Annotated in this window: 47 protein-coding genes and 1 pseudogene (1 of these 48 running past the window's edge); 27 read left to right on the forward strand and 21 right to left on the reverse strand. The window is 69.1% G+C overall.

Going from position 1 to position 48,987, the window contains the following annotated elements; genetic code table 11:
* Positions 1 to 152: the 5' end (the start) of an acetyl/propionyl/methylcrotonyl-CoA carboxylase subunit alpha gene (locus tag ABT288_RS13100; RefSeq protein ID WP_351606087.1), read on the reverse strand. Its footprint begins 1,621 nt before the window's first position; only the first 152 of its 1,773 coding nucleotides appear in the window; its start codon is at positions 150 to 152; its stop codon lies off the left edge, out of view.
* A 364-nt stretch (positions 153 to 516) separates the two neighbouring features.
* Between ABT288_RS13100 and ABT288_RS13105 the strand changes: the two genes are divergently transcribed.
* Positions 517 to 1,110 (forward strand): hypothetical protein, encoded by a 594-nt coding sequence (locus tag ABT288_RS13105; protein ID WP_351606090.1) that lies wholly within the window; start codon positions 517 to 519, stop codon positions 1,108 to 1,110.
* Here the strand turns inward: ABT288_RS13105 and ABT288_RS13110 are convergent.
* The 4 genes from ABT288_RS13110 to ABT288_RS13125 all read right to left on the reverse strand — a co-directional run bounded on the left by ABT288_RS13110 (position 1,082) and on the right by ABT288_RS13125 (position 3,761).
* Positions 1,082 to 1,699, reverse strand: coding sequence for a Maf family protein (locus tag ABT288_RS13110; protein WP_351606093.1), 618 nt, complete (start codon positions 1,697 to 1,699; stop codon positions 1,082 to 1,084). The genes ABT288_RS13105 and ABT288_RS13110 overlap by 29 nt on opposite strands.
* A 26-nt stretch (positions 1,700 to 1,725) precedes the next feature.
* Positions 1,726 to 1,854 carry a morphogenic membrane protein MmpB gene (gene mmpB, locus ABT288_RS13115; RefSeq protein WP_351606096.1) on the reverse strand — a complete coding sequence of 43 codons (129 nt, stop codon included), beginning with the start codon at positions 1,852 to 1,854 and terminating at the stop codon, positions 1,726 to 1,728.
* 68 nt (positions 1,855 to 1,922) lie between these two features.
* The gene (locus tag ABT288_RS13120) at positions 1,923 to 2,132 is read right to left on the reverse strand and encodes an acyl-CoA carboxylase epsilon subunit (protein ID WP_351606099.1); all 210 of its coding nucleotides are present in this window, start codon (positions 2,130 to 2,132) and stop codon (positions 1,923 to 1,925) included.
* Positions 2,133 to 2,141: 9 nt separating this feature from the next.
* Positions 2,142 to 3,761, reverse strand: coding sequence for an acyl-CoA carboxylase subunit beta (locus ABT288_RS13125; RefSeq protein ID WP_351606102.1), 1,620 nt, complete (start codon positions 3,759 to 3,761; stop codon positions 2,142 to 2,144).
* 110 nt (positions 3,762 to 3,871) lie between these two features.
* Between ABT288_RS13125 and ABT288_RS13130 the strand changes: the two genes are divergently transcribed.
* The gene (locus ABT288_RS13130) at positions 3,872 to 4,732 is read left to right on the forward strand and encodes a biotin--[acetyl-CoA-carboxylase] ligase (RefSeq protein ID WP_351606103.1); all 861 of its coding nucleotides are present in this window, start codon (positions 3,872 to 3,874) and stop codon (positions 4,730 to 4,732) included.
* A gap of 252 nt (positions 4,733 to 4,984) precedes the next feature.
* The gene (locus ABT288_RS13135) at positions 4,985 to 6,130 is read left to right on the forward strand and encodes an adenylate/guanylate cyclase domain-containing protein (protein WP_351606105.1); all 1,146 of its coding nucleotides are present in this window, start codon (positions 4,985 to 4,987) and stop codon (positions 6,128 to 6,130) included.
* Positions 6,131 to 6,143: 13 nt separating this feature from the next.
* On the opposite strand, the gene ABT288_RS13140 is transcribed toward ABT288_RS13135, so the two are convergent.
* Positions 6,144 to 6,746: a hypothetical protein gene (locus ABT288_RS13140; RefSeq protein WP_351606107.1), complete on the reverse strand. Its 603-nt coding sequence runs from the start codon at positions 6,744 to 6,746 to the stop codon at positions 6,144 to 6,146.
* A gap of 210 nt (positions 6,747 to 6,956) precedes the next feature.
* On the opposite strand from ABT288_RS13140, the gene ABT288_RS13145 reads away from it, so the two are divergent.
* The 4 genes from ABT288_RS13145 (at position 6,957) to ABT288_RS13160 (ending at position 11,141) form a co-directional block, all read left to right on the forward strand.
* Entirely contained in the window at positions 6,957 to 7,751 is a 795-nt protein-coding gene (locus tag ABT288_RS13145) for an enoyl-CoA hydratase/isomerase family protein (RefSeq protein WP_351606109.1), read from the forward strand.
* An 88-nt stretch (positions 7,752 to 7,839) separates the two neighbouring features.
* Entirely contained in the window at positions 7,840 to 8,985 is a 1,146-nt protein-coding gene (locus tag ABT288_RS13150; RefSeq protein WP_351606112.1) for a GGDEF domain-containing protein, read from the forward strand.
* A 108-nt stretch (positions 8,986 to 9,093) separates the two neighbouring features.
* The gene (gene hutH / locus ABT288_RS13155) at positions 9,094 to 10,632 is read left to right on the forward strand and encodes a histidine ammonia-lyase (RefSeq protein ID WP_351606215.1); all 1,539 of its coding nucleotides are present in this window, start codon (positions 9,094 to 9,096) and stop codon (positions 10,630 to 10,632) included.
* 263 nt (positions 10,633 to 10,895) lie between these two features.
* A complete protein-coding gene (locus ABT288_RS13160; RefSeq protein ID WP_351606114.1) occupies positions 10,896 to 11,141 on the forward strand; it encodes a hypothetical protein in 246 nt (81 codons plus the stop codon).
* Between the two features lie 51 nt (positions 11,142 to 11,192).
* On the opposite strand, the gene ABT288_RS13165 is transcribed toward ABT288_RS13160, so the two are convergent.
* Complete coding sequence (locus ABT288_RS13165; protein WP_351606117.1) at positions 11,193 to 11,528, reverse strand: LPXTG cell wall anchor domain-containing protein; 336 nt, start codon at positions 11,526 to 11,528, stop codon at positions 11,193 to 11,195.
* A 109-nt stretch (positions 11,529 to 11,637) separates the two neighbouring features.
* Here ABT288_RS13165 and ABT288_RS13170 point away from each other — a divergent pair, with 109 nt between their 5' ends.
* The 5 genes from ABT288_RS13170 to ABT288_RS13190 all read left to right on the forward strand — a co-directional run bounded on the left by ABT288_RS13170 (position 11,638) and on the right by ABT288_RS13190 (position 19,297).
* Positions 11,638 to 11,985, forward strand: coding sequence for a hypothetical protein (locus ABT288_RS13170; protein WP_351606120.1), 348 nt, complete (start codon positions 11,638 to 11,640; stop codon positions 11,983 to 11,985).
* A 214-nt stretch (positions 11,986 to 12,199) separates the two neighbouring features.
* On the forward strand, positions 12,200 to 13,441 hold the full coding sequence (locus ABT288_RS13175) for a L,D-transpeptidase (protein WP_351606123.1): 1,242 nt from the start codon (positions 12,200 to 12,202) through the stop codon (positions 13,439 to 13,441).
* A gap of 133 nt (positions 13,442 to 13,574) precedes the next feature.
* Positions 13,575 to 15,029 carry an ABC transporter permease gene (locus ABT288_RS13180; RefSeq protein WP_351606125.1) on the forward strand — a complete coding sequence of 485 codons (1,455 nt, stop codon included), beginning with the start codon at positions 13,575 to 13,577 and terminating at the stop codon, positions 15,027 to 15,029.
* A gap of 56 nt (positions 15,030 to 15,085) precedes the next feature.
* Positions 15,086 to 15,769, forward strand: coding sequence for an ABC transporter ATP-binding protein (locus ABT288_RS13185; RefSeq protein ID WP_351606127.1), 684 nt, complete (start codon positions 15,086 to 15,088; stop codon positions 15,767 to 15,769).
* Between the two features lie 282 nt (positions 15,770 to 16,051).
* On the forward strand, positions 16,052 to 19,297 hold the full coding sequence (locus ABT288_RS13190) for a S8 family peptidase (protein WP_351606130.1): 3,246 nt from the start codon (positions 16,052 to 16,054) through the stop codon (positions 19,295 to 19,297).
* A gap of 97 nt (positions 19,298 to 19,394) precedes the next feature.
* On the opposite strand, the gene ABT288_RS13195 is transcribed toward ABT288_RS13190, so the two are convergent.
* A complete protein-coding gene (locus ABT288_RS13195; RefSeq protein ID WP_351606133.1) occupies positions 19,395 to 20,288 on the reverse strand; it encodes a helix-turn-helix domain-containing protein in 894 nt (297 codons plus the stop codon).
* Positions 20,289 to 20,457: 169 nt separating this feature from the next.
* On the opposite strand from ABT288_RS13195, the gene ABT288_RS13200 reads away from it, so the two are divergent.
* Positions 20,458 to 21,498, forward strand: a complete 1,041-nt coding sequence (locus ABT288_RS13200) for an NAD(P)-dependent alcohol dehydrogenase (RefSeq protein ID WP_351606136.1) — start codon at positions 20,458 to 20,460, stop codon at positions 21,496 to 21,498.
* Positions 21,499 to 21,572: 74 nt separating this feature from the next.
* Here the strand turns inward: ABT288_RS13200 and ABT288_RS13205 are convergent, their stop codons facing one another.
* The 3 genes from ABT288_RS13205 to ABT288_RS13215 form a co-directional block, all read right to left on the reverse strand.
* Positions 21,573 to 22,289 carry a type 1 glutamine amidotransferase family protein gene (locus ABT288_RS13205; protein ID WP_351606138.1) on the reverse strand — a complete coding sequence of 239 codons (717 nt, stop codon included), beginning with the start codon at positions 22,287 to 22,289 and terminating at the stop codon, positions 21,573 to 21,575.
* 191 nt (positions 22,290 to 22,480) lie between these two features.
* Positions 22,481 to 24,916 (reverse strand): SpoIIE family protein phosphatase, encoded by a 2,436-nt coding sequence (locus tag ABT288_RS13210; protein ID WP_351606141.1) that lies wholly within the window; start codon positions 24,914 to 24,916, stop codon positions 22,481 to 22,483.
* Between the two features lie 189 nt (positions 24,917 to 25,105).
* Complete coding sequence (locus tag ABT288_RS13215; RefSeq protein ID WP_502972750.1) at positions 25,106 to 25,633, reverse strand: DUF4291 domain-containing protein; 528 nt, start codon at positions 25,631 to 25,633, stop codon at positions 25,106 to 25,108.
* Positions 25,634 to 25,830: 197 nt separating this feature from the next.
* On the opposite strand from ABT288_RS13215, the gene ABT288_RS13220 reads away from it, so the two are divergent.
* The 4 genes from ABT288_RS13220 to ABT288_RS13235 all read left to right on the forward strand — a co-directional run bounded on the left by ABT288_RS13220 (position 25,831) and on the right by ABT288_RS13235 (position 28,448).
* Positions 25,831 to 26,343, forward strand: coding sequence for an SAV_915 family protein (locus ABT288_RS13220; protein WP_351606147.1), 513 nt, complete (start codon positions 25,831 to 25,833; stop codon positions 26,341 to 26,343).
* Positions 26,343 to 26,645, forward strand: a complete 303-nt coding sequence (locus tag ABT288_RS13225) for a DUF6317 family protein (protein WP_351606150.1) — start codon at positions 26,343 to 26,345, stop codon at positions 26,643 to 26,645. Before ABT288_RS13220 ends, ABT288_RS13225 begins: the two co-directional genes overlap by 1 nt.
* 44 nt (positions 26,646 to 26,689) lie before the next feature.
* Positions 26,690 to 27,934: a WXG100 family type VII secretion target gene (locus ABT288_RS13230; RefSeq protein WP_351606152.1), complete on the forward strand. Its 1,245-nt coding sequence runs from the start codon at positions 26,690 to 26,692 to the stop codon at positions 27,932 to 27,934.
* A 121-nt stretch (positions 27,935 to 28,055) separates the two neighbouring features.
* Positions 28,056 to 28,448, forward strand: coding sequence for a hypothetical protein (locus tag ABT288_RS13235; protein ID WP_351606155.1), 393 nt, complete (start codon positions 28,056 to 28,058; stop codon positions 28,446 to 28,448).
* Here the strand turns inward: ABT288_RS13235 and ABT288_RS13240 are convergent.
* From ABT288_RS13240 to ABT288_RS13250, 3 genes and pseudogenes are all read right to left on the reverse strand, one after another.
* A complete protein-coding gene (locus ABT288_RS13240; protein ID WP_351606158.1) occupies positions 28,443 to 29,003 on the reverse strand; it encodes a recombinase family protein in 561 nt (186 codons plus the stop codon). The two genes, ABT288_RS13235 and ABT288_RS13240, sit on opposite strands and share 6 nt — an antisense overlap.
* Positions 29,004 to 29,021: 18 nt before the next feature.
* Positions 29,022 to 29,174 (reverse strand): annotated as a pseudogene (locus tag ABT288_RS13245) (DUF4291 family protein); the annotation flags it as partial.
* A gap of 259 nt (positions 29,175 to 29,433) precedes the next feature.
* A complete protein-coding gene (locus ABT288_RS13250) occupies positions 29,434 to 30,552 on the reverse strand; it encodes a hypothetical protein (protein ID WP_351606161.1) in 1,119 nt (372 codons plus the stop codon).
* Positions 30,553 to 30,696: 144 nt separating this feature from the next.
* Here ABT288_RS13250 and ABT288_RS13255 point away from each other — a divergent pair, with 144 nt between their 5' ends.
* Positions 30,697 to 31,851: a cystathionine gamma-synthase gene (locus tag ABT288_RS13255; RefSeq protein ID WP_351606163.1), complete on the forward strand. Its 1,155-nt coding sequence runs from the start codon at positions 30,697 to 30,699 to the stop codon at positions 31,849 to 31,851.
* 355 nt (positions 31,852 to 32,206) lie between these two features.
* Here the strand turns inward: ABT288_RS13255 and ABT288_RS13260 are convergent, their stop codons facing one another.
* The 3 genes from ABT288_RS13260 to ABT288_RS13270 form a co-directional block, all read right to left on the reverse strand.
* Entirely contained in the window at positions 32,207 to 32,455 is a 249-nt protein-coding gene (locus ABT288_RS13260) for a hypothetical protein (protein WP_351606166.1), read from the reverse strand.
* A 130-nt stretch (positions 32,456 to 32,585) separates the two neighbouring features.
* On the reverse strand, positions 32,586 to 33,089 hold the full coding sequence (locus tag ABT288_RS13265) for a sigma factor-like helix-turn-helix DNA-binding protein (RefSeq protein ID WP_351606169.1): 504 nt from the start codon (positions 33,087 to 33,089) through the stop codon (positions 32,586 to 32,588).
* A 181-nt stretch (positions 33,090 to 33,270) separates the two neighbouring features.
* On the reverse strand, positions 33,271 to 33,795 hold the full coding sequence (locus ABT288_RS13270; protein ID WP_351606171.1) for a MarR family winged helix-turn-helix transcriptional regulator: 525 nt from the start codon (positions 33,793 to 33,795) through the stop codon (positions 33,271 to 33,273).
* 144 nt (positions 33,796 to 33,939) lie between these two features.
* Here ABT288_RS13270 and ilvA point away from each other — a divergent pair, with 144 nt between their 5' ends.
* The 4 genes from ilvA (at position 33,940) to ABT288_RS13290 (ending at position 37,337) form a co-directional block, all read left to right on the forward strand.
* Positions 33,940 to 35,169 (forward strand): threonine ammonia-lyase, encoded by a 1,230-nt coding sequence (ilvA, locus tag ABT288_RS13275; protein ID WP_351606174.1) that lies wholly within the window; start codon positions 33,940 to 33,942, stop codon positions 35,167 to 35,169.
* Positions 35,170 to 35,356: 187 nt separating this feature from the next.
* Positions 35,357 to 36,340: an ATP-binding cassette domain-containing protein gene (locus ABT288_RS13280; RefSeq protein WP_351606176.1), complete on the forward strand. Its 984-nt coding sequence runs from the start codon at positions 35,357 to 35,359 to the stop codon at positions 36,338 to 36,340.
* Positions 36,337 to 36,540, forward strand: coding sequence for an integral membrane transport protein (locus ABT288_RS50185; protein WP_502972748.1), 204 nt, complete (start codon positions 36,337 to 36,339; stop codon positions 36,538 to 36,540). The genes ABT288_RS13280 and ABT288_RS50185 overlap by 4 nt, the downstream gene beginning before the upstream one ends.
* Positions 36,537 to 37,337 (forward strand): ABC transporter permease, encoded by an 801-nt coding sequence (locus tag ABT288_RS13290; RefSeq protein ID WP_351606179.1) that lies wholly within the window; start codon positions 36,537 to 36,539, stop codon positions 37,335 to 37,337. Before ABT288_RS50185 ends, ABT288_RS13290 begins: the two co-directional genes overlap by 4 nt.
* Before the next feature lie 432 nt (positions 37,338 to 37,769).
* Here ABT288_RS13290 and ABT288_RS13295 read toward each other — a convergent pair whose 3' ends face one another.
* Both ABT288_RS13295 and ABT288_RS13300 read right to left on the reverse strand, forming a co-directional pair.
* Positions 37,770 to 38,909, reverse strand: a complete 1,140-nt coding sequence (locus ABT288_RS13295; RefSeq protein WP_351606181.1) for a hypothetical protein — start codon at positions 38,907 to 38,909, stop codon at positions 37,770 to 37,772.
* Positions 38,910 to 39,738: 829 nt separating this feature from the next.
* Positions 39,739 to 40,506 carry a transposase gene (locus ABT288_RS13300; RefSeq protein ID WP_351606184.1) on the reverse strand — a complete coding sequence of 256 codons (768 nt, stop codon included), beginning with the start codon at positions 40,504 to 40,506 and terminating at the stop codon, positions 39,739 to 39,741.
* A gap of 59 nt (positions 40,507 to 40,565) precedes the next feature.
* On the opposite strand from ABT288_RS13300, the gene ABT288_RS13305 reads away from it, so the two are divergent.
* Positions 40,566 to 40,994 (forward strand): hypothetical protein, encoded by a 429-nt coding sequence (locus tag ABT288_RS13305; protein ID WP_351606187.1) that lies wholly within the window; start codon positions 40,566 to 40,568, stop codon positions 40,992 to 40,994.
* 1,027 nt (positions 40,995 to 42,021) lie between these two features.
* Here ABT288_RS13305 and ABT288_RS13310 read toward each other — a convergent pair.
* Complete coding sequence (locus ABT288_RS13310; RefSeq protein ID WP_351606189.1) at positions 42,022 to 43,365, reverse strand: AAA family ATPase; 1,344 nt, start codon at positions 43,363 to 43,365, stop codon at positions 42,022 to 42,024.
* Positions 43,366 to 43,900: 535 nt separating this feature from the next.
* Here ABT288_RS13310 and ABT288_RS13315 point away from each other — a divergent pair.
* Positions 43,901 to 44,470, forward strand: coding sequence for a hypothetical protein (locus ABT288_RS13315; RefSeq protein ID WP_351606192.1), 570 nt, complete (start codon positions 43,901 to 43,903; stop codon positions 44,468 to 44,470).
* Positions 44,471 to 44,824: 354 nt separating this feature from the next.
* Positions 44,825 to 45,739 (forward strand): aminoglycoside phosphotransferase family protein, encoded by a 915-nt coding sequence (locus ABT288_RS13320; RefSeq protein WP_351606195.1) that lies wholly within the window; start codon positions 44,825 to 44,827, stop codon positions 45,737 to 45,739.
* Positions 45,740 to 45,742: 3 nt separating this feature from the next.
* Here the strand turns inward: ABT288_RS13320 and ABT288_RS13325 are convergent, their stop codons facing one another.
* Positions 45,743 to 47,122, reverse strand: coding sequence for an NsdA family TPR-like regulatory protein (locus tag ABT288_RS13325; protein WP_351606198.1), 1,380 nt, complete (start codon positions 47,120 to 47,122; stop codon positions 45,743 to 45,745).
* 206 nt (positions 47,123 to 47,328) lie between these two features.
* On the opposite strand from ABT288_RS13325, the gene ABT288_RS13330 reads away from it, so the two are divergent.
* Entirely contained in the window at positions 47,329 to 47,901 is a 573-nt protein-coding gene (locus ABT288_RS13330) for an ATP-binding protein (protein WP_502972749.1), read from the forward strand.
* Between the two features lie 321 nt (positions 47,902 to 48,222).
* Positions 48,223 to 48,519, forward strand: coding sequence for a hypothetical protein (locus tag ABT288_RS13335; protein ID WP_450801473.1), 297 nt, complete (start codon positions 48,223 to 48,225; stop codon positions 48,517 to 48,519).
* Positions 48,520 to 48,987: the final 468 nt, after the last annotated feature.

The following is a 48,987-nucleotide window of genomic DNA, read 5'->3' on the forward strand; positions in this document are numbered from 1 at the left end:
CCCAGGGCGAACGCCTCATCCGCGGCGCGGACATGCAGAGCGTCCCGGTCCGGGTCGGCGTAGACGGCCACGCTCGCGATCCCGGCGTCCCGGCAGGCCCGGGCCACGCGGACAGCGATTTCGCCACGGTTGGCGATGAGCACCTTGCGCACGATTGAGGCTCCCTCCTTGAAACAAGCCGAGTTTAGGGACTGCCGACACGGCACTTCGACCCATCCCCAATGGTGAGCTTGCCCACACGGAGCGTGATTCGAGGCGCGCTCGACCCGCGAAAAGCCTTGTCGCACCTCGGTACGCAGGGCTCCTCCCGGAAACCCTAGCCCCGTCATGTGGTCAAGGTCTCTGTGAGGGCGTGCTGCGGCCCACTCGGTTTCTTTGTCGAGTCCCTACGAATGGCCCAATGATTCTTTGCTGCTGCGCGAACCCTTGTCCCGGGGTTTACCCGTTAGTAGCGTTCACGACGACTCGAACGTACCTGGAGTAACAGCAGCGTGGCTTGAGAGTGGGTGGGGACCGGTGGTGCGCAGACCGGTGGCATGGGTCGTGGCGGTCGTTCTTCTGGCGGAGGCGTTCTTCATCGCGGCGCTGAACTGGTTCCTCGGCGTGGTCGTCGACCGGCAGAAGATGTCCCTGGCCGGCCTCGATCCGAACGTGATGTCGATGTCCTCGAAGATCGGCGGGCTCGTCTTCGGCCTCTACTTCGCGCTGTGCGCGCTGGTGGCCCTCCTGGTCGCGATACGCAACCGCGCCCCCGCGGGCTTCGGCCGCGTCCTGCTGATCAGCGCTGCGGTCGTGCACGGCCTGCTGGGCGCCTTCGCCTGGGGCCTGGTCGGCTGGACGGCGTTCCTGTTCATGGTGGTGGTGCTCGGCCTCGTCGTCCTGCTCCTGATGACGTACGACCGTGACGGCGGCCCGCAGCCGGCCGCCCCCGGCGACGGGGCGGGGGCGGGAGGGGGCCCGGAGGCCGCCGCAGAGCCGGCCGAGGTCCCGGCCGGCTCGGCCGCACCCGCCCCCCGTACGGACGAGCCGCAGGACGGGGACGGCGGGGACGACGAGCCGCAGGACGCCGTGCCCGCCCAGGTCACTCGGCCGGTGACCACAACTCCGTGATGCCGACGCCCAGTTCGGCCAGCAGCTTGCGCACCAGGGGCAGGCTGATGCCGATCACGTTGCCGTGGTCGCCCTCGATGCCCTCGATGAACGGCGCCGAACGGCCGTCCAGGGTGAAGGCCCCGGCGACGTAGAGGGGTTCGCCGGAGGCCACGTACGCCGCGATCTCCTCGTCGGTCGGTTCGCCGAAGCAGACCACGGTGGAGGCGATGCCGGAGACGTACCGCTTGGCGCTCGTGTCCCAGACGCAGTGGCCCGTCTGGAGGGTCCCGGCGCGCCCGCGCATCGCCTTCCAGCGGGCGGTCGCCTCCTCGGCGTCGGCGGGCTTGCCGAGGGCGTGCCCGTCCAGCTCCAGCACCGAGTCGCAGCCGATCACCAGGGCGCCCTGCGCCTCCGGCTTCGCCGCCACCACCGAGGCCTTCGCCTCGGCCAGGGCGAGCGCCAGCTCCGCCGGGGTGGGGGCGGTGAGGGCGTCTTCGTCGACGCCGCTCACGATCACCTCGGGCTCGAGGCCGGCCTGCCTCAGGAGGCCCAGGCGGGCGGGGGACCGGGAGGCGAGGATCAGGCGTCGGCGTGGCTTGGCAGTCATGCGGTCAGACTAGCCCCGTCGCCGCGCTAGCTCAGGCCGACCACGACCATGGTCAGGATCATGGCCAGGGCCATGAGAAAGCCGAGCCGCCGGAGCATGTCATGCGCGTCGCGCATGTCCTCCGGCGGCTCGTCCTCGGGGTCTGACCACAGCATTCGTCCAGCGTGCGGCCGGGCGGAGGCCGGGCGCCTGAGTACTGCTACTCAAGTTGGAGCGTTGCGCCTCAGCTCGGCCAGTAGGTGCGGGTCCAGGACGCCGGCCCGGGCTTGGGCAGATGGGCGGCGGCGATCCTGCCCGGGTCGGACCACGCGTCCCTCGGGCCCTTCGCGCCGGGCGGTGTCGCTGCTGCCGCCGCGGCGCGGGCGCGGACCACCGCCAGGGCGGCGGCCAGCTCCTCCGGGGTCGGGTTGCCCCGTACGACTCTGATCGTCACAGCGGCTCCTTACAGGGGGATGTTGCCGTGCTTCTTCGGAGGCAGGGATTCCCGCTTCGTGCGCAGCTGACGCAGGCCGCGGACGATGTGCGCGCGGGTGTCGGACGGCATGATCACCGCGTCGATGTAGCCGCGCTCGGCCGCGATGTAGGGGTTGAGGAGGGTGTCCTCGTACTCCTGGATCAGCCGGGCCCGGGTGGCCTCGCCGTTTCCGGCGGACTCCGCCTCGGCGATGGTGCGGCGGTGCAGGATGTTGACGGCGCCCTGGGCACCCATGACGGCGATCTGGGCGGTCGGCCAGGCCAGGTTGAGGTCGGCGCCCAGGTGCTTGGAGCCCATGACGTCGTAGGCGCCGCCGAAGGCCTTGCGGGTGATGACCGTGATGAGCGGGACGGTGGCCTCGGCGTAGGCGTAGATCAGCTTGGCGCCGCGCCGGATGATGCCGGTGTGCTCCTGGTCGACGCCCGGCAGGAAGCCGGGGACGTCCACGAAGGTCAGCACCGGGATGTTGAAGGCGTCGCAGGTGCGCACGAACCGGGCGGCCTTCTCGGAGGCGTCGATGTCCAGGCAGCCGGCGAACTGCATCGGCTGGTTGGCGACGATGCCGACGGGGTAGCCCTCGACACGCCCGAAGCCGGTGACCATGTTCGGCGCGAACAGCGCCTGGGTCTCGAAGAACTCGCCGTCGTCCAGGACGTGTTCGACCACCGTGCGGATGTCGTACGGCTGGTTCGCGCTGTCCGGGACGACGGTGTCCAGCTCGCGGTCCTCGTCGGTGACGGTGAGGTCCGCCTCCTCCGGGAACACCGGGGCCTCGCTGAGGTTGTTGGACGGCAGGTACGACAGCAGCTGCTTGACGTACTCGATGGCGTCCTTCTCGTCGCCCGCCATGTGGTGGGCCACACCGGAGACCGCGTTGTGGGTGCGGGCGCCGCCCAGTTCCTCGAAGCCGACGTCCTCGCCGGTGACCGTCTTGATGACGTCGGGGCCGGTGATGAACATGTGCGAGGTCTGGTCGACCATGACCGTGAAGTCGGTGATGGCCGGGGAGTACACCGCGCCGCCCGCGCAGGGCCCGACGACCAGCGAGATCTGGGGGATGACTCCGCTGGCGTGGGTGTTGCGGCGGAAGATCTCGCCGTAGGCGCCCAGAGAGGCGACGCCCTCCTGGATCCGGGCGCCGCCGGAGTCGTTGATGCCGATGACCGGGCAGCCGGTCTTCAGCGCGAAGTCCATGACCTTGACGATCTTCTGGCCGTAGACCTCGCCGAGGGCGCCGCCGAAGACGGTGAAGTCCTGCGAGAAGACGGCGACGGGCCGTCCGTCGACGGTGCCGTACCCGGTGACGACACCGTCGCCGTACGGCCGGTTCCGCTCCAGGCCGAAGTTCGTGGACCGGTGCCGGGCGAACTCGTCGAGCTCGACGAAGGAGCCCTCGTCGAGCAGCAGCTCGATCCGCTCACGGGCCGTCAGCTTGCCCTTGGCGTGCTGCTTTTCGACGGCGCGTTCCGAGCCGGCGTGCGTCGCCTCGTGGATGCGGCGCTGGAGATCCGCGAGCTTGCCCGCGGTGGTGTGGATATCGATCCCTTGAGTCTCGTGGATCTCTTGACGCTCTTCCGGCTCGGACATCGGGATGCGGCTCCCTGCCTGCTCAAAAGGGGGGACGGTTACTCATCCGTAGAGTAGTGCTGGGCCTGTGGGTCGGCAGTGCGGCGTTTCCCACACCTAGGGTGACTTGCATGACGCCGCACAATGCATCAGACGACAGCCGCTGGTCCGACCTGGACCGTCCGCCCCTGAACGCCGCGGCACTGCGGCGCGCGCTGGTCGGGGAGGGGAGGCTGTACAGCGCGGTGGACGTGGTGCAGCGCACCGGCTCCACCAACTCCGACCTGGTCGCCCGGGCCGCCGCCGGGAAGGCGGACGAGGGGGCGGTGCTGGTGGCGGAGGAACAGACGGCGGGCAAGGGGCGCCTGGACCGACGGTGGACGGCGCCGGCGCGCTCGGGATTGTTCTTCTCCGTCTTCCTGCGGCCCGCCGAGGTGCCGGTGGCCCGGTGGGGCTGGCTGCCGCTGCTCACGGGCGTCGCCGTGGCGACCGGGCTGTCCCGGGCGGCGGGCGTGGACACGGCCCTGAAGTGGCCGAACGACCTGCTGGTGACCGTGGCGGGCGAGGAGCGCAAGGCCGGGGGCATCCTCGCCGAGCGGGCCGGTGAGGACGGTGTGGTCATCGGCGTCGGCATCAACGTCACGCTCCGGGCGGAGGAACTGCCGGTGCCGCAGGCGGGGTCGCTGGCGCTGGCGGGCGCGGTGAGCACGGACCGCGATCCGCTGCTGCGGGCGGTGCTGCGGGCACTGGAGGACTGGTACGGGCGGTGGCGGGACGCCGGGGGCGACCCCGCGGTGAGCGGTCTGCAGGAGACGTACGCGGCGGGCTGCGCGACGCTCGGGCGCACCGTGCGGGCCGAGCTGCCCGGGGAGCGTTCGATCGTGGGCGAGGCGGTGGCGGTCGACGGGGACGGGCGGCTGGTCATCGCCACGGGGGCGGGCGTGCAGGAGCCCGTGGGGGCGGGGGACATCGTGCACCTGCGTCCTGCGTAGGGGTACGGCGGTGGCGGCGCGACCAGCCGTGACGGAGCCGCGGTCGGCGACGGACGGGGCACCCCCGGACCTGCCCCGATGCGGGGCTCTGGGGGCGCAGCCCCCGGGGTGGCCCGGCACTGGCACCGGGAAGCGCGGCCGGTGCGGGGAGGTGGACCGTCGGCCGGACCCGACGGAGTGAGCTGGCGCACACCTGCCGTAGAGTTGAGGCCGGTCGATACCTGACCGCGGCAGATCGGAAGGGCAGCAGGCGTGACCGTCGACGACACGGGCTCCGGCGCGGACGCGGACGGCCGGGTGGACCCTCTCCAGGAGCGGGGGGACGCCCACGCCGCCGAACCCGGCGAGGACCCGCTGGCCTTGCGTCTCGAACAGCTCATCCTGGGCGCCGAGCGCCGCTACACGCCGTTCCAGGCGGCCCGCAGCGCCGGTGTCTCCATGGAGCTGGCGTCCCGGTTCTGGCGGGCCATGGGCTTCGCCGACATCGGGCAGGCCAAGGCGCTCACCGAGGCCGACGTGCTCGCTCTGCGCCGGCTCGCCGGTCTCGTCGAGGCGGGGCTGCTCAGCGAGGCCATGGCGGTGCAGGTGGCCCGGTCCACCGGGCAGACCACCGCCCGTTTGGCCGAGTGGCAGATGGATTCCTTCCTGGAGGGCCTGACCGAGCCGCCCGAGCCCGGGATGACCCGCACCGAGGTGACGTACCCGATCGTCGAGCTGCTCCTGCCCGAGCTGGAGGAGTTCCTGGTCTACGTCTGGCGCCGCCAGCTCGCCGCCTCGGCCGGCCGGGTCGTGCAGTCGGCGGACGACGAGGAGATGGTCGACCGGCGGCTCGCCGTCGGCTTCGCCGACCTCGTCGGGTTCACCCGGCTGACCCGCCGGATGGAGGAGGAAGAGCTCGGCGAGCTGGTCGAGGCGTTCGAGACCACCGCCGCCGACCTGGTGGCCGCGCGCGGCGGACGGCTCATCAAGACCCTCGGCGACGAGGTGCTGTACGCGGCGGACGACTCCGGTACGGCCGCGGACATCGCGCTGCGGCTGGTGGAGACGCTGGCGAACGACGAGACGATGCCCGAGCTGCGGGTCGGCATGGCGTTCGGCACGGTCACCACGCGCATGGGTGATGTGTTCGGTACGACGGTGAACCTGGCCTCCCGGCTGACGTCGATAGCCCCCCGGGACGCCGTGCTGGTGGACAGCGCCTTCGCCGAGGAGCTGATCCGCACCGGCGAGGCGCCCGCCTCCGAGGCGGAGGCGGCCGAGGCCGCGGCGGCCGCCGAGAAGGAGGGCGAGGAGCCGCCGAAGTACCGCTTCGCGCTGCAGCCGATGTGGCAGCGCCCGGTGCGTGGGCTCGGCGTGGTCGAGCCCTGGCTGCTGGCCCGCCGCGACGGTCAGCCGTAGCACCCGTGGTCCGCTAGCGGCCGGCACCGTCGACCGCGTCCACGCACAGGCCCAGCACCGGTACGCACAGCCCGCCCGGGCCCTCCGGGTCCGTCGTGCCGTGGGTGGGCGCGGGGGTGGTCGGCGTGGGCCGGGTCGTCGTCGGGGCCGGGCGCGGGGCGGACGTCGTCGCCGGGGGCCGCGGTGTCGTGCCCGGGGTGGAGGCCGCAGCGGTCGGGAGGCCGGTCGCGGTCGGTACGGCGGTGCCCCCGGCCGGTTCCGTGGGCGCGGCCGGACCGCTGGGTGCGGCCGTGGGTGTCGGCGCGGGGCTCCTGCCGCCCATGACGGACGTCGGCGAGGGCAGGGCGGTGGGGCCGGCGAGGACCGTGGCGTCGGTGTGCGCCGCGTGGTCCGTGGCGCCGTCGCCCGCGCCGCCGCGGGGCTCGGCCTCCGCCGTGCCCGGGGCGCCGACCCCCGACTCCGACGAGACCCGGACCAGGCTGAGCACGCCCGCCGCCAGGGCGAGCCCGCCGGCGGCGAGCAGTACCTTGCGGGGGCGCGGTTTGCGGTGCCGCCCGCGCCGTACGGGCCCTTCTTCCTCAGCTTCCGTACGGGCCTGTGCACGTATCGGTGCCATGGTTCCCCTCCCCGGTTCCCCTTCCCGGCCACGCCCCGGGCGTGCCGTGGCGGACGCACGCTATGCGCTCCCGTGGGCGATGTGGGGTGAGACGGCCGGGATGTCACTCGAACGGGCGTAGCCCCCTGGACTTTCCCGGGATCGGGTGCGGCTGCGATGATCGGGGCCGACAGTGCGTTAACCCGCGTTAACAGGCGAGCGGAGGGTGTCATGGGCGAGGAGCGGTTCGGGGAGTTCGTGCTGGTACGGCGGCACGGTCATGTCGCGGAGCTGGTCATGGACCGGCCCAAGGCCATGAACGCCGTCTCCACGGAGATGGCCCGCTCCCTCTCCGCCGCGTGCACGGCGCTGGCCGGCGACCGGGACGCGCGTGTGGTGGTCCTGACCTCGTCCCACGAGCGGGCGTTCTGTGTCGGCGCGGACCTGAAGGAGCGCAACTCCTTCAGCGACGCGGATCTGCGGCGCCAGCGGCCGGTGACGCGCGGCGCGTACACCGGGGTGCTGGAGCTGCCGATGCCGACGATCGCGGCGGTGCACGGGTTCGCGCTGGGCGGGGGTTTCGAACTGGCCCTGTCCTGCGACCTGATCGTGGCCGACGGTACGGCGGTGGTGGGGCTGCCGGAGGTGTCCGTGGGGGTGATTCCCGGCGGCGGCGGTACGCAGCTGCTGCCGCGCCGGGTCGGGGCCGCGCGGGCGGCCGAGCTGATCTTCTCCGCACGGCGGGTGGAGGCGGCGGAGGCGGCCGAGCTGGGGCTGGTCGACCGGGTGGTGGAGGAGGGGCGCGACCGCGAGGAGGCGTTGTCCATGGCCGCCGGTATCGCCGCCAACTCGCCGGTCGGGCTGCGCGCCGCCAAGCGGGCCCTGCGACTGGGGCACGGACTTGATCTGCGGGCGGGTCTCGAGGTCGAGGACGCCGCGTGGCGCACCGTGGCGTTCTCCGGGGACCGGGCGGAGGGCGTGGCGGCCTTCAACGAGAAGCGCAAGCCGGAGTGGCCGGGCGAGTGAAGCGCTCCGAAAGGCGCGCGGGACCGGTGATCCACCTGATCGCACCACCAATGTCCCGAATCCCGTAAATCATCCCTAACCTGGAGTAATGGGCGAGGACAAGCGGCTGGCAGCAGTCGTGGCGCTGGCGCAGGGCATGGCGGCGGCGCACACCCCGGCAGGGGCATGGCAGGCCGCCGCGCTCGGCGCCTGCCGAGCGCTGGACGGCAGCTTCGCCGCGCTGTCGGTGTGGGAGCGGGAGCTCGGCCGGCTGCGGGTCCTGGTGAACGTGGGGGACCGGCGCCCGGACGAGGAGGAGTTCCCCGAGTCCGAGGCCTACCCGGTGCACCAGTTCCCGGAGATCACCGAGTTCCTGCACGAGAGGTGGGCCGGAGGGGGCGGGGCGAACGCGTGGGTGGAGACCGCCGAGGGGACCGCCACCGGCACCCCCGGTTACTTCCACCGGCGGGTCGCCGCCCTGCGCCGCCGCGGCCGGGGCTGTTGCGTGGTCGCGCCGGTCGTGCTGCACGGCAGGGCCTGGGGCGAGTTGTACGTCGCCCGCGCCGTCCGGGCCCCCGTGTTCGACCGGGCCGACGCCGACTTCGCGACCGTGCTGGCCGCCGTCGTCGCCGCCGGGCTCGCGCAGACCGAGCGGCTGGAGGAGGCTCGCCGGCTCGCCTACACCGACGCGCTCACCGGACTCGCCAACCGCCGGGCCGTGGACGTACGCCTGGAGGAGGCGGTCGAGCGGCACCGTACGGAGGGCGTGGTCGTCAGCCTCGTCGTCTGCGATCTGAACGGGCTGAAGCGGGTGAACGACACGCTCGGGCACGCCGTCGGCGACCGGCTGCTGGAACGCTTCGGCTCGGTGCTGTCGTTGTGCGGTGCCATGGTGCCGGGGGCGCTGGTCGCGCGGCTCGGCGGGGACGAGTTCTGTCTGCTGGCCGTCGGGCCGCCCGCCGACGATGTCGTCAAGGCCGCCGACGAACTGTGCCGGAGAGCAGGGGAGTTGGAGCTGGGCGAAGGTGTGGCGTGCGGGGTCGCCTCGACCCAGGATCCGATCGGGGAGGTGCGGGACGCGCGCCGGCTGTTCCGGCTCGCCGACGCCGCCCAGTACCGGGCCAAGGCCCTGGGCGCCGACCGGCCGGTGGTGGCGGGGCGGGAGGGGCCGGAGGATCCGGTCGTACGGTTGGCCGACGAGCCGCCGCACATGGCGCCTGCCGAGCGGCGCCGGTTCCGCGGGCGCCGGCCGTAGGCCGGGGTCCCCACGGCTGAGGCGAAGCCCACACGGATCGGTAAGGGTCGCTCCCGTACTCCACTAGTGACATCTCCGCATTCACTGCGTACGCTCCTGAATATGGATATGCACACTGTGGTGGTGGGGACGTCGGGTGTCACGGCGTCCGACGTGCTCGCCGTGGCGCGCGGCGGTGCCCGCGTCGAGCTGTCGGCGGAAGCGGTGGCGGCCCTCGCGGCGGCCCGCGAGATCGTGGACGCGCTGGCGGCCAAGCCGGACCCGGTCTACGGCGTCTCGACCGGCTTCGGCGCCCTGGCGACCCGGCACATCAGCCAGGAACTGCGCGCCCAGCTGCAGCGCAACATCGTCCGCTCGCACGCCGCCGGCATGGGCCCGCGGGTCGAGCGCGAGGTCGTACGGGCCCTGATGTTCCTGCGGCTGAAGACCGTCTGCTCCGGGCACACCGGCGTCCGGCCCGAGGTCGCGCAGACCATGGCGGACGTGCTCAACGCCGGGATCACCCCGGTCGTGCACGAGTACGGCTCCCTCGGCTGCTCCGGCGACCTGGCCCCGCTGTCCCACTGCGCCCTGACCCTCATGGGCGAGGGGGACGCGGAGGGGCCCGACGGCACCGTCGCCCCCGCCGGTGAGCTGCTCGCCGAGCACGGGATCAAGCCGGTCGAGCTGCGCGAGAAGGAGGGCCTGGCCCTCCTCAACGGCACCGACGGCATGCTCGGCATGCTGGTCATGGCCCTCGCCGACCTCGACACCCTCTACAAGTCCGCCGACGTCACCGCCGCCCTCAGCCTGGAGGCGCTGCTCGGCACCGACAAGGTGCTGGCGCCCGAGCTGCACGCGATCCGCCCGCACCCGGGGCAGGGCGCCTCCGCCGCCAACATGCTGGCGGTGCTGAAGGGTTCGCAGCTCACCGGGCACCACCAGGACGACGCCCCGCGCGTCCAGGACGCCTACTCCGTGCGCTGTGCCCCGCAGGTCGCCGGTGCCGGGCGCGACACCATGGCGCACGCCCGGCTGGTCGCCGAGCGGGAGCTGGCCTCCGCGGTCGACAACCCGGTCGTGCTGCCCGACGGCCGTGTGGAGTCCAACGGCAACTTCCACGGCGCGCCCGTGGCCTACGTCCTGGACTTCCTCGCCATCGCGGCGGCCGACCTCGGCTCCATCGCCGAGCGCCGCACCGACCGGCTGCTGGACAAGAACCGCAGCCACGGTCTGCCGCCGTTCCTCGCCGACGACGCCGGAGTCGACTCCGGGCTGATGATCGCCCAGTACACGCAGGCCGCGCTCGTCAGCGAGATGAAGCGGCTCGCCGTACCGGCCTCCGCGGACTCCATCCCGTCCTCCGCCATGCAGGAGGACCACGTGTCCATGGGCTGGTCCGCCGCGCGCAAGCTGCGCACCGCGGTCGGCAACCTCACCCGGATCATCGCCGTCGAGCTGTACGCGGCCACCCGCGCCATAGAGCTGCGCGAGGGCCTCACCCCGGCGCCCGCCTCCCAGGCCGTGATCGAGGCCGTGCGCGCCGCCGGTGTGCAGGGCCCGGGCCCGGACCGGTTCCTGGCGCCCGACCTGGCCGCCGCCGACGCGTTCGTGCGCGGCGGTCACCTCGTCACCGCGGTGGAGGCCGTCACCGGCCCGCTGCAGTAACGTCTCCGCACAACACCAGGGACCCTGCCGTGTGCAGGGTCCCTGGTGTTGTGTCACTTCAGCTTGGCCTGCTGCGCGGTGACGACCTCGGGCGACACGGTGTACGCCTTCCTGGCCATGATGGCGCCCAGGTTCGTCGTGACATAGACCGACAGGGTCTTCCGTCGTACGAGGCCAGGGTGACCGTGGTGATGTCGCGGTCCAGCGACTTGTGCATCGTCTCCTCGAACTTCCCCTCGTCGAGGTCGTCCAGGGAGGTCGGCTTGGCCGCCGCGTCGGCCGGCGGGAGCCCGCTCATCACACGGGCCGGCGGCCGGCAGGAGGCGCTGCCGGTGGTGATGGCCCTGGCCCGGGTGGCCGGCACCGCCGCCACCTTGAACCCGGGCACCTCGCCCTCGGCGATGATCAGCTTCTTCCCCGCCGGATGCATCCCCGCCCGAGCAGCCCGTGACAAGGGCGAACGACAGCGCGCCGACAGCTGCCGCGGCGCACAGCCGCACGCCCGATGATCTCTTCATGGGCGCACCATGAGGGAAACGTCAAAGGATCGTCAACGGCGATTAAAAGCCCAGGCGTTCGCGGCGCACCGAATACATCACGAAGCCGGCACCGACGCCGAGGAAGAGGGTGCCGCCGACGACGTACGGCGTGGTGTCGATGCTTCCGGTGTCGGCGAGTTCGGTGTCGTCCGCCGCCTCCCGCGCGGTCTCGGCGGTCGCCTGCGACACCGCCCTGGCCTGCTGGGTCAGGTGCGCGGCGGAGGTTTCCGTACTCGCTCTCGCCGCCGAGTCCGCCGAGGAGTCCTGCGAGGCGTTCGCGGACGGGACGAACCACAGTGCGCACAGCAGAGTGCCCGCGGCGGTGGCGGTCAGCAGCGGACGGCGAGCGGATGACACGGAATATCGATCCCCTTGTGACGCTGGCGAATTGGCCGTGGGCAGCGATGTTAGTGAAAGTGGCGGGTCACAGGAAAGTCACGGGAGGTTTCAGTCGTACGCTCGCGCCATGAACGCTGAAGAGACATCACGTTTTGTACGGCTTCGGGTGGAGCTGGTCCTCGAGGTGCAGGACGAGGACGAGGTCACCAAGGCCGCGCTGCGCCGGCTCGCCGCGGACCCGGAGCTGCCGGAGGCGGAGCGGACCCAGGCCGAGGGCGCTGTGACGGAAGACACCGCGGAGGCCCTGGCGTATCTCGTGGACCCGTTCGACCTGGTCGGCGAGGTGCCCGGGGTGGAGCTCCAGCAGGCGTCCTGGTCGAGTGAGCGGATCGACTACGACCCGGACTCGCCGGACTGGGACCTGGACGAGGAAGATGGGGGCGACGACGAAGAAGAAGAGGACGGCATCGGCTGAGCGTCACGGGGCACTCCTGACCCCGGACGGCAACCGCCGTCCGGGGTTTCGTCGTCTCAGGGGACGCACGGACCGACTCCCGCACCACGCCGCGGACGTGGTGTGCCCCACAGATCCACTGGATCCGGAACGGGACGGTACGGCCGTAGCGTTGAGGGTTCTTACGGGGGCTCTAGGGGTTTCTGGCGACTCGGCAACGATGGAGAAGCGTGTGATGACGGACAGTAAGCGGCGCAAGGGCCTGATGGCCGCGTCCGCACTGCTCGGCGGTGTCCTGGCCCTCACGGGCTGTTCCGGCGGCGGCAAGACCAAGTCGTCCGACCAGTCCTCCCAGGCCCAGGCCGACGCGGCGGCGGCGAAGAAGTCCTCGCAGGCGCAGATCACGATCACGCCGAAGGACGGCTCGAACAACGCGTCGATCAACAACTCCGCCACCGTCACCGTCACCAAGGGCACCCTCACCGGCGTCACCATGACCACCCAGGACGGCAAGGCCGTCGCCGGTCAGCTCTCCGCCGACAGGACGAGCTGGAAGCCCACCGCCCAGCTGCAGCGCTCCACCACCTACAAGGTCGCCGCGGAGGCCAAGGACGCCCAGGGCCGCATAGCCAACGAGAACGCGTCCTTCACCACCGTCTCCCCGGCCAACAGCTTCATCGGCACCTTCACCCCGGACGACGGCGCCACGGTCGGCGTCGGCATGCCGGTCTCGATCAACTTCGACAAGGCGATCACCAACAAGGCGGCCGTGCAGAAGGGCGTCACGGTCACCTCCAGCAGCGGCCAGGAGGTCGCCTGCCACTGGTTCAACGCCAACCGCATGGACTGCCGCCCGGAGCAGTACTGGAAGGAAGGCTCCACCGTCACCCTGAAGCTCGCCCTCGACGGCGTCCAGGGCGCGCCCGGCCTGACCGGCGTCCAGCAGAAGACGGTCACCTTCCACATCGGCCGCAACCAGGTCTCCTACGTCGACGCGAAGACCAAGCAGATGAAGGTCACGCAGGACGGCAAGGTCGTCAAGACCATCCCGATCTCCGCCGGCGCCCCCGAGCACACCACCTACCAGGGCCAGATGGTGATCTCGGAGAAGTTCAAGCAGACCCGCATGAACGGCGCGACGGTCGGCTTCAAGGACTCCGACGGCAAGGGCGAGTACGACATCAAGGACGTGCCGCACGCCATGCGCCTGACCAACTCCGGCACCTTCATCCACGGCAACTACTGGGGTGCGCCCTCCGTCTTCGGCAGCGTCAACACCAGCCACGGCTGCGTCGGCCTGCAGGACGTCAAGGGCGCCGGCGACGCGAACACCCCGGCCGCCTGGTTCTACAGCCACTCCCTGATCGGTGACGTGGTCGTCGTCCAGAACACCGGCGACAAGACGGTCGCCCCGGACAACGGCCTCAACGGCTGGAACATGGACTGGGCCCAGTGGAAGGCCGGTTCGGCGGTCTGACGACCCGTCCACAGCTTCTCCGGTGCCGCCCCCAGGGGCGGCACCGGTGTTTGCGGGCCCGGCCACAGGCCTTCTCATGCATCTCTTATGCCGGGCTTAGGGCGCCGTCACGGTCCGCCCCTAGCTTGCGGCCATGTTCTTCACCTACCTGAGGCGCGAACTGCGCCGCCGCAGAAAGGCGGCCCTCGTCGTCGCCTCCGGCCTCGCGCTGGGCATCGCGCTGGTCATCGTCGTCAACTCCGTGTCCAGCGGCATGGGGAAGGCCCAGGACAAGGTCCTGCAGTCGCTGTACGGCCTGGGTACGGACATGACCGTCACCAAGGCGGCCACACCGACCGCGGACAGCTCCGGGCAGCCCCGCTTCCGCTTCGACGCCCGGAACAACGACGACAAGTCGTCCCAGAGCAGCGACCGGGTCCGGGTGCAGGGCTTCACCACCCTGGCCTCCACCACCGTCGACGAGGTGGCGGGCCAGAAGGGCGTCTCGCAGGCCGTCGGCGGGCTCAGCCTCAACGTCTTCCGCGTCGACGGCTCCTTCACCCGCGGCCAGTTCCGGCAGAGCGGCGGCAGCGGTGGCTTCCAGGGCGGCGGCGAGGGCGGGCAGCCGCAGGGTGAGGTCAAGGGCGGCGGCGCCGACTTCAACATCAACCAGTACACGGTCTACGGCACCGACGTCACCCACATCGGGCTCGGCCCGCTGACCTCCTCGAAGATCACCGGCGGCCGTACCTTCAAGTCCACCGAGACCGACGCCAAGGTGGCCGTGGCGGACTCGGCGTACGCCAAGACCAAGAAGTACAAGGTCGGCTCCACCGTCACCATCAGCGGCACCACGTTCACGGTCATCGGCATCGCCACCGCGAACAGCGGCGACTCGGCGGCCGACCTGTACGTCCCGCTGAAGCAGGCGCAGACCCTCGCCGGGGAGAAGGACAAGGTCACCACGATCTACGTCAAGGCGACCGACTCCCAGAAGATCGACCAGGTCAAGAGCGCCATCCAGAAGAACGTCTCCGGTACGACCGTCACCACCTCCTCCGACCTGGCGAAGACCGTCTCCGGTTCGCTGTCCACCGCCTCCTCCCTCGCCACCAAGGTCGGTACGTGGCTGTCCATCGCGGTGCTGGTGGCCGCGTTCCTGGTCGCGGGCCTGCTGACCTCCTCCGCGGTCTCCCGGCGCGTCCGCGAGTTCGGCACGCTGAAGGCGCTCGGCTGGAAGTCGGGCCGGGTGACCCGGCAGGTGGTCGGCGAGGCCGTCGTCAACGGCCTGGTCGGCGGCGCCCTCGGCATCGCCCTGGGCCTCGCGGGCGCGTACGCGGTCACGGCCGCCAGCCCGACGCTGCAGGCCCAGTTGGGCGGCGACAGCGGTGGCGGCGGCTTCGGCGGCGGGCCCGGTGGTGGCGGCTTCGGGGGCCCCGGCCGCCAGGCGGCCAAGTCCCTGGAGGTCGCCCTGACGGCCCCGGTCAGCGTCACGACGATCGCGCTGGCGGTGGTCCTGGCGGTGGCCGGCGGTCTCATCGCCGGTGCCTTCGGCGGCTGGCGCGCGTCCAGGCTCCGCCCGGCGGACGCGCTGCGCCGGGTCGAGTAGCCGAGGCCCACCGCGCAGCGCACCCGAAGCCCCCCGAACCCTCCCCAGGAGCCACCATGTACGAACTGACCAATGTGACCAAGCGCTATACAAGGGGCAAGGACACCGTCCACGCCCTCGACGGAGTCGACCTCGCCGTCTCCGACGGCGACCGGCTCGTCATCCAAGGCCCCACCGGTGGCGGAAAATCCACCCTCCTGCAGATGCTCGGCGGCCTCGACCGCCCCACCTCCGGCGAAGTCGTCCTGGACGGCATCGACCTGGCCAAGCTCAGTGAAGCCCGGCTGACAAGGGTCCGCAGCGAGAACATCGGCTTCGTCTTCCAGTCCTTCAACCTCATCCCCACCCTCACCGCCCAGGAGAACGTCGAGACGGCCCTCGTCCCGCTCGGCATCAAGGTCAGGGAGCGCCGCGAACTCGCCGCCGACGCACTGAAGTCCGTGGGTCTCGGCGAACGCCTCTCCCACCTCCCCGGCGAGATGTCCGGAGGACAGCAGCAGCGCGTCGCCATCGCCCGGGCCGTGGTGAAGAAGCCCAAGGTGCTGCTCGCCGACGAACCGACCGGCAACCTCGACGAGGGCATGCGCGACGAGATCATGGACGTACTCGAACGCCTGTGGAAGGAGCACGGGTTGACCTTCATCATGGTCACCCACGACTCCGCGATCGCGAAGAAGGCCCCGCGAGTGGCCACCATCCGCAAGGGAAAGATCACGGTAAGGGAGAACGCCGGCGCCTGACGCTTTGTTACAGCGATCCGCCCGCGACGTAACAGTTTTCCGTCGCTCTTTCTTACCGTCCTCTCATCCATTGAGACGTCTGATCACCCCCCGGCATACTGCGTGACCCGGGGGGTTCGACGTGCGTACCGAGGTGTGCACGTACGAGACCACCCCCGGCCGGGCGAACGGGGAATTCGCCGCCCGGTACTCCATCTCCAGGGGGAGAACTTGCGCAGACAAGTGAAAAGAGCTGCTGCGGCCGGTGTCGCCCCGGCCGCAGTCGTCGCCCTCGCAGCGGGTATGACCAGCCCGGCGTCGGCGAAGCCCGCGGAGCGCACGCCGACCGCCGCCTCCGCGCTCACCGCGAAGAGCCATGTCACGCTCATCACCGGAGACCGCGTCGCCCTCGACGCCAAGGGCCGCATCGTCGGCCTGCAGCGGGCCAGGGGCCGCGAGCACATACCCGTCCAGGTCCGCAGGACCGAGGGCCACACGCTGGTCGTCCCGGTCGACGCGGCCCGCCTGGTGGCCTCCGGCAAGCTGGACCAGCGCCTGTTCGACGTCACGGAGCTGAACAAGGCGGCGACCCGCCGGGCCCAGAAGGACGGTCTGAAGGTCATCGTCGCCTACACCGGCTCCGGGGCCGCCCGGGCCGCCCGGGCGGACGTCCGGGACGCGGGCCGTCTGCGCCGCAGCCTCAGCGCCCTCGACGCCGACGCCGTACAGGCGCCGGTCAAGGACACCGCCGGGCTGTGGCACGCCGTCACCCACGGGGACGACACCGCCGCCGGCATCGCGCACGTCTGGCTCGACGGCGTCCGCAAGGCCTCCCTCGACACGTCCGTGCCGCAGATCGGCGCCCCGGTCGCCTGGAAGGCCGGGTACACCGGCAAGGGCGTGAAGGTCGCCGTCCTGGACACCGGTGTGGACACCCGCCACCCGGACCTCAAGGACCAGGTGATCGCGTCCAGGAACTTCTCCGGCGCCGCCGACGCCACCGACCACTACGGGCACGGCACCCACGTCGCCTCCATCGTGGCGGGCACCGGCGCCAAGTCCGGCGGCAAGTACAAGGGAGTCGCCCCGGACGCCGAGATCCTCAACGGCAAGGTCCTGGACGACACCGGCTCCGGGGACGACTCCGGCATCCTGGCCGGCATGGAGTGGGCGGCCGCGCAGGGCGCCTCCGTCGTCAACCTCAGCCTCGGCGGCTACGACAGCCCCGGCATCGACCCGCTCGAGGCCGAGGTCGACAAGCTCTCCGCCACCAAGGGCATCCTGTTCGCGATCGCCGCCGGCAACGACGGCCCGCAGTCGATCAGTTCGCCGGGCAGCGCGGACGCCGCGCTCACCGTCGGCGCCGTCGACAAGAAGGACAAACTCGCCGACTTCTCCTCCACCGGCCCGCGCCTCGGCGACTACGCCATCAAGCCCGACGTCACCGCGCCCGGCGTGGACATCACCGCCGCCGCGGCCAAGGGCAGCGTCCTCGACCAGGAGGTCGGCGAGAAGCCCGAGGGCTACCTGACCCTCTCCGGCACCTCGATGGCCACCCCGCACGTCGCGGGCGCCGCCGCGATCCTGAAGCAGGAGCACCCCGACTGGGGCTACGCCGAGCTGAAGGGCGCGCTCACCGGCTCCGCCAAGGGCGGCAACTACACGCCCTACCAGCAGGGTTCGGGCCGTATCGCGGTGGACAAGGCCATCGGCCAGTCCGTGATCGCCGACCCGGTCTCGGTGAACTTCGGGCTGCAGCAGTGGCCGCACACCGACGACAAGCCCGTCACCAAGAAGGTGACCTACCGCAACCTCGGCGACAAGGACGTCACGCTCTCCCTCAGCAGCACCGCCCTCGACCCCAAGGGCCACACGGCCCCCTCGGGCTTCTTCCGGCTCGGCGCGACCAGGCTCACGGTCCCCGCGCACGGCAAGGCCTCCGTCGGCCTCACCGCCGACACCAGGCTCGGCGGCACCCTCGACGGCGCCTACTCCGCCTACGTGACCGCGACCGGCGCCGGCCAGACGGTCCGCACGGCCGCCGCGGTGCAGCGCGAGGTGGAGTCGTACGACATCACGCTGAAGGTCATCGGCCGCGACGGCAAGCCGGCGAAGTTCTACAACGCCGACCTCAGCGGTGTGGGCGGTCTGGCCAGCGGCACGCACGTGAGCCCGTACGACCCCTCCGGCACGGTGAAGGTGCGCGCGCCCAAGGGCACGTACATCCTGAACTCCGCCGTCTTCGTGGACAAGGACGGCACCAAGGGCACCGACTGGATCGCCCAGCCGAAGCTGACCGTCTCCAAGAAGCAGACCGTCACGATCGACGCGCGCAGGGCCAGGCCCGTGGACATCACCGTCCCGGCCTCGGGCGTGAAGTCGCAGTTCGCCGCGCCGGGGTACTCCCTCACGGTCGGCGACAGCGAGTTCGGCTACAACTGGTTCCTGGACTCGTACGACAACTTCCGCACCGCCCACCTGGGCCCGCGGCTGCCCGCCGGCCGGCTGTTCCAGCAGTGGGACGGTCACTGGACCAAGGGGTCGAGCGAGGAGTACGACGTCACCTCCGGCGGCCCGGTCACACAGCTCGCCACCGGCTACACCAGGCACTACAGGGCGAGTGAGCTGGCCACCGTCAAGGCCCGGCTCGGCGCCGCCGCGCCCGGCAAGACCGGCTCGATCAGCCCCGTCGGCTGGCTGCCCGGCAGCTCCGGCGCCTCCTCCATCGACATCCCGCAGAAGCTGCCCGGCACCCGCACCCTGCACGTGTCAGCGGGCGGCGGGGTCCTGTGGGACCTGGACTTCAGCCAGTACGGCGGGCGCGACCAGGACGGCTTCCCGATCCAGGAAGCCGGCTACACGCTCGGCCAGTCCACCTTCAAGGCCGGCCACAGTTACAGCAGGACGGTCAACACCGCGGTCTTCGGCCCGCACGTCGACAAGGACCTCGGGCTGTTCCGCAGCGGCAACGAGATCTACGGCTCACTGCCGCTGTTCGCCGACTCCGGCAGGCACGCCGGGTACTCGGAGTTCACCTCGGTGAACACGACCCTGTACCGCGACGGCACCGAGGTCGGCTCCAACGCCGACCCGCTGTTCGGCGACGGGACCTTCAAGGTCCCGGCCGGCGATGGCGCGTACAGGCTGACCACCTCGGTCAGGCGCTCGGCGCGGGTCGCCCAGGCCTCCTCGCGGATCGACGCGGCCTGGACCTTCCGCTCCAGGAACGTGTCCGGCACCGCCGTGAAGCTCCCGGCCTCCGTCCTGCACTACGGCGCCACGACCGACCTGGACAGCCGGGTCCCGGCCGGCCGGACGGTCACCTTCCCGGTCACCGTCGAGGGCTCGGCCGCGGGCGGCAACCTGAAGTCCCTCGCGGTGTACGTCTCCTACGACGGCAAGACCTTCACGAAGGCCGACGTCCGAGGCGGCGGGATCACCGTGAAGAACCCCGCGAAGGGCAAGTCCCTCTCCTTCCGCTCCGTGATCACCGACAAGCAGGGCAACACGTCGGAGATCACCGTCTACGACGCCTGCTTCGGCAAGTGAGCCGCAGCGCCCGCTGAACGAGCGAGGGGCACCCGGAGCAAGGCTCCGGGTGCCCCTCCGTCCGTGAAGGCGCCGCACGAACGCGCCGTACGAAGGCCTACGCCGACGGCACCGCGCGGGTCGCGTCCGTGCCCCAGCTGGCCAGCAGACGCAGGGAGTCGGCGGACGCGGAGCCCGGCTCGGCGTGATAGGTGATCAGGGACTGTTCCGCGTCGCCCGTCAGGCGGAAGGACTCGAAGTTCAGGGCGAGGTCGCCGACCAGCGGGTGGTGCAGGTGCTTGACGCCATGGCTCTTCTCCTTGACGTCGTGCGTCGCCCACAGACGGCGGAACTCCTCGCTCTTGACGGACAGTTCACCGACGAGCGCCGACAGCCTCGGGTCGTCCGGGTGGCAGCCCGCGTCCATGCGCAGGGCGCAGACGATGTCGATCGCCTTCTGCTCCCAGTCGACGAACAGCTCACGGTAGTCCGGGCGCAGGAACACCAGACGGGCCCAGTTGCGCTCGGCCGCCGGCAGTTCCCCCCAGTCACCGAAGACGGCCGCCGCCATCCGGTTCCAGGCGAGGATCTCCGAGCGGCGCCCCACGACGTACGCCGGTACGCCGTCCATCGTGTCCAGCAGCTGCCGCAGCGCGACGCGGACCTGCTGCTGCCGCGCCGCCGGCTTCTTCTTGTGCGACTTCGGCTTGGCCAGATGCGTCAGATGCGCGTGCTCGGCGTCCGACAGCCTGAGCGCCCGGGCGATCGAGCCCAGGACCTCCGCCGAGACGTTGCGCCCGTTGCCCTGTTCCAGCCGGGTGTAGTACGCCACCGACACCCCGGCCAGCTGCGCCAGCTCCTCGCGGCGCAGCCCCGGCACCCGGCGGTGCCGGCCGAAGTCGGGCAGCCCCACGTCCTCCGGCTTCAGCCGGGCCCGCCGGCTGCGCAGGAACTCGCTCAGCTCGGCACGCCGGTCCAGCGGCGGGGACGAGGGCAGGGGCTGGTTGTCCATACGTCCAGTATTCATCGTCGTACGCACAGGAACCTGACCCCGCCAGTGGTAGGCACAGCGGTCGTACGCAAAGGCGTGGCCTGGGTGGCCGGCCCGCATCGCGGCAGGCTGGGGCCGTACCCGGTCGGAAGGCAACCGGGCACGGAAACCCTGCTAGGAGAACCCCGGCATGACCACTGTTGCTGCGTACGCCGCGCCCGCCGCGAAGGCCCCGCTGGAGCGGACGACCATCGAGCGGCGCGAGGTCGGCGAGTTCGACGTCCTGATCGACATCAAGTTCGCCGGTATCTGCCACTCCGACATCCACCAGGCCCGCGAGGGCTGGGGCGAGGCCATCTTCCCGATGGTGCCCGGCCACGAGATCGCGGGCGTGGTCCGCGAGGTCGGCCCCGGCGTGACCAGGTTCGCCGTCGGCGACCGGGTGGGCGTTGGCTGCATGGTCGACTCCTGCCGTGAGTGCGAGAACTGTCTCAAGGGCCTGGAGCAGTTCTGCCTCAAGGGCATGGTCGGCACGTACAACGCCGTCGGCAAGGACGGCAAGCCCACCTACGGCGGCTACTCCGAGAAGATCGTCGTCGACGAGAACTACGTCGTACGCATCCCCGACGGCCTGTCGCTGGACGTGGCCGCCCCGCTGCTCTGCGCGGGCATCACCACCTACTCGCCGCTCAGGCACTGGAACGCGGGCCCCGGCAAGAAGGTCGCCGTGGTCGGACTGGGCGGCCTGGGCCACATGGCCGTCAAGATCGCGCACGCGATGGGCGCCGAGGTGACCGTCCTCTCGCAGTCCCTGCGCAAGAAGGACGACGGCCTGAAGCTGGGCGCCGACCACTACCACGCCACCAGCGACCCGAAGACCTTCGAGGAGCTGGCCGGCACCTTCGACCTGATCGTCTCCACCGTCTCGGCACCGATGGACTTCGGTGCGCTGCTGTCGCTGCTGAAGGTGGACGGCGCGCTGGTCAACGTGGGTGCGCCCGAGGAGCCCGTCGCCCTGAACCTGTTCTCGGTGATCGGTGGCCGCAAGACCCTCGCCGGGTCGATGATCGGCGGCATCGCCGAGACCCAGGAGATGCTCGACTTCTGCGCCGCGCACGGGTTGGGCGCCGAGATCGAGCTGATCGGCGCGGACGAGATCAACGAGGCGTACGAGCGGGTGCTGGCGAGCGACGTCCGCTACCGCTTCGTGATCGACACGGCGACCATCTGACGGGCCCGCCCGGGGCGCTCAACGGGGTGCTTCCCGGTGCCGTGCCGGCGCAGGGAAGCGCCCCGACCCCGGTCCTAGCTGATCGAGAAGCACTCTCCCGCACGGTGGTCCCGCACGAGCACACCCCCGTCCGCGCCCGGCCGGACGACATGGGCGCGACCCAGCCCCGCCACCCGGACCTCGCCGCCCACCACGTGGAGCAGGGTGTTCTCGTCCACCGCGACCCCGTACGGCGCCGCGCCCCGCCCGACCACCGCGATCAGCCGCGCGAGCGTCCCCCACTGGGCGGCGTGGACGTCCACCGCGAACGGCACCAGCCCGAGCCCCGCCCGCACCTCGACCTCCGCCAGGTCCTCCCCGGTCTCCTCCGGGCACACCGGCACCCCGTCCGCCAGCCACCCGCCGACCACGGCCCGCCGCGCGGCGACGGCGGCACCGGCGGAGAACCCGGCGTACGGCATCCCACGCCCGGCGAGCAGCGCCGGCAGCCGTTCCGGACAGCCCCCGAGCGCCTCCTGGTACGCGGGCGTCAGCCCACCGCACACCAGCAGCCCGTCGACCCCCCGCAACGCCGCCTCGGGCTCGAACCGGCCGCCGAGCGGTACGAGCAAGGGCACGGGCGCGGCCGGCCCCGCCTTCCGCAGCACCTCGGCATACCGCTCGAACTGTGCCGCCCCGTCGCCCTCGTCGACGATCAGACACCCGATGCGCCGGTCCCCTCCGACAGCACGGACGAAGGGCTCGTACACCTCGGCCGTGTCCCACCCGCCACCGATCAGAAATGTGCTCACCGGAAAGAAGCTACGGGGGAGGGCCCGCCCCCGTCGCCGGAATTACCCGGCCTGCCTTCCCGGCCCGCCCGCCCCGCTCTGCCCCGAGGCACAGGGGAACTGGCCGACGGAGGCAATCGCATCGTCGCCTGCACCGCGGGAAACGTCTTCGCGCTCCCCCCTGTGTGACCTCGTGTGACCTCGGCCGCGCGTCATGCGGGCGGCAGAGACTGCTCCGTCCAGACGGTCTTGCCGTCGTGGGTGTAGCGGGTGCCCCACCGCTCCGTGAGCTGCGCGACCAGGAAGAGCCCGCGTCCGCCCTCGTCCGTGCTGAGGGCCCGTCGCAGGTGGGGGGAAGTGTGGCTGGTGTCGGACACCTCGCAGGTCAGGCAGTGCGTACGGATGAGGCGCAGGGTGACGGGGCCGGCCGCGTAGCGGTAGGTGTTCGTGACGAGCTCGCTGGCGACCAGCTCCGTGGTGAAGGCCAGTTCGGTCAGACCCCATTCGGCGAGTTTCGCCGTGGTCAGCTCCCTGGCGCGGGCGGCCGAGGTCGCCTCCAGCGGCAGCTGCCACGAGGCGACGTTCTCCGGCCGCAGCACGCGGGTACGGGCGATGAGCAACGCGACGTCGTCGGTGGGCAGATGGCCCTTGGGCAGCAGCGCTTCGACCACGGCCTGGCAGGCGTGGTCCAGAGGTTCCGTGGTGCTGGTGAGACAGGCGCGCAGGTTCTCCAGCGCGGTGTCCACGTCGCCGCTGCCCGACTCCAGGAGGCCGTTGGTGTAGAGCGTGAGCAGGCTCCCCTCGGGGAGGTCCAGCTCGTACGTTTCGAACGGCAGTCCGCCCAGGCCCAGCGGCGGCCCTGGGGGCGGATCGAGCACGGTCACCTCGCCGTCCGGGGTGGACACGACCGGCGCCGGGTGACCGGCCCGTGCCAGGGAGCAGCGCTGGGAGACCGGATCGTAGACGGCGTAGAGGCAGGTCGCCCCGAGCACCTGCTCGATCGCCGACGGGTTGCCGTCCGCGTTCGCCTCCAGCTCGGCGGCCAGCAGACTGACCAGATCGTCCAGCCGCGCCACCACCTCGTCCGGTTCCAGGTCGAGACTGGCCAGGGTGCGCGCGGCGGCGCGCAGCCGGCCCATCGAGGCCGCGGCGTGGATCCCGTGACCGACCACGTCCCCGACGACGAGGGCGACCCGGGCCCCGGACAACGGGATCACGTCGAACCAGTCACCCCCGAGCCCCGGTTCACCGCTTGCCGGGAGGTAGCGGCAGGCCACCTCCACGGCCGGCAGGTCGGACAGCGTGCTCGGCAGCAGACTGCGCTGAAGCGTCAGGGCGGTGTTCTGCTGCTGGGTGAAGCGGCGCGCGTTGTCGATGCAGACGGCGGCACGCGAGGAAAGCTCCTGGGCCACCGCCGCATCATCGTCCTCGAAAGGCTCCGAATTGCGCGACCGCCACAGGCTCACCACGCCCAGTACCAGGCCGCGCGCGACCAGGGGCACCGCGATCAGCGAATGAACGCCGAGCCCCAGGGCGAGCTCGATCCGCCGCCGGTCCATGGCGTACCACTCGGGGCGCAGGCACAGCCGCCCTTCGAGAATCGGGCGACGCTCGGCCAGGCACCGCGCCTGCGCGGAATCCGGCAGCAGCGGTACCACATCGCCCTCCCGGAACGGGACGCGGTCTTCCCGTGGTGAGAGGGCGGTCCGGAGCAACGGACCCGCGGTGCCGGGAACGGGTTCGTCACCCAGTGTCACGCACTTGAGGAGGTCCACCGAGCAGTAGTCGGCCAGGCCCTGTACGGCCACCTCGGCCAGTTCCCGAGCGGTCTGTGCCACGTCCAGCGAGTTTCCGATCCGGGCGCTCGCCTGGTTCAGCAGAGCGAGTCTGCGCTGCGCCCGGTGGCGGTCGGTCACGTCCTCGATCGTCTCGGCCACGCCGAGAACCCGGCCCGAGGGGTCCTCCATCCGGAACGCCGAGACGGACACGATCCGTTCCCGGCCCGGCTCGTGGCGTGCCCGGGCCGACTGCTCCGTGAAGATCAAAGGCTCGCCGGTCTCCAGGACGTGCCGTACCCGTTCATCGGCCGGACCCGCGTCCTCGTCGACCATGAATTCACGGGGGCGGTGGCCTACCGGCGCCTCGGCCGGGACGCCGCTCGCCTTCTCGACCGCACGGTTGACCCTGATCACTCTCCTGTCGGGGCCGTACGTGACCAGACCGATCGGCGACCGGCGGTACAGGCCGTCCAGCAGCGCACGGTCCCGCTGCCAGGCGATGACCTCGGCGGCAGGAGCACCCACCAGGAGCCACTCCTGACCGCCCCCCTCGCGGGTGACCGCACGGGCCCGGAAACCCATCTCCAGGCGGCGTCCGTCGCGGTGCCGGACGGGCAGGACCCCGAACCATCCCCCCGCCTTCACGGCGTCCACGGCGACGGACCGCGCGAGCGGCAGGTCACGGCTGTCGATCAGGAGGTCCTGCCACGCCCGTCCGATCACTTCCTTGGCCGGATAGCCGAGCAGTTCCTGTGCGCGTGCACCCCAGCCGACCACGGTGCCCTGATCGTCGAGCACAGCCGCGGCGCCACGCCCGAAAGCGAAAGGATCCTCAGGACTCTCGCTGAAATGCATCGACGGCGTCCCCATAGCCACCACCTTGCCTCCGTGACTCCGATGTTCCTCCCGGCGGTCTCCGTCCGCGACTCTCCCGTCCCCCTCGGGCCGGCCGGGCCGACCTCAGGTCGGTTCGGCCACTGCTCCGGTGCCGGAGCGAAACCCGCCGGACAGGAGGCCCCCACCCCTGGTGGCAGTCGGCTTCCGGGCGAGTGCGTACGGTCACGGGCGCAGGTGGGCCAGTAGCGCGTCCTCGGCGGGGTACGGCAGCTCTTCGGGCCGCAGCCGGGTCGCGGAGTCCAGGTCGCCGCTGCTGACGTGTGCGTGGATCTCGTGAGCGAGCGGATTCACGTCGCTGATGGAGATCGTCCACTCGTCCGCGTAACGCTCCACGGCCTCACCGGAGAGCCCGAGTTGCAGCGAGCGGCAGGGCAGCGGCTGCAGGTGCAGATCGCGTTCGGGGTCCCACTGGACACGGGCCGGTGAACGCTTCAGCCGGCGTTGCCAGGTGCCGCGGTCGGGATGCAGCCCACGGTCGTAACTCGACAGGCACGTGTTGCGCAGCGCCCACTCGAAGCCGTCACGGGTGATCTCGACAGCGAGCACGGTCTCCTGCCCCGGCTTCGTGCCCCAGCCGCAGCGGTACATCATCCACAGGAACGACGGCTTGATCCAGGTCGAGCCTCGCTCACAGACCATTTCCGCGCCCTCGGAATGTCCTGAGGCTGGGCAACACCTGGGCGGATGTATCCGCTCGCTCTCTTGGACCTCCTCCCCGGCCGGTTCACCTGCGGGTCAAAGCAAGGTCAGCAGGCGATCAAACGACTGTATGGATCCCGTGTATGCCCCCGCTACTGCCCGACATTGGATAATTTGCCCCATCGCCCGCTGGCTACTGTGGCCGGGTCCAGGCAGCCACGGGGTATCACGGGGAAGAGGTGACGGCGGTGGGGGCGCCGATACGTTCGCGCCTGTTCGACTATTTCGAGCCGGAGGACGCACATCCGGATTCGGCCGCCCTCTCGGAACCGGGTACTGAGCCGAGGCGTTCGCGTCTGCTGGACTGCGTCGAAGCGGCGCCGTCCCTACGGCCTGAGGCGGAACACCGGCCGGGCCCGAAACCCGGCGTTCCCGCTTATCACACGCCGGTGTTCGTGCCGGCGCATCCCAGGTCCGTGGTGACGACGGGCGTGACAGGCCGTCTCGCTCGCGTGCCGTTCATCGTCTACGAGCTCTTCGAGCACCCCGCGAGCGGCACGGTGGCCTTCGCTTTCACCTCGCTGGAGAAGCTGGTAGAGGCACTCGGTGATTCGCAGCCGTGGGCCGCGGCCTCGATCGGTCCGCTCGCCGAGGGTATGCGGCAGCAGGGCGTCACCGTCCTCCTCGATCCGCGGGTCGCTCAGGGCCAACGCAACTGGCAGCCGGAGGATCTGGCCGCCTATGCGCAGGAGGTCCGCTGATGTCGGCCGGCTTCAAGGTGATCCTGGACGACCTCACCACGATGGCGAAGACGTTTCACGACCAGGCCACCGACTGGCGCAAGTTGCACTCCGACGTGGCGCCGCCCATAGGCAGCGGTGGCGATCCGGGACTGGACCACGCGATCAAGGAGGTCGCCGACCTCATCATCGGGCTGCACCTCGGCCTGGCGGACAAGTTGGACGAGCACGGGGACAAGGTCGGATACGCGAGGGACTCCTTCCACCGGCACGACATCGACGTGCGTGGGCTGTTCGATGACCTGGACCTGGAGAAAGGCTGATGGGCGACAGTTGGGTCGGCGGGGACATTGGCACGCTGCGCACGATGTCCGACACGTACAAGAACGCCAAGGACAAGCTGGACGGCGTGGTCAAGCCGCTGACCCAGGTCGTCGACAAGCTGGCCACCGACGCGAGCTGGAAGGGCGAAGCGGCGGGTACCTTCCGCGCGCAGTGGACCGCTGACGCGATCACGGCCGGCGCCTTCGCCACTCTCGTGCACGACGCGGGCAAGATACTCGGTGACCTCGCCGACGCCCTTTCCACCTGTGACACCGCCCTGAAGAACGCCGAGCACGTCGCCACGTCCCAGGGCCTTCCGATGGCCGACAAGGGCGTCGTCCCACCGATCGTCACCTCCGACCCCAAGACGGCGGCCGCGCTGAAGGAGTACGAGGCGGCCTGTACCGAGATCCAGCACACGGCGCAGCATGCCCGGCTGGTGGCAGCGGACAAGTTGCGAGGGTTGTACCTGCAGGTCACGAAGAAGAAGTCTTCGTCGGTACTCCCGGGTGACAAGGTCACCATCGCGGACTTCCTGCGCGGCCTGTACGCCTCCGCTGCGGAGGACACCCGGGTTGACGGCAAGAAGGCCCGCGACAAGATCGACGCCGCCAAGGCCGAGGAACGGGCCGCCAAGAAAGAACTCAAAGCTGAACGCAGGACGTACCAGCAACAGGGCCGCAAAATGCCCGATGATCTCCCTGCCAAGAGCGCCTATCGCGACGCGGTGAGCAAGGTCAAAGCGCTGGAGGACGACATCCTGGCCGCCGACCACGGCGGAGACAAGCTGCCGTACGACCGCGCGCTGAACATCAAGATGGTCGACGCAGCGCATGCGTTGCGTCTCGGGGAGGGCGTCGAGAAACTCCCGGACTTCCTGAAAGAAGTCCCGGTACTCGACGTCGCCGCGGCAGGCGCCTGCGGTCTGCTGGAGGCGAAGGACGACCATGACAGGGGCTGGTCCTGGCAGCACGCCGTCGTCGTCGACGGCGGTGCGGCGCTCGGGGGTCTGGCCATCGGTGCGGGCATCACGGCGGCACTGCCGGTCGAGGGTGCCGTCGGCGTCTGTCTGGTGGGCACTGGGCTCGTCGTCGGCGCGAGCAGCGTCCTTGATCACGCGTTTCACGAGCACTGGAGTGAGGACATCCACGATCACGGCGTGGTCGGCGGTATCTTGCACGGCACCGCCAACGTCGGGTCGGACACGTGGGGCGACGTCAAACGATATGGGAACGACGTCAAGAGTTTCGGAAAGGGCGTCTGGCATGGTTTCAAGAGCATCTTCTGAGGCCCCCGTACCCGCGCCCTCCGTCCGTGTCCCCTCGCTTCCGGGACTCGGGACCACGTGGTACGAACGCGGTCCCCGCTACTGGTTGCGCCGGACACTCACAGGGATTCTCTGGCTAGCCGTGCTGGCGTTTGCCTACTGGTGCTTGCTGGGCATTTATGTGGGATTCCTCAGCGGGACGTCGGCAACCGTGCGCTACGTGTGGAACCTGGTGTTGGCGGCCGCATCCTGCGTGACCGTTGTCTGGGGTTGGCTGGCTCAGCGGCGTCGGCACCACGAGGCCCTCTTGAACCCGCCTACACCCGATCAGAGTCGCCAGGCCAAACGCGACCGGGCTCGCCGCAACGTGGGGCTGACCTTCGCCGGCCGCGGTCTCGTCCTGCTCGCAGCGCCTGTCCTTCCCGCATTGATCGCGTACACCGTCGGCGAGTTCCTTGCTGTGCTCACGGTCCGCGAATCCGCCGCCGAAGTCGGCGCCCGCCGATGGGTGGAGAAGCACTCGTCCGGATCATGACGAGACAAACCACTGGCCTCCGTGGCGCCGCAGTGTCGGACTGAGGCTCCTGCGACGCAGTGGCTTGATGCGCAGGAAGACGCGGTCATCGGGGTCCGCGAGATCGCGCCGGTTCGCCTGGCCGTGCAGCGTGATGTCGTGATCGTCGGCGATCTGCAACAGCTCTTCGAGATCGCGCGGCTGTCGCATCAGCCGGTCCGGGTGGTAGGTGAGGGCGTGCCGGACACGGCCCTTGCTGGCCTCGGTGAGAAGCGCGTCCCACCCCGGCCGTTTGCGCTTCCGCTGCCATGCCGAGCGGTTGTTGTCCACGAAGACTTGATCTTCGGCGACGATGAGTCCGAGACGCTCGGCCACATCACGGCAGATGCGCTCCTGGCGCTCCACGCCGGTCTGGTCGTCGTCGTTCACGTGGGAGATACGGCAGTAGATCGCCGCTGACTCTCCCGTCCAGTCGGACCGGTGCTTCTTCGCCCTCTGCGTGCCGGCTGCCTGCCTGGCCCGGAGGGCTCGCCGTAACCGGGCGTCCGTCTGCTGGTTCCTGTCGTCTTCGGCCATGGAAAAAGGTTATGAGCGCGGCTTGATCCACGTCATACGGTCCCGCTTCCACCCCGCGGGGAAGTGGCCGTGGCGAGCCGCGGGCAGGCCGATCTCCGGGGCGTATGCCTGATAGGCGGTGATCGTGGATGCCGTGTGCAATGCGCGGATCCTGCGTTGTGGTTCTTGTATGGCCTACAGCGTGCGGCCGGTGGAACCCTGTCAGCCATTCATTTTCGAAGGCGGGCTTCTCCCTGCCCCGGAAGGACGCCTCGACCGCGGGCCGCGTGCGACGACACCGGTACGCGGCTTGACCACCGTCCCGTCCGGTCCGCGGTACCCGCCCGGGAGGATCCCCTCCGCGTGGCTGGGCAGGCCCGCGCGGACCTTCTCGTGGGTCGGGTTCACGCGGTCGCGTCCGGCGATCCGCGCGGCGGCCGGGGGCGATGGGTCAGCCGGGGAGGGCGGCCGGGCTGCCGCCGTTGGCCTCGTAACCCGCCACCGCGAGGGCGCGGTAGAGGGCGAACTCGGCCGCCGGGTCGGCGGACAGTGTCCAGGGCAGCGCCCCGATGTGCCCGTCGACGTGTATCAGCTGGTGCATGGCCTCCTGCCAGCGCTCGGCGCGGACCAGGAAGAAGACCAGCAGATGGCGGACGTGCGCGAGCACGGGGTCGTCGGGGCGGGCCGAGTGCACCGCGTGCAGGGCGCCGTGCATCGCCTTGGTGACGACCTCGCTCTGGTAGAAGCTCGCCACGAGGTTGACCTCGGGGAGGTGCTCGAAGACCGCGAACAGGGGCAGCGCGGCGAGCAGCGAGCCCTGCGGGGCGCGGGTCGCGGCGGCCTCGGCGAAGGCGTACGCCTGCTCGCGCGAGCCGTGCCACTTCTCGCACCAGTGGTGCAGCGCGGCCAGATGGGCGCCCATGTGATGCGGGGCGCGGTCGAGGATCTTCAGCCACAGCTGGTCGAACTCGGCCTGGGAATAGGCGAGTCCACGCGCGATGGACAGCTCGACGATGTACGGCACCGGGTCGCCGGGGGCCAGCAGGCCCGCCTGGGCGCATGCGTCCCGGGCCTCCTCCATGATGATCCGGAAGTCGCCCGTGCCCGGCGTCGACGTCCGCCAGGCCTGCTGCACCAGGAACTCCGCGTAGACGGCGGCGCAGCCCGCGTCCTTGGGCTGCTCGGCCCGCCACACCCGCAGCCACTGGCCGCCCGGCGTCTCGTGCACCCCGCCGGGCCGCTGCTGCAGCTCCAGCGCGGCCGCGCCCGCGAACGCCTGCACCCGCTGCCAGCGCAGCTCGCCCTCGGTCTCGGTGCCGGCCAGCAGCTGGGAGGCCGCGCGATAGTCCTGTGTGCGCTGCACCAACTCCAGGACCTCCAGCAGGTCCTGGTCCGCACCGGGCATGCGCACATCCAGCTCCTCCTGGCGCACGAAGCCGTAGGCAGCCGGGTCGGCGGCGTCCGGGTGTCCCGGGGGCACCTGCTCGATCATCCCGCGCCTGCGCCGCATGAACGGGAGCAGCACGAAGCTCAGCATGAGCAGCGCCATGACCAGCCAGAGAATCGCCATGCCCCAAGCGAACCAGACGCCGCCGACAAATGGCCAACCCCGCCGCGGGGCTGTGGAAAACTCGGGTCACGTTCATGACAGGACAGCGCGCCGGTTGGCTCTGCGGGCGTCAGGACCCGGTGAGGCGCATTACGCTCGGTGCACATGAGCGACAGGCACATCAGTCAGCACTTCGAGACCCTCGCGATCCACGCGGGCAACACCGCGGATCCCCTCACCGGCGCGGTCGTCCCGCCGATCTACCAGGTCTCGACCTACAAGCAGGACGGCGTCGGCGGACTGCGCGGCGGCTACGAGTACAGCCGCAGCGCCAACCCCACCCGCACCGCCCTCGAGGAGAACCTCGCCGCGCTGGAGGGCGGCCGCCGCGGCCTCGCCTTCGCGTCCGGCCTGGCGGCCGAGGACACCCTGCTGCGCACGCTGCTCAGCCCCGGTGACCACGTGGTGATCCCGAACGACGCCTACGGCGGCACCTTCCGCCTCTTCGCCAAGGTCGTCACCCGCTGGGGCGTGGAGTGGTCCGTCGCGGACACCAGCGACCCGGCCGCCGTACGGGCCGCGATCACCCCGAAGACCAAGGCCGTCTGGGTCGAGACCCCCTCCAACCCGCTGCTCGGCATCACCGACATCGCCGCCGTCGCTCAGGTCGCGCACGACGCGGGCGCGAAGCTCGTCGTCGACAACACCTTCGCCACGCCCTACCTCCAGCAGCCGCTGTCGCTCGGCGCGGACGTCGTCGTCCACTCGCTGACCAAGTACATGGGCGGCCACTCGGACGTGGTCGGCGGCGCGCTGATCGTCTCCGACCAGGGACTCGGCGAGGAGCTCGCCTACCACCAGAACGCGATGGGTGCCGTGGCCGGCCCCTTCGACTCCTGGCTGGTGCTGCGCGGCACCAAGACCCTCGCGGTGCGGATGGACCGGCACAGCGAGAACGCCACGAAGATCGCCGACATGCTGACCCGGCACGCGCGCGTGACCAGCGTGCTCTACCCGGGCCTGCCCGAGCACCCCGGCCACGAGGTCGCCGCGAAGCAGATGAAGGCGTTCGGCGGCATGGTGTCCTTCCGCGTCGAGGGCGGCGAGGAGGCCGCCGTCGAGGTGTGCAACCGCGCGAAGGTGTTCACCCTCGGCGAGTCCCTCGGCGGTGTCGAGTCGCTCATCGAGCACCCCGGCCGGATGACGCACGCGTCCGCGGCCGGCTCCGCGCTGGAGGTCCCCGGCGACCTGGTACGCCTGTCCGTGGGTATCGAGAACGTCGACGACCTGCTGACCGACCTCCAGCAGGCGCTGGGCTGACGGAGCGGACGCCTGCCGCGGGGCGGGGCCGGGCCACACGGGGAGGCGCGGGGCCGTATCGATGTGCGGCTCCGCCCGCGCCACCCCGACGGTCACCCCCGGCGGGCCCGGTGTCCGATCGCCGGTGTCCGATCGCCGGTGTCCGCCGGCGGTCGCCACTGGGCCGGACCTCCGGGGGCGGACGTGGTGCCGGCCGCCGCACGGGTGGGCCGTGACGCCCGTCGGCCTGCGGCCGTACCGGCAACGGCCATCGACGGCGTAGAGGCCATAGGCGTCATAGAGGCCGCAGAGGCCGCCGTAGAGCCTGTAGAGGCCGCAGAGGCCATAGAGGCCATTGGCGTCATCGACCGGCGGCTCACCAGCCGGTGATCGGCGGGGTCGTCTGGGAGGGCGGCTGCGTCCACGGGTGCACTCGGGCCGCCCACACGCTGAACGCGACGACCGCGGCGCAGGCCAGCAGCCACAGCACCCGGCGGACGAGCTGCCTGCGCCGCAGCAGGCGTTCACCGCGGCGCACCGCCTCCGCACACAGCTCCGGCGGCACCGGTGCCGGGGCCCGCTCCATGATCTGCCGCGCGGCGGCCTCCCGTTCGGGCCGGTTCACACCGCCCTCCCGACGCGCCGGGTTCCAGCTGCCGGCCCGCTACAGGGGCCGCCCCCACGCACGGCGTTCCCGCCGCCCCGCACACTCCCCACGCCCTCGGCACCGCCTGCGCCGTTCACTCCCCACGCCCTCATGAAGGCGCCACCTTCCTGCCCGCCGTCCGTGGTGCGGGGCGGCCTGCCGGGTGGAGCAGAGTGGCTGTCGCACGGTCGCAGATGGTGTGGACGCGCTCCCGTGGTAGTCCGAGGAGGGCCGCTGCCTGCTCCTCGGCGACGCCTTCGTAGAAGCGCAGCACCAGGATCAGCCGCTCCTGCGGGCTGAGTGCGGCGAGCGGTCCGTCCGGGTCCGGGCGGGCACGGCCGAAGGCGCCGTACTGGTGCCAGGTTGCGCGTGCGAAGCGGGTGGCGAGGAACTGGCGGGCGCAGTCGTACGGATCCTCGCCGTGCAGCCGGTCCCAGCGCGCGTAGGTGTGGGCCAGCGCGAGCGTCAGCAGGCGCCGCGCGCGTGGGTTGGCGTTCGCCGCCTCCGCGGTCAGCAACGTGGCGGTATGCAGCAGACGTCCGGCCGCACCCGCGACGAACGCCTCGAACTCCCGGGCCCGGCGGGCCCCTCGGGACACCTGCCGATCACGCACCGCGCCTCCCCCTAGAGGGGGCCCTGTCCGGTACGGGACAGGTGAACCGCGTACGACGCAGGACCCGGTCTCATATGAGGCCAGCGGCGGCCCGGGGTCAAGACTCCGGCACCGACCGGCCGGACTCCGGCGCCCGACCGGCGCGTGCCCGCGCCGGGCTGCCCGCGGCCGGCGTCCGCCCTCAGGACACCGGCGGCTGCTCCACCGGCGCGGTCCCCTGCACCGTCATCCGCGCGGACAGCGCGCGGTTGAACCGGGTCAGGAGCGTGCAGAACTGCTCGCGTTCCTCCGGGGCCCAGTCCTGCGTCAGCTCGGCCATCAGCTGACGCCTGGAGGAGCGCACCTCCTCCAGCCGGGCGACCCCGCGCGGGGACAGCTGAAGGACCACCGCCCGCCCGTCCTCGGGGTGCGAGGTGCGTTTGACGAGCCCGGTGTCGACCAGCGGAGCCACCTGTCGGGTGACCGTGGAGGAGTCGATGCCCATGCTCGCGGCGAGCGCCTTGACGCCCATCGGGCCTTCCTTGTCGAGGCGGTTGAGCAGCAGATACGCCGCGCGGTCCATGGAGTTGCGCACCTGCCCGACCCCGCCGAGCCGCGTCTGTTCGGCACGGCGGGCGAACACCGCCACCTCGTGCTGAAGGGTGTCGAGAAGACCGGTGTCACCGACGGTCGTCATGTCCATCGACAATTCGGGTGTTGTGGGCATGGCCGGAGGCTCGCTTCATGAAGGGCTGCTGGGTTGGGGGACAGGGTACGCGGCCCGGCGGCGGGCCGTACCGGCGCTGCGCAAACCGGTCTCGGAGCTTGGTCACAACCGTCGTGTACGACCGTGAACTGCGATGCTGGAGTCATGAGCTACCGCACGGCTGACTCCTTGCGTTCCGTCACCCTCGACGATGTTCGCGGCGCCCAGAAGATGCTCTCTGGCGTGGCACGAGTCACCGCGATGGAGGGCAGCCGGCACCTGTCCCAGCTGGTCGGCGCGCCGGTGCATCTGAAGTGCGAGAACCTGCAGCGGACCGGCTCGTTCAAGCTGCGCGGCGCCTATGTGCGGATCTCCGGACTGCTGCCGGAGGAGCGGGCGGCGGGTGTGGTGGCCGCGAGCGCCGGGAACCACGCGCAGGGCGTGGCGCTGGCCTCCTCGCTGCTCGGTGTGCACTCCACGGTGTTCATGCCGAATGGCGCCCCGCTGCCCAAGATCAGCGCGACCCGGGACTACGGCGCCGAGGTGCGACTGCACGGCCAGGTGGTCGACGAGACGCTGGCCGCCGCCGAGGAGTACGCGGCCGAGACGGGGGCGGTGTTCATCCACCCCTTCGACCACCCGGACATCATCGCCGGTCAGGGCACGGTCGGCCTGGAGATCCTGGAGCAGTGCCCGGAGGTCCGCACGGTCGTCGTCGGTATCGGCGGCGGCGGGCTCGCGGCCGGGATCGCGGTCGCGGTGAAGGCCATCCGGCCGGACGTCACGATCGTCGGCGTGCAGGCGGAGGGCGCGGCGGCCTACCCGCCCTCGCTGGCCGCCGGGCACCCGGTGTCGGTGCGGAACCCGGCGACGATGGCCGACGGCATCAAGGTGGGCCGGCCGGGACTGGTGCCGTTCGGGATCGTCAGGGATCTGGTCGACGAGGTGCGCACGGTCGGCGAGGACCAGCTGTCGGCCGCGCTGCTGCTGTGCCTGGAGCGGGCCAAGCTGGTCGTGGAGCCGGCCGGGGCGAGCCCGGTCGCGGCGCTGCTGGCCGCGCCGGACACCTTCGAGGGACCGGTCGTCGCGGTGCTCTCCGGCGGGAACGTGGACCCGGTGCTGTTGCAGCGCGTGCTGCGGCACGGCATGGCCGCGCAGGGCCGCTACCTGGCCGTTCGGCTCCGGCTGACGGACCGTCCGGGCGCCCTCGCCACGCTCCTCGGGGTGTTGTCAGTGGTCGACGCTAATGTCCTCGACGTGAGCCACGTTCGAACCGACCCCCGGCTCGGGCTCACGGAGGCGGAGGTGGAGCTGCACCTCGAGACGAAGGGCCCGGCGCACTGCGCCGAGGTCGGCCAGGCCCTGCGGGACGCGGGTTACACCGTCATCGACTGAGGGTCCGGCCGCCGTTCTGCCCCTTCGCCATCCGTTCAGGTGAAGTCCATTGAGAAACGCGATACATCGCGTTATGGTGTGTCGTGGCGGCTGCGGGTCACCGCTCGTATTCGGAAAAACCGCAGGCGCATCCGAACGCGCAAACCTAGCCTTTTCGAGGCAACCCCCCGACGACGTGGAGACAGACATGCCAGGCGCCATCCATGCCGAAGGCCTGGTGAAGACCTTCGGCGACGTAAGGGCTCTCGACGGCGTAGACCTGGACGTGCCCGAGGGCACGGTCCTCGGCCTCCTCGGGCCGAACGGCGCCGGCAAGACGACGGCCGTCCGCTGCCTGACCACCCTCCTGCGCCCCGACAGCGGCAAAGCGGTTGTCGCGGGCGTGGACGTACTGAAGGACCCCGACGCCGTACGCCGCTGCATAGGCCTGTCCGGCCAGTTCGCGGCGGTCGACGAGTATCTGACCGGCCGGGAGAACCTGCAGATGGTCGGACAGCTGTACCAGATGAGGAGCAAGGCCGCGAAGGCGCGCGCGGGGGAGCTGCTGGAGCAGTTCAACCTCGCGGACGCCGCCGACCGCCCCGCCAAGACCTACTCCGGAGGCATGCGCCGCCGGCTCGACCTCGCCGCGGCCCTCGTGGTCTCGCCGCCCGTGATGTTCATGGACGAGCCCACGACCGGCCTGGACCCGCGCAACCGCCAGCAGCTGTGGGAGGTCATCAAGCAGCTCGTCTCCGGCGGTACGACCCTGCTGCTCACCACGCAGTACCTGGAGGAGGCCGACCACCTCGCCCATGACATCGCGGTGGTCGACCACGGCCGGGTCATCGCCAAGGGCACCTCCGACCAGCTCAAGGCCCGCACCGGCGGCGAGCGCGTCGAGGTCGTGGTGCACGAGCGCGAGCACATCACGAGCGCCGCCGAGGTGCTGCGCGGCTTCGGCAAGGGCGAGGTCACGGTCGAGGAGCACACCCGCCGGCTCACGGTCCCGGTGACCGGCGGCGCCAAGCTGCTCGCCGAGATCATCCGCGAGCTGGACACCCGCGGAATCGAGATAGACGACATCGGGCTGCGCCGCCCCACCCTCGACGACGTCTTCCTGTCGCTGACGGGACACGTGGCCGAGACCGCCGCCCAGGACGAGGCGAACGGCAAGGAGGCCGTGAAATGAGCGCCGTCAGCGAAGCCGCGCGGGTGGCACCGCCCGGCAACCCCATCAGCCGCTCCTTCCGCGACTCGATGGTCGTGGCGAAACGCAATCTGATCCGCATGTCCAGGATCCCGGATCCTGTTCGCTCGTCTCGGACAGGATCCATCTCGCCGAGTATCCGAGACCGGCGGCCCAACGCCATGAAGGAGCAGGCCAAGTGAGCGCCGTGAACGACTCGCTCGTCGTCGCCCGTCGGAACTTGATTCGCATGGGCCGGATTCCCGAGATGCTCATTTTTGGGCTGATTCAGCCCATCATGTTTGTGGTGCTGTTCACCTACGTGTTCGGCGGCTCGATCCAGGTCGGCGGGTCCAACTCCACGCAGGCGTACCGAGGGTTCCTGATGGCTGGCATCTTCGCCCAGACGGTCACGTTCGCCACGGCGGGCGCCGGTGCGGGTATCGCCGACGACATGCACAAGGGGCTCATCGACCGCTTCCGCTCCTTGCCGATGGCGCGCGGCGCGGTCCTGACCGGGCGCACTCTCGCCGACCTGGCCCAGACGGCGCTCACCCTCGTCGTCCTGGCGGTCGTCGCCCTGATCGTCGGCTGGCGTACGCACGAGAACTTCGGCAAGGTGCTCGCCGGATTCGGCCTGCTCCTGCTGCTCGGGTACGCGTTCTCGTGGATCGGCGCGCTCATCGGCCTGACCGTGCGCACTCCCGAAGCGGCGACGTCGGGTGGCCTGATCTGGCTGTTTCCGCTGACGTTCATCTCGAACGCCTTCGTGGACGCGAACCAGATGCCGGCCTTCCTGCGGCACATAGCGGAGTGGAACCCGTTCAGCGCCACCGTGCAGGCATCCCGCGAGCTGTTCGGCAACCTCCCCCCGGGCTTCCACACGCCCGGCGCCTGGCCCATGCAGCACCCTGTGCTGGCCTCGCTGATCTGGTCGGTCGTGATCATCGCGGTCTTCCGCACCCTCGCGGTCCGCAAGTACCGCCGGGCGGCGGGTTGATGACTCCGGCATGTGGATCTCCGTAGTGATCGGAGACCCAGGTGTCAATGATGATCGTCAGTTTTAGACACCCCCCACCTCAGCTGAGTTACAACTCCCTCTACTGGGTTCAAGGCGGCTCGCTCCGCTCCCCGCGCGCGGCCCGGCCCCCGGCCGGGCCTGCGCTCCTGTCTCCGCCCCGCTCCAGCCCGGCCGGCGCCCGTGCCGCGCACACAGCAATCAGCCGCCTGGCGTCAGAGAAGGGGTACGTAGTGGCTGGGGCGGTCGGCTCCGCGATTTTAGGCAGCCACTTTGGCGCGAGCCTCGCAGATCATGGCCCCAACGTCGTGCTTTACGGGGCAGGTCCACGACCTGCCCGACGCGCCACAAGCTTACGGGGCCATGATCACTCGCGCCAAAGCAGCTCCAGCCCAAAATCGCTACACCGACCTATCATTCCTGGCTACCCCAGCTCCGCGTTCCCCACCTCAAATCCTCGAACAAGCTTTCCAGGTCTTTATTATCTCGCAAGTCAAATTCATCCTCGGCCGCCAACAGCCTCCACGCTGCCCAGGTGACCGAGTTCTGCATCTCACGAACAAAGTCACCCTCTCGAACTCTCGGGCTTTCACCACCGTGAGCGATGGCGCTACGCGCGGAATACACCGCATCATATTCACGCGCCCTAAGGGGCCGCTCATGCGGCGCCGCTTCCAGAAAGGCGTATCTCTCCTTCATGGCTCGCCCCGGAAGCCCGGAGCGGGCTCCTACCAACGAATCTAGCGCGACACCAGCTGCTAGAACAGAGTCATCGTTGACTGTTGCCCAAAAACTTTCCGAGAACCATCGCGCAGCCACCTGAATTCGTCTCGTTATATTAGTCTTTCCCTCCAGGCATCTATTTACCGCGTGAGACAGCCCATCATCACTCAACAGAACCTCTAGCGGAACGCGCTCCGCGCTGTACCAGAAGCTAGGCAGAAAAACACCAAGCGCGTCAGAAATAAAGGGTTGGCAAGCTAGATCAGCACCGTCCCCCGATGCCTTCATGGCTTGTTGTATCACCGTGCGGTCAAGAGCCAAGCCCCGCACACCTGGTCTGTTCGAAGCCCCGCGAACAGAGTAAAGAGAATGCTCATCCTTCTTCTGATCCAGCAGGATAGCGAGGTCGACAACTAGTTCCAGGCTTCGCTGAGCCTGATTAAAAGCCTCAGTTCGCTGACCCGGAGTCATCGCAGCGAATCCGATCCGCGGGCGCCGGTGAGGTTGCTGCTCCGCATACTCCTTCACCGACTCGATGGCCGCACTGGCCATGCCGCCAATTTCTTCGAGTCTACTGGCGAATACTTCATCCAGTATGCCTATTAGGCAATTTTTCGCCAGGCGTCGAGGCGGCCCCTCCCAGTCGATGTTAGCGACTGAGAAAATAGTGACCGATGGCTCGCCGGAAAATAACGTACCGAGATTCCTCTCCGCCACGCCTTCCGAATTTTCTACCCCGGAAAGGAGCGCGACCAGGGAAGCGACCGCCCACCATAGCTCCTCAAGCTCCCATCGCTCGCGTATCTGTTGCTGCTTCTGCAGCAGGTCCATCAACTCTTCATACTTCTCAACCCCCGTGGAGGACAGAGAAATTGGACCATGCGGAGATTCAATTGACGCTTCAGCTGAACGCCGGTACTCCTCGCTACACCACCCGTGATCCCACGGCTTCGAGTTCGGAGCAGGGGTGGCCGTAGCCGCAGCCTCAACAGCCAATCTGGCAGCGCGTTGCAACAACTTCTGCATGCGCACAGGCTGCCACAGACCCACGAACTAAGTTGGCCGTTTTATGTTCCCGGCCGGCAGACCGAGTCTCGTCGTATGCCAGCCGGGAGCAACAGATACCCCCCTCGGCGCGACGGACCCGGTTCAACGAGACGGGTACGACCACCCGGCCAAGACATAGTGCCCCGGCCGGCTACTGGGGAGATGCCTACCTCGAACCGGACTGCACCATCGTGGCCCTACAGGGAGCAGCTCCCTGCGGCTCCCGCGCCGCTTGCCTGCAGGCAGCATGGTCAGTACCCGCCCGGTCGGGAGTCGACTGAGCCCTTGGCCGTCGCAGGGCCGTGCGAGGGCAGGCCCGCGCCCTTCCGTCTCAGTTTCCGTCTCATTCAGCGACAGTCCCCTCTCGTGCGACTAAGCCAGCGCGGGCGACCGGCCCACGGCCAGTAGATGCGAACTGGCAGCGAGCAGCACGGGTATGGCTCGGCCAAGCGAGCCGCAACCGGCACACCGGCGCGTTCTCCTAGGTTCATGCCCATCCGCCTGTTCAGCGGAAGTCGTCGGCCGGATCGCCTGAACAGTGGTTGGGTAAGGGCTGTCCCGTAATTGATCTTGAGTAGCCTTGGGCATGGTGGGTTACCCTACGGCTTGGTCTCTAACCGGCGAGGGCGAGGTTGTGCATGCGCGCAACCCCGAGCATGGCGTGGTGGACGCCGTCGCCCTTGAGACGGCAGTCGCGGAGGATCTTCCAGGTCTTCATGCGGGCGAAGACGTGCTCGACGCGGGCGCGGACCTGCTTGTGGGATTTGTTGTGGGCCTGCTTCCAGTCGGGCAGCTCCTCGCCTTTGCAGCGCCGGTGGGGCATCACGAGCCCGGTGCCTGGGTAGCCGCCATCGGCGATGGTCACGGTCTTGCCGACGGCGCCCTTCGCGCCGGATTCCGCCCACGCCCTGCAGTCGTTGCGGTTGCCAGGCAGCGGCCGGCCGACCACGACGACGAGCCGGGTGTCGGCGTCGATGACGACCTGGTGGTCGGTCGAGTAACGGTAGTTCTTCGACTGCTCGGCCGCTGTGTGGTCGCGGGTTGGCACCAGGGTGCCGTCCACGATGAGCACGGTGTCTTTCGCGAACCGCTTGCGCGGCTGGAGCGCGAGCTTGGGACCGAGATGATCGATGATCCGGTCGGCAGCGGACTTGGAGACACCGAAGAGCGGAGCGAGCTGGCGTAGCGTCAAATTCGTACGCCAGTAGGCCGCGACCAGCAGCACCCGATCCTCCAGGGGAAGACTCCACGGTCGCCCGCGGCGTGCCTCGCCCGGGATTTCGCGGCGCACGACGGTCATCAACTTGCCGAAGGAGCGCGGGCTCAGCCCGGTGAACGGGGCTATCCAGGACGGTTCCGACGCCGTGATCACACCAGCCACTCCGAGATCATCTCATCGTAACCACCGTGACTGTCCGCGCATCGAGCCAGACTTGGTGGATGGAGACGAACGCCCCGTGGCCACTGGCAGTTGCATGGGACTGGATGGAGGAATCCGCGCGGTCCGCCGACGCCGCGGTGCGAGGAACTGACTCGTGGGTTCCCCCTGTCGAAGAGGAGTTGGTGCTGGCCGCCAGGGCGAGCGCGTTGAGCCAGTGGTATCCGTTCACCAGCCACAACTATCTTCGGTTCGTGGACGGACCCGCCGCGTTCTGGATGCCTGGCGCTCAAGACGACGGGAACGAGCTGGCGGGGTCCATCTCCTTCGACACCGGCGGGCCGGAGAGCCGTCCCGTCTTCCGGGTCTGGAGCGGCCTCCTTCTCCGGAAGCCCGACCCCGTACTCGTACTCGCCACTCCGAACGCTGTCGAGGCCGTAGACGCACTGGTAGAGCTACTACCAGCTCACGACGTGGAGAGCCGACCGTAGCAGCGTCGTCTCGCACAGCGATTTCGGGACAGCCCTTAGGCAGCGCCCGCACACTCGCCTACGGATCAGACGCCACGGCATCCTTCCGGCGTCCTGGTCCTGTCCATTGCTCCGACGGTGGCCGCGTCACCGGCGTACGCACGCCACCTCTGAGCTGCGTCGCCCGAAACCGAACGCGGAATCCCACTAAACCCCGAGCACATACCTTTGATTGGCGACTTGCCAAGCCCTAATCCGTCGAATTACATCCCATGTCTCCAGCGCTTCCGAAGTTAGCGCGGATCGCATCATTCTAGCGAGAGATTCGGCAGTTACTTCTACTCGATAGTCCTCCCTCAGTAGAAAGGACAGTGCGCGCACTAGATCCTTCCCGTGACACATTCCCGAATCTCCCGGTGTTTGTTCCACCAATTTTAGCCACTCGGATGCGCCAATCTCATCTGCCACCTTGGTGTGCATGGCACGTATCAGCTTCCCAAGGTCCATACTCCTGGTGTTTGTATTCCAATAGCGGGCAAGTTTTAGGTCCTCAAGATGCAGCGGAACGCCTAGAGGTTGTGCGGCCATACGCAAGCGCCCCAGCGGAAGTGCTATAGCCTCGGCGTTACTACGCAATCTGCTGACGATCTGCTGACAGGATGATCTTGATTCCAGTGCTCGGGGGACCAAATCGAGCACCAGCGTCTCAAGCAGTCCGAGTGTAAGGAGATCACTCTCCATGTCCGTCAGTGTCGTGATAATTAGGTCAGGTGCACCCGCGAGTGCTCCCCTGCGGACCTCATAGTCGCAGTCAGTGACGAATATGATCTTCCCTCGCTGCTCCGCATTCGCCTTCTGATGAGCACTGATAAGAAGCTTACGTCCGCCTGCCGGCAAGATCTGTGCGTGATCACGCACATGGCGGGCGAATACTCTTTTATCGTCGGGACCTTCAACGACTAGGATACCCCTGGATTGTCCTAGCCCGTCAGCGCGGAGTTCAGCGTCCATAAGCAACTCGAAGGCGTTTGTGTACTCAGGCACGAAGTCACCCGTCCAGCGATCGTCGCAGATCAGTCCGCCCAGCGATCAAAGTAGGCGAATGGGTGGCCAACAAGAAATACGTGCCCGACGCAGCAGAAATCTCTGTCAGGTCATCCACGAATGTTGACTGCCAAAGCACATGCAACGAGAGCTCTGGCTCGTCGATCATCACCAAGGTCCCCGGTGGTGCCTCGAAGAGAAGTTTATGAGCCAGGATGAACATTTGCTGCTCACCGCTTGACAGATGGACAGGGCTGATATCTTGCCCCGTCCTCGTTGATGCGATCTTGAATCCGTCCTTGTCATCGATACGAATTTTCTTGTCTTTGTAATGCCGGCGCAGAAATTCGATAAATGGCTCCAATCTCTGACGCAGTGGCTCAAACGTAGAAAGCTTTTCCTTGGTGTCGGATAGATAGGTGGCAATCAGTGCAACCGAGTCGGGGTTGTTGAGGGGGAGATCCGTAATGGAGTCTTCGATCTCAGTCGGGCTGATAAGCCCCGTCGTTGCTAGCGAAGATCGAATATCTTGAACCTCTTGAAACTCTCGCAACACGTCCTTGCTGCCGCCAAACTCTCTCTGTGAGTTAATCGCCGAGAAGACTCTGCGCGGGAAGTTCCGGTCCAGATTTTGTGAAGCCGTTCCGTATAGTGACTTGTACCTCTGCACTTCGTCGTTGATATGTAGAACTGCGGCTTCAATTGCCGCAACCACCCCGATCGTTTCACCCTCTCCTCGCTTTTTCGGGCGACGCCTACGCTCAGGAGCCAAACGCTGGTCTGTGACGAAAAGCGCGGGGAAAGATTGCGGAATATTTTTGACCCATCCTGGCTTATCTGATTCGCTACTACCGGCGTAGCGGTGAATTAGTCGATTCCGCGCCTCAGCTGTTAGCTCATCCCACTCTTCGACACCGAAGGCTTCTCGAAGACTAATGAGACCTCGCTCCGTTGGGGCTAGCCTGGCGTCAGAATCCAGTGAATAGCGCCAGGATTTTGGCCTTCCTTCCCTGCGTGTCAAGTGAAGCTCAAGACGCTCGTTGGACTTTTTGTGAATGCGAAGCATTGCGTCTTCAAAGGCTAGAGTCATGGTGTCGAAATCAATGCGAACCAATGAGCTAAAATGGCCGCGACTGATCCAGTTAATGGAGCGAAGAACAGTGGACTTCCCTGTCCCATTCGCTCCCGTCAGGATGGTCGGCTCGTCGATGTCAAGAGTGAACTCGTGATCGTAGTAACCGAATAGACCGGTTACCGAGTAGTCTGTGAGCCGCCCGAAGTGGGCAAACTTGACGTCTTCGTTGTCAGGGTCTTCGTTGTCGGGCCGCTCAAGAAAGCTGTCGTCCATGGCTGTCCTCGAGGTCGTTTAGACGGGGCTCGACATTACCCCAAGAAGGCATCAGTAGGAGCCCTGTTGACGCATATCGGAGCTGGTAGCCAGAGGCGTCGAACACGACCTCACAAGGGTCCGCGGCGGATAGCCTGCCGACGCGCTGCGGCCCCAGCCTCAGCACACCGTCGATCTGGAACGCGCCTGTCATCACCGAAGGCTGGCGCCAGTACGGCCACGACGTCTGACGTTCGTGCCCTCCGCCGTCGCTCCTGAGGGCGCCGCTCGTTGTCCTCAGCCTTGTCCAGTTCGCTGACGGCCGGCGTCGTCCACCGCCGTACGCGCCTCGGCCAACCTGCACTGCGGACGTACACGAACGACGCCGGACGGCCACGTGGACAGTTGGAAAGCGCCTCGGCCTGCCTGACATCCACAGCTGACATCAACGACGGCGTACGTCCACGGTCCCCAGCGGTCCGCTACGGCACTGCGCCCATTGCCCCAGCACGCAGCAGCCCACGGTTGATCGAACTCCTAAAGCGGGTGTCGCAAGGTGCCCTCGACAGAGGCCGGCACCTCGCCGACACTGATCGGCATGGGGGACAGCGCGGTTTGGATCGCGGCATTCACCGGAGGTACGGCCGTGTTCGCCAGCTGGGTGACCAACCTGGGGAACGTGCGGGCCGCCCGCGTTCAGGCCGAAGCTTCGGCGCAGGCCCAGCACCGGGAACGGGTGCGGGAGTTGCGACGATCCGCGTACCTTGAGCTGATGGAACAAGCCCACGTCATTGGCGAGTTGTATCGGCGGGTCGTGGAAGCGCTCAATCAGATCACGGACCCGGACCAGCAGCTGACGCGCTTCGAGGAACTGCGTTCGGAGCTACGCGAGGCCTACGACCCTCTCATGCACAGCGTCCGTGTTGTCGTCCTGGAAGGGCCGCCCGCTACGGCCGAAGCGGCCCAGACCGTCCTGGACACGGCGCGAGAGGTCAACCGCTGCCTGTGGCACATCACCTGCGGTGACGTAGACGCGCGTCCTCGCTTCCACGAAGTGCAGGAGACGTACCTAGGGTGCCTGGGTCGGTTCGTCGATACGGCGCGCTCGGCGATGGAGGCGCCTTGATCGGGTGCCAGCTCTCGGGGCATGGTCAGAACTCACATGAGCCAGCACCATGCCGACTGGTTGGAGGCGACCCCGTCTACGGTCGAGCGCACCACAGGCGCACCAGATCGGGCGGGGAACCGCGGGGAATCACTGTGAGACCAGCCAAGTCCGACGGGACGGCGCCCGGCCATTCGCCCAGGTCAGCGACCGGTCCGACCCTAGAGAGTCGCAGCTTCCCAAGCTGATGGCCCCTCCACTCGCTGAGACCGCCATCCCCTGGGTACCGTCATGGTCGTGTCCGGTGCGCGCCGGGTTGGTCACCCGCAGGCGTGCGCTGGTTGATCGCGCGCGACTAGGGGAGCTGGTACGGGCATGGCGCTTGACGCTGCTCGATCGGAAGAAGGGTTCACGTCGGCGAGGGCTACGCGGGTGATGCGTGGCGCGTGTCGGGCTGCGGGGCTCGACGACAAAGGCGCAGAGCTGATCCGTCTGGGAGAGAACGCACTGTTTCGCCTGGCCTCGGCGCCGGTGATCGTGCGCGTGGCGCGGGGGGAGCAGTGGCTTCCCAAGGCTCACAAGGAGGTGTCCGTCTCCCGCTGGCTGACCAGTGAAGGGTTCCCGGCTACGCGCATCATCGAGGACCTTGAACAGCCGTTGCTGATCGACGGGCACCCTGTGACGTTCTGGCACCTGATCGTTGAGGGTGATCGGAAGGCTACGTATGGGGAGTTGGGCGGCATCCTCAAAGACCTGCATTCCATGACGGTGCCGACGGGGCTGGAGCTGCCGTCGTATTACCCGTTCGACAAGTCACAGCTGCGACTGGAGCGGGCTCAGATCCCGGCCGATGACAAGGCCTTCTTGCGGAAGAGGGAGCAGGAACTTCGGGACAGGTTCGCGGAGTTGCGGTTCGAGTCTCCGAAGGGGCCGGTGCATGGGGATGCTCATGTGCAGAACCTCATGGTGAACGATCGGGACCAAGTGATCCTGATCGACTTCGAGTACTTCTGTTTTGATCACCCTGAGTGGGATCTCATGGTCACGGCGGTGGAGCATCACAGTCTTGGCTGGCAGACCGACGAACAGTACGCCGACTTCGTGGCCGCGTACGGACGGGACCTGTACGACTGGCACGGATACGGGACGCTGCGGGGCCTGCAAGAGTTCGGCATGACGACGTGGCTCATGCAGAACGTGCAGGAGGATGAGGAAACCGCGGCTGAGTACCGCCGGCGCATGGCCGGTCTGCGGAACGACGATGCGCCTCGGGATTGGCAGCCCCGGTAGCTGCTACTCGTCCTCGTCCAGGTGGGTGAGAGCGTCGTGAACCTTCTCGTTGAAGGCGGCCACGGCGTGGTTCGACGCGTGGACGCTCACTTCGTTCTGGAAGTCGGTCACGTAGCGCTGGAAACGGGTGGACTGTAGGGAGTCGCCGCCGTCGACTGCGAGGCTCGCGGTGGTGACGGCGGCTTCCAACTCGCCGTTGAGTAGCTGGCTCTGGGCAAGCACCATGCGGCAGAAGCCGAGAGTGCGGGCGTACTTCGGGTCAGTGCTGTCGACGGCGCGTTGGGCCTGCTCGACGGATTCTCGGCGCATCTTGAGATCGCGGAAGCAGTGGCAGAGTTCGCCCATGAGTTCTGCCTCATCGAAGTAGCTCAGCCATGCCGGGTCTTCGGCGGTGTTGGCGCGCTCGAAGTGGCGCTCCGCCTCGGTCATGGCTCGGGCTGCTGCGATGCCGTCACCTGTGTTGGACAGGGCACGGGCCTCCATCGCCGAACTCAACGCCATGGCGCGCGGGGTGGCCCGGCCCTTGGCGCCCTCGACGGCGGCGCGGGCTAGCTGGATGGCCTGGGCGTGGTTGCCGAGGTAGTTGGCTTGGTGGCTGAGGTTGCCGAGGATGCGGGCGCCGAACATGCGATCGTCGATGACTTGGGAGAGGCGCAGCGTCGATGTCAGGTAGCGGTGGGCAAGCCGGTGGTTGCCTACGTCGTAGGCGGTCCATGCCAGCAACTGGGAGATCTCGGCGGCGGCGCCGAATAACGCGGTGCCTACCTTCTCGCTGTAGCTCGCGTCCAGCAGGGGGAGCACGTCTTCGCGGAAGTAGTGGCGAAGTGCCTTGTGGCCGTGGCCTCCGCCGTACTTGAAGTCGAGCTGCATGAACAGGCCTGCGGCTTCCCTGATTGCGCGAACGTCACGCATGCCGACTCGTCGGTGTGCGGGCCTGTCAGCCTGGATGCCGTCGGGGCGCGCGATCATCCATGAGAGTACGGCGGAGCCGAGGTCGGCGTCCGCGATGATCAGTCGGTCCGACTGTGGGGCGTCGGCGTGCTCGCGGGTGAGTCCGTCGAGCATGGACAGGACGTCGGGTACGGTGCTCGGGTAGCCGATCGACTCGGGTGCTGTCGACTTGGTGTGGTCGAAGAATCCGAGGTATCCCGGCGTGATGCGGCGCCCCAGTTTGGCTGACAGCACATCTGCCATGAGCGCCGCAGTCTCCGGTCGGATGCCTGCGCCGGCTCGCCACCGTCCCACAGAGATGTGTGTCGTCCCCGCGCCTTGATCGAGGCCGCGTCGGGTGGCTTCTTCCGCCATGCGCTTCGCAAGGCCCTTGTTCGACATCTTCGCTTCGCTCATGACGGCGATTAGCTGCGCGTTCGGCTCTCGGCTCATGCTCCCCTGCCAACCCGAGACTTACGGCGAGTATTCATCGTGTCACAGCAGTATCGCTCTGGGGGTTCATTCGCGAACCCCCTTTGGCTTTGCCGGTGTTCACGTGAACCCCCTGGTGAACGCTCCCGCCCAAGCCCGCCGCGCCGTTCACTGGTCAGCACAGATCGGCGGGCTACGGGGCTCGCAAGCGCACGGGAGGGAACGCGGTGGAAGCACGGCAGAGCAAATACACAGCGAATGCCCCGACGACGGGCACTCCGCCTCGCTCGGTGTACGACCCTGACACCGGCCACTTCCGGGCGCTGACCGTCCACGCTGAGGACCCGGACTGCGTGAAGGCCGCGCGGGACATGGTCGGCTCCTACCTTGAGACCTGGAGCCTGGGCTACGCGGTCGATGACGCGAAGCTCGTCGTGTCGGAACTGGTCGGCAACGTCGTCCACCACGCCGTGCCAGATGAGCGCTTGTCGATGCCCGGTGCGAAGCGGCGTATCGACGTGTGGCTGATCAACTACCCCGGACTGCTGGCGATCGGCGTCTTCGACGAGGACTCGACGCCGCCGGACCTCCCGGCGGGTGAGTTCATCTCGCCAGACCTGGCCGGTGACTTCATCGAGGCTCTCGTACCGGACCGGGGGCGCGGGCTGCTGATCGTTCAGCGCCTGGCCGATGCGGTCTGGTGGTCGCCGGGGCTCAAGGGCGCCGGCAAGACAGTGTGGGTTCGGTTCGACCTCGATCGGGTCTGGGCCGACTGGTGGGCCGAGTACTCGGCTCGATAGACGCCGGGTCGCCACCCCTGCTCTGCTCCCACGCGATCGGGAGCGGGAGGGCGACCCGGTCACTGGCCGGAGCCTGACCACTCCGGCCGAAGGGGCGCGGTCTCTCGGACGGCCCGGGGGCTCCCCTCCCGAGCGAGAGTCCGCGCTTCACATCCCCATATAGGCCGGGCCACCCCGTCAGCCCTGGAAAGCGAAGGGTGGCCCGGCTGGGAACACGGCGGTTCCCGGTGCCTGATGGTACCGGGGCCGCCGTGCTGCGTTTGCGCCCTGGTCCAAGGAAGTTGATGATCCGTTACCTAGATCAGGGCAGAGGTGGGCAAGGTGACTGGCTCGGGTGAGGGCTGGCTGAACGATGGTCTCGATCTGCCGGGGGCGGACTCCGGTCTCTGGGTGTCCGGGGTGGACTACATCTCCGGTTGGCGTGAGGCGCGTGAGGCTGCCGACCGGCTGAACCGTGCACTCCTGGGCGCGGGGTTGGAGCTGTCCGCCGTGAGGGCCGTTGCGTCCACGAACGAGGACGGGCACGGGGTGGTGCGACTAACGGGCTGGCCGGCCGTCGTGGACCGGCTCTCTGCGCTCCTGGAGGCACGCGCGGACAGCGATGGCGGTGCAGCATGAAGGGTGCTTCCGCTGGTGAAGTTTGCGTGAGGTCGGCGACTCCCCTGCTTGATGCCTCAGCCACAGACAGTCAGCCACGACGATGCCGTGCGGCGAACGAGCTGGCACGCGTGTGTCTCGCTCAGCCACCCACCGGCAGCAACCACGCTTCCGGGTTCTTGATCGTCGCTGCCGGTACGGCCCGAGACTCGGTACCAATGGTTGGTCGACGCCTCGACTCCTCCGGCGTGCTGCGGGCGGGGGCGCCGGCCGACCGGACGGGACCGGCGTCCACGCCGCACGCCCGGCCGGGGCGGCCGGGCGCCCCGGCGCGCCGCAGGCGCGCCCTTGAGGAAGTGAAGGTTGTTTCGACCGATTGCCCTCGGCGCTCAGGTGTCTTGTCTCGGTTGATGCTTGACGTTGTGGCTTCACCTGATGCTTGACACCGCTTGCCTCGGCTTGGCTGTGCGCGTCTGATCCGCGTGCAGG

This window comes from Streptomyces sp. NPDC001093, from assembly GCF_040298985.1.
Classification (GTDB): Bacteria; Actinomycetota; Actinomycetes; order Streptomycetales; family Streptomycetaceae; genus Streptomyces.

What these genes read in the sequence shown, in the direction of transcription:
- ABT288_RS13210 (WP_351606141.1), bottom strand. Translation starts at nt 24,916, where the DNA reads ATGGGGACGCCGTCGATGCATTTCAGCGAGAGTCCTGAGGATCCTTTC.
- ABT288_RS13185 (WP_351606127.1), top strand. Translation starts at nt 15,086, where the DNA reads ATGTACGAACTGACCAATGTGACCAAGCGCTATACAAGGGGCAAGGAC.
- ABT288_RS13250 (WP_351606161.1), bottom strand. Translation starts at nt 30,552, where the DNA reads ATGGCGATTCTCTGGCTGGTCATGGCGCTGCTCATGCTGAGCTTCGTG.
- ABT288_RS13130 (WP_351606103.1), top strand. Translation starts at nt 3,872, where the DNA reads ATGACGCCGCACAATGCATCAGACGACAGCCGCTGGTCCGACCTGGAC.
- ABT288_RS13125 (WP_351606102.1), bottom strand. Translation starts at nt 3,761, where the DNA reads ATGTCCGAGCCGGAAGAGCGTCAAGAGATCCACGAGACTCAAGGGATC.
- ABT288_RS13230 (WP_351606152.1), top strand. Translation starts at nt 26,690, where the DNA reads ATGTCCGACACGTACAAGAACGCCAAGGACAAGCTGGACGGCGTGGTC.
- ABT288_RS13170 (WP_351606120.1), top strand. Translation starts at nt 11,638, where the DNA reads ATGAACGCTGAAGAGACATCACGTTTTGTACGGCTTCGGGTGGAGCTG.
- ABT288_RS13180 (WP_351606125.1), top strand. Translation starts at nt 13,575, where the DNA reads ATGTTCTTCACCTACCTGAGGCGCGAACTGCGCCGCCGCAGAAAGGCG.
- ABT288_RS13305 (WP_351606187.1), top strand. Translation starts at nt 40,566, where the DNA reads ATGGAGACGAACGCCCCGTGGCCACTGGCAGTTGCATGGGACTGGATG.
- ABT288_RS13200 (WP_351606136.1), top strand. Translation starts at nt 20,458, where the DNA reads ATGACCACTGTTGCTGCGTACGCCGCGCCCGCCGCGAAGGCCCCGCTG.
- ABT288_RS13310 (WP_351606189.1), bottom strand. Translation starts at nt 43,365, where the DNA reads ATGGACGACAGCTTTCTTGAGCGGCCCGACAACGAAGACCCTGACAAC.
- ABT288_RS13270 (WP_351606171.1), bottom strand. Translation starts at nt 33,795, where the DNA reads ATGCCCACAACACCCGAATTGTCGATGGACATGACGACCGTCGGTGAC.
- ABT288_RS13145 (WP_351606109.1), top strand. Translation starts at nt 6,957, where the DNA reads ATGGGCGAGGAGCGGTTCGGGGAGTTCGTGCTGGTACGGCGGCACGGT.
- ABT288_RS50185 (WP_502972748.1), top strand. Translation starts at nt 36,337, where the DNA reads ATGAGCGCCGTCAGCGAAGCCGCGCGGGTGGCACCGCCCGGCAACCCC.
- hutH (WP_351606215.1), top strand. Translation starts at nt 9,094, where the DNA reads ATGCACACTGTGGTGGTGGGGACGTCGGGTGTCACGGCGTCCGACGTG.
- ABT288_RS13140 (WP_351606107.1), bottom strand. Translation starts at nt 6,746, where the DNA reads ATGGCACCGATACGTGCACAGGCCCGTACGGAAGCTGAGGAAGAAGGG.
- ABT288_RS13320 (WP_351606195.1), top strand. Translation starts at nt 44,825, where the DNA reads ATGGCGCTTGACGCTGCTCGATCGGAAGAAGGGTTCACGTCGGCGAGG.
- ABT288_RS13190 (WP_351606130.1), top strand. Translation starts at nt 16,052, where the DNA reads ATGACCAGCCCGGCGTCGGCGAAGCCCGCGGAGCGCACGCCGACCGCC.
- ABT288_RS13240 (WP_351606158.1), bottom strand. Translation starts at nt 29,003, where the DNA reads ATGGCCGAAGACGACAGGAACCAGCAGACGGACGCCCGGTTACGGCGA.
- mmpB (WP_351606096.1), bottom strand. Translation starts at nt 1,854, where the DNA reads ATGCTGTGGTCAGACCCCGAGGACGAGCCGCCGGAGGACATGCGCGAC.
- ABT288_RS13110 (WP_351606093.1), bottom strand. Translation starts at nt 1,699, where the DNA reads ATGACTGCCAAGCCACGCCGACGCCTGATCCTCGCCTCCCGGTCCCCC.
- ABT288_RS13175 (WP_351606123.1), top strand. Translation starts at nt 12,200, where the DNA reads ATGACGGACAGTAAGCGGCGCAAGGGCCTGATGGCCGCGTCCGCACTG.
- ABT288_RS13195 (WP_351606133.1), bottom strand. Translation starts at nt 20,288, where the DNA reads ATGGACAACCAGCCCCTGCCCTCGTCCCCGCCGCTGGACCGGCGTGCC.
- ABT288_RS13225 (WP_351606150.1), top strand. Translation starts at nt 26,343, where the DNA reads ATGTCGGCCGGCTTCAAGGTGATCCTGGACGACCTCACCACGATGGCG.
- ABT288_RS13255 (WP_351606163.1), top strand. Translation starts at nt 30,697, where the DNA reads ATGAGCGACAGGCACATCAGTCAGCACTTCGAGACCCTCGCGATCCAC.
- ABT288_RS13280 (WP_351606176.1), top strand. Translation starts at nt 35,357, where the DNA reads ATGCCAGGCGCCATCCATGCCGAAGGCCTGGTGAAGACCTTCGGCGAC.
- ABT288_RS13325 (WP_351606198.1), bottom strand. Translation starts at nt 47,122, where the DNA reads ATGAGCCGAGAGCCGAACGCGCAGCTAATCGCCGTCATGAGCGAAGCG.
- ABT288_RS13150 (WP_351606112.1), top strand. Translation starts at nt 7,840, where the DNA reads ATGGGCGAGGACAAGCGGCTGGCAGCAGTCGTGGCGCTGGCGCAGGGC.
- ilvA (WP_351606174.1), top strand. Translation starts at nt 33,940, where the DNA reads ATGAGCTACCGCACGGCTGACTCCTTGCGTTCCGTCACCCTCGACGAT.
- ABT288_RS13295 (WP_351606181.1), bottom strand. Translation starts at nt 38,909, where the DNA reads ATGGACCTGCTGCAGAAGCAGCAACAGATACGCGAGCGATGGGAGCTT.